Origin of the sequence: Thioclava kandeliae, from assembly GCF_040297545.1 — a bacterium.
GTDB classification, from domain to species: domain Bacteria; phylum Pseudomonadota; class Alphaproteobacteria; order Rhodobacterales; family Rhodobacteraceae; genus Thioclava; species Thioclava kandeliae.
Map to the genome: position 1 here is coordinate 1 of NZ_JAYWLC010000014.1, position 57,671 is coordinate 57,671.

40 protein-coding genes and 6 pseudogenes (1 of these 46 running past the window's edge) are annotated in these 57,671 nt (G+C 61.5%); 25 read left to right on the forward strand and 21 right to left on the reverse strand.

What is annotated here, in order from left to right:
* Positions 1-348: transposase (locus VSX56_RS14665; RefSeq protein ID WP_350938178.1), on the reverse strand; the 348-nt coding region annotated here is incomplete at its 3' end.
* Between the two features lie 17 nt (positions 349-365).
* Positions 366-557, reverse strand: coding sequence for a helix-turn-helix domain-containing protein (locus tag VSX56_RS14670; protein ID WP_350938181.1), 192 nt, complete (start codon positions 555-557; stop codon positions 366-368).
* Between the two features lie 332 nt (positions 558-889).
* Here VSX56_RS14670 and VSX56_RS14675 point away from each other — a divergent pair, with 332 nt between their 5' ends.
* Positions 890-1,600 (forward strand): IS6 family transposase, encoded by a 711-nt coding sequence (locus VSX56_RS14675; protein WP_350938183.1) that lies wholly within the window; start codon positions 890-892, stop codon positions 1,598-1,600.
* Between the two features lie 54 nt (positions 1,601-1,654).
* Here the strand turns inward: VSX56_RS14675 and VSX56_RS14680 are convergent.
* Positions 1,655-1,855, reverse strand: a pseudogene (locus VSX56_RS14680) (IS6 family transposase); the annotation flags it as partial.
* A 79-nt stretch (positions 1,856-1,934) separates the two neighbouring features.
* Between VSX56_RS14680 and VSX56_RS14685 the strand changes: the two are divergent.
* Positions 1,935-2,099: pseudogene (locus VSX56_RS14685) on the forward strand (IS6 family transposase); the annotation flags it as partial.
* Between the two features lie 52 nt (positions 2,100-2,151).
* Here the strand turns inward: VSX56_RS14685 and glgX (VSX56_RS14690) are convergent.
* The 6 genes from glgX (VSX56_RS14690) to glgB form a co-directional block, all read right to left on the reverse strand.
* Positions 2,152-4,257 carry a glycogen debranching protein GlgX gene (gene glgX / locus VSX56_RS14690; protein ID WP_350938185.1) on the reverse strand — a complete coding sequence of 702 codons (2,106 nt, stop codon included), beginning with the start codon at positions 4,255-4,257 and terminating at the stop codon, positions 2,152-2,154.
* A 5-nt stretch (positions 4,258-4,262) separates the two neighbouring features.
* On the reverse strand, positions 4,263-5,462 hold the full coding sequence (locus VSX56_RS14695; protein WP_350938188.1) for a sugar phosphate nucleotidyltransferase: 1,200 nt from the start codon (positions 5,460-5,462) through the stop codon (positions 4,263-4,265).
* A gap of 165 nt (positions 5,463-5,627) precedes the next feature.
* Positions 5,628-7,748: a glycogen debranching protein GlgX gene (gene glgX, locus VSX56_RS14700; RefSeq protein ID WP_350938337.1), complete on the reverse strand. Its 2,121-nt coding sequence runs from the start codon at positions 7,746-7,748 to the stop codon at positions 5,628-5,630.
* A 56-nt stretch (positions 7,749-7,804) separates the two neighbouring features.
* Positions 7,805-9,277: a glycogen synthase GlgA gene (glgA, locus tag VSX56_RS14705; RefSeq protein WP_350938190.1), complete on the reverse strand. Its 1,473-nt coding sequence runs from the start codon at positions 9,275-9,277 to the stop codon at positions 7,805-7,807.
* Positions 9,278-9,319: 42 nt separating this feature from the next.
* The gene (glgC, locus tag VSX56_RS14710) at positions 9,320-10,591 is read right to left on the reverse strand and encodes a glucose-1-phosphate adenylyltransferase (protein ID WP_350938192.1); all 1,272 of its coding nucleotides are present in this window, start codon (positions 10,589-10,591) and stop codon (positions 9,320-9,322) included.
* A gap of 37 nt (positions 10,592-10,628) precedes the next feature.
* Positions 10,629-13,004, reverse strand: a complete 2,376-nt coding sequence (gene glgB / locus VSX56_RS14715) for a 1,4-alpha-glucan branching protein GlgB (protein ID WP_350938194.1) — start codon at positions 13,002-13,004, stop codon at positions 10,629-10,631.
* Positions 13,005-13,275: 271 nt separating this feature from the next.
* On the opposite strand from glgB, the gene VSX56_RS14720 reads away from it, so the two are divergent.
* The 3 genes from VSX56_RS14720 (at position 13,276) to treY (ending at position 19,248) form a co-directional block, all read left to right on the forward strand.
* Positions 13,276-14,895 (forward strand): alpha-amylase family glycosyl hydrolase, encoded by a 1,620-nt coding sequence (locus VSX56_RS14720; protein WP_350938196.1) that lies wholly within the window; start codon positions 13,276-13,278, stop codon positions 14,893-14,895.
* 157 nt (positions 14,896-15,052) lie between these two features.
* Positions 15,053-16,900, forward strand: a complete 1,848-nt coding sequence (treZ, locus tag VSX56_RS14725; protein WP_350938198.1) for a malto-oligosyltrehalose trehalohydrolase — start codon at positions 15,053-15,055, stop codon at positions 16,898-16,900.
* A 2-nt stretch (positions 16,901-16,902) separates the two neighbouring features.
* Positions 16,903-19,248 (forward strand): malto-oligosyltrehalose synthase, encoded by a 2,346-nt coding sequence (gene treY / locus VSX56_RS14730; RefSeq protein WP_350938200.1) that lies wholly within the window; start codon positions 16,903-16,905, stop codon positions 19,246-19,248.
* A gap of 21 nt (positions 19,249-19,269) precedes the next feature.
* Here treY and VSX56_RS14735 read toward each other — a convergent pair whose 3' ends face one another.
* Positions 19,270-19,497 (reverse strand): hypothetical protein, encoded by a 228-nt coding sequence (locus VSX56_RS14735; protein ID WP_350938202.1) that lies wholly within the window; start codon positions 19,495-19,497, stop codon positions 19,270-19,272.
* Between the two features lie 23 nt (positions 19,498-19,520).
* Between VSX56_RS14735 and VSX56_RS14740 the strand changes: the two are divergent.
* Positions 19,521-19,997: pseudogene (locus tag VSX56_RS14740) on the forward strand (IS6 family transposase).
* 966 nt (positions 19,998-20,963) lie between these two features.
* On the opposite strand, the gene VSX56_RS14745 reads toward VSX56_RS14740, so the two are convergent.
* Positions 20,964-21,980: a LacI family DNA-binding transcriptional regulator gene (locus tag VSX56_RS14745; RefSeq protein ID WP_350938204.1), complete on the reverse strand. Its 1,017-nt coding sequence runs from the start codon at positions 21,978-21,980 to the stop codon at positions 20,964-20,966.
* A 278-nt stretch (positions 21,981-22,258) separates the two neighbouring features.
* Between VSX56_RS14745 and VSX56_RS14750 the strand changes: the two genes are divergently transcribed.
* The 6 genes from VSX56_RS14750 to VSX56_RS14775 all read left to right on the forward strand — a co-directional run bounded on the left by VSX56_RS14750 (position 22,259) and on the right by VSX56_RS14775 (position 27,900).
* Entirely contained in the window at positions 22,259-23,311 is a 1,053-nt protein-coding gene (locus VSX56_RS14750) for an ABC transporter substrate-binding protein (protein ID WP_350938206.1), read from the forward strand.
* A 57-nt stretch (positions 23,312-23,368) separates the two neighbouring features.
* Positions 23,369-24,397, forward strand: a complete 1,029-nt coding sequence (locus VSX56_RS14755; protein ID WP_350938209.1) for an ABC transporter ATP-binding protein — start codon at positions 23,369-23,371, stop codon at positions 24,395-24,397.
* Entirely contained in the window at positions 24,394-25,311 is a 918-nt protein-coding gene (locus tag VSX56_RS14760) for an ABC transporter permease (protein ID WP_350938211.1), read from the forward strand. Before VSX56_RS14755 ends, VSX56_RS14760 begins: the two co-directional genes overlap by 4 nt.
* A complete protein-coding gene (locus VSX56_RS14765) occupies positions 25,304-26,092 on the forward strand; it encodes an ABC transporter permease (RefSeq protein ID WP_350938213.1) in 789 nt (262 codons plus the stop codon). Before VSX56_RS14760 ends, VSX56_RS14765 begins: the two co-directional genes overlap by 8 nt.
* An 11-nt stretch (positions 26,093-26,103) precedes the next feature.
* Positions 26,104-27,015, forward strand: coding sequence for a phosphorylase family protein (locus VSX56_RS14770; protein ID WP_350938215.1), 912 nt, complete (start codon positions 26,104-26,106; stop codon positions 27,013-27,015).
* Between the two features lie 585 nt (positions 27,016-27,600).
* On the forward strand, positions 27,601-27,900 hold the full coding sequence (locus VSX56_RS14775; RefSeq protein ID WP_350938217.1) for a hypothetical protein: 300 nt from the start codon (positions 27,601-27,603) through the stop codon (positions 27,898-27,900).
* 1 nt (position 27,901) lies between these two features.
* Here VSX56_RS14775 and VSX56_RS14780 read toward each other — a convergent pair whose 3' ends face one another.
* Positions 27,902-28,873: a LysR family transcriptional regulator gene (locus VSX56_RS14780; RefSeq protein ID WP_350938219.1), complete on the reverse strand. Its 972-nt coding sequence runs from the start codon at positions 28,871-28,873 to the stop codon at positions 27,902-27,904.
* Positions 28,874-29,015: 142 nt separating this feature from the next.
* Between VSX56_RS14780 and VSX56_RS14785 the strand changes: the two genes are divergently transcribed.
* The 10 genes and pseudogenes from VSX56_RS14785 to VSX56_RS14830 all read left to right on the forward strand — a co-directional run bounded on the left by VSX56_RS14785 (position 29,016) and on the right by VSX56_RS14830 (position 41,068).
* Positions 29,016-29,528, forward strand: a complete 513-nt coding sequence (locus tag VSX56_RS14785; protein WP_350938221.1) for a sugar dehydrogenase complex small subunit — start codon at positions 29,016-29,018, stop codon at positions 29,526-29,528.
* A gap of 29 nt (positions 29,529-29,557) precedes the next feature.
* Positions 29,558-31,177 (forward strand): GMC family oxidoreductase, encoded by a 1,620-nt coding sequence (locus VSX56_RS14790; protein ID WP_350938223.1) that lies wholly within the window; start codon positions 29,558-29,560, stop codon positions 31,175-31,177.
* The gene (locus VSX56_RS14795) at positions 31,177-32,550 is read left to right on the forward strand and encodes a c-type cytochrome (RefSeq protein WP_350938226.1); all 1,374 of its coding nucleotides are present in this window, start codon (positions 31,177-31,179) and stop codon (positions 32,548-32,550) included. Before VSX56_RS14790 ends, VSX56_RS14795 begins: the two co-directional genes overlap by 1 nt.
* 1,253 nt (positions 32,551-33,803) lie before the next feature.
* Positions 33,804-34,076 (forward strand): hypothetical protein, encoded by a 273-nt coding sequence (locus tag VSX56_RS14800; RefSeq protein ID WP_350938228.1) that lies wholly within the window; start codon positions 33,804-33,806, stop codon positions 34,074-34,076.
* Between the two features lie 265 nt (positions 34,077-34,341).
* Positions 34,342-35,488 (forward strand): annotated as a pseudogene (locus VSX56_RS14805) (IS3 family transposase).
* Between the two features lie 418 nt (positions 35,489-35,906).
* Positions 35,907-36,847: pseudogene (locus VSX56_RS14810) on the forward strand (tyrosine-type recombinase/integrase).
* 12 nt (positions 36,848-36,859) lie between these two features.
* Positions 36,860-37,981 (forward strand): annotated as a pseudogene (locus tag VSX56_RS14815) (IS91 family transposase).
* 711 nt (positions 37,982-38,692) lie between these two features.
* Entirely contained in the window at positions 38,693-39,355 is a 663-nt protein-coding gene (acuR, locus tag VSX56_RS14820) for an acrylate utilization transcriptional regulator AcuR (protein ID WP_350938230.1), read from the forward strand.
* Positions 39,356-39,367: 12 nt separating this feature from the next.
* On the forward strand, positions 39,368-40,348 hold the full coding sequence (gene acuI / locus VSX56_RS14825) for an acrylyl-CoA reductase (NADPH) (RefSeq protein WP_350938232.1): 981 nt from the start codon (positions 39,368-39,370) through the stop codon (positions 40,346-40,348).
* A 9-nt stretch (positions 40,349-40,357) separates the two neighbouring features.
* Entirely contained in the window at positions 40,358-41,068 is a 711-nt protein-coding gene (locus VSX56_RS14830; protein WP_434096041.1) for a dimethylsulfonioproprionate lyase family protein, read from the forward strand.
* A 750-nt stretch (positions 41,069-41,818) separates the two neighbouring features.
* Here VSX56_RS14830 and VSX56_RS14835 read toward each other — a convergent pair.
* The 7 genes from VSX56_RS14835 to VSX56_RS14865 form a co-directional block, all read right to left on the reverse strand.
* The gene (locus VSX56_RS14835; protein ID WP_350938237.1) at positions 41,819-43,258 is read right to left on the reverse strand and encodes an NAD(P)-binding domain-containing protein; all 1,440 of its coding nucleotides are present in this window, start codon (positions 43,256-43,258) and stop codon (positions 41,819-41,821) included.
* A gap of 10 nt (positions 43,259-43,268) precedes the next feature.
* The gene (locus VSX56_RS14840) at positions 43,269-44,060 is read right to left on the reverse strand and encodes an ABC transporter permease (RefSeq protein WP_350938239.1); all 792 of its coding nucleotides are present in this window, start codon (positions 44,058-44,060) and stop codon (positions 43,269-43,271) included.
* 1 nt (position 44,061) lies between these two features.
* The gene (locus tag VSX56_RS14845) at positions 44,062-44,892 is read right to left on the reverse strand and encodes an ABC transporter permease (RefSeq protein WP_350938241.1); all 831 of its coding nucleotides are present in this window, start codon (positions 44,890-44,892) and stop codon (positions 44,062-44,064) included.
* Positions 44,893-44,946: 54 nt separating this feature from the next.
* On the reverse strand, positions 44,947-45,990 hold the full coding sequence (locus tag VSX56_RS14850) for an ABC transporter substrate-binding protein (protein WP_350938243.1): 1,044 nt from the start codon (positions 45,988-45,990) through the stop codon (positions 44,947-44,949).
* Between the two features lie 63 nt (positions 45,991-46,053).
* Entirely contained in the window at positions 46,054-48,033 is a 1,980-nt protein-coding gene (locus VSX56_RS14855; RefSeq protein WP_350938245.1) for a hydantoinase B/oxoprolinase family protein, read from the reverse strand.
* Positions 48,030-50,096 (reverse strand): hydantoinase/oxoprolinase family protein, encoded by a 2,067-nt coding sequence (locus VSX56_RS14860; protein ID WP_350938247.1) that lies wholly within the window; start codon positions 50,094-50,096, stop codon positions 48,030-48,032. Before VSX56_RS14860 ends, VSX56_RS14855 begins: the two co-directional genes overlap by 4 nt.
* Positions 50,097-50,099: 3 nt before the next feature.
* Positions 50,100-51,173 carry an ABC transporter ATP-binding protein gene (locus VSX56_RS14865; protein WP_350938250.1) on the reverse strand — a complete coding sequence of 358 codons (1,074 nt, stop codon included), beginning with the start codon at positions 51,171-51,173 and terminating at the stop codon, positions 50,100-50,102.
* 134 nt (positions 51,174-51,307) lie between these two features.
* On the opposite strand from VSX56_RS14865, the gene VSX56_RS14870 reads away from it, so the two are divergent.
* The 3 genes from VSX56_RS14870 to VSX56_RS14880 all read left to right on the forward strand — a co-directional run bounded on the left by VSX56_RS14870 (position 51,308) and on the right by VSX56_RS14880 (position 54,807).
* Positions 51,308-52,345, forward strand: a complete 1,038-nt coding sequence (locus VSX56_RS14870) for a LacI family DNA-binding transcriptional regulator (RefSeq protein ID WP_350938252.1) — start codon at positions 51,308-51,310, stop codon at positions 52,343-52,345.
* 255 nt (positions 52,346-52,600) lie between these two features.
* Positions 52,601-53,794, forward strand: coding sequence for an ATP-binding cassette domain-containing protein (locus VSX56_RS14875; RefSeq protein WP_350938254.1), 1,194 nt, complete (start codon positions 52,601-52,603; stop codon positions 53,792-53,794).
* A 149-nt stretch (positions 53,795-53,943) separates the two neighbouring features.
* The gene (locus VSX56_RS14880) at positions 53,944-54,807 is read left to right on the forward strand and encodes a DUF475 domain-containing protein (protein ID WP_350938256.1); all 864 of its coding nucleotides are present in this window, start codon (positions 53,944-53,946) and stop codon (positions 54,805-54,807) included.
* 90 nt (positions 54,808-54,897) lie between these two features.
* Here VSX56_RS14880 and rhaI read toward each other — a convergent pair whose 3' ends face one another.
* Positions 54,898-56,169, reverse strand: a complete 1,272-nt coding sequence (gene rhaI / locus VSX56_RS14885; protein WP_350938258.1) for an L-rhamnose catabolism isomerase — start codon at positions 56,167-56,169, stop codon at positions 54,898-54,900.
* 78 nt (positions 56,170-56,247) lie between these two features.
* A protein-coding gene (locus tag VSX56_RS14890) for a bifunctional rhamnulose-1-phosphate aldolase/short-chain dehydrogenase (protein WP_350938260.1) crosses the window boundary here: on the reverse strand, positions 56,248-57,671 show its 3' portion. 685 nt of this gene lie beyond the right edge of the window; 1,424 of the gene's 2,109 nt are visible here — the last part of the coding sequence; its start codon lies beyond the right edge, outside the window; the stop codon is at positions 56,248-56,250.

Consider the following 57,671-nt stretch of genomic DNA (forward strand, 5'->3'; position numbering starts at 1 on the left):
ATCCATGGATCGCGTTGAAACGCCATGAACATACGCCTCCTGAATGACCGCCGTCAGCGCCCTCTCGACCGACCGACGCGGCTCGAGAAACGACGGAAAATAGGAGCCGGTGCGCAGCTTGGGGATACGCAGTTCCACGCTGCCTGCACGGGTTTGCCAATCGCGTTCTCTGTAACCGTTGCGTTGCGCCAGTCGTTCGGCACTCTTCTCGCCATAGTCCGCGCCGGTCTTGGCGCCAACCTCGAGCTCCATCAGTCGCTCGGCGGCAAAGCCAATCATCTCACGCAGTAAATCTGCATCGCCGCTCTGTTCGACAAGCGCGCGAAGGTCCATCATAGGTTTGGTCATCGGGTGTCATCCTTGGATCAGATTGAGTCTAGCAACCCGACCTTACTAAGAAACCCGATGGCCACCTGAGCTACACCACCCCGTGGGACACGATCAAGATTGGCACTCGCAGGTGTCTGCATCACCTGCCATTTGCTGCGGTCGAATAGCGTCACTCCCATCGCATGTTCCAAGAGCTGGATCTGGCGCGACAGCAGCGGCTGGCTCATGTTCAGCCGCTGCTGTCGCACGCCGGAAATTCGGCTATTCCGCGACCGTTGTCTTGCTTGTCTGACGTCAGCGCCAATGGGACAGTTTAGGATGATTTGATAAGAGGGGGTTTCCGGCTCATCGTAACCACCAAGGTGTGAAGATGAGACAGAAACCCGGAACCAAGCAGAGCCATGGCGAGAAGGTTGGTCTTGCCCCCCTGAGGTGGTCCACCTTTTGGGATAGTTTATCCCGCATGATGGAGGACTACTTAGATGGCAGGCAAACGCGAAAAGCCAGAAGGCGGCATTGCCAACTTGTTCGGGAAGTCTGTGTCGGCTAGGCATCCGGCATGAAAGCACCGTCCGATCTGCCACGCCTGAAAGACTACCGCTTCCCCCGCCGGATCGTTGCCTACGCGGTCTGGGCATACCACCGGTTCGCGCTGAGCACGGCGGATGTCGAAGACCTGCTTGCGGAGCGCGGCGTGATCGTCAGCCGGGAAACGGTCCGCAAATGGGTCAACCGATTTGGCCGCCATTTTGCGTCCTGCATCAAGCGCGATAGGCCAGGCGCCACCGACAAGTGGCACCTCGATGAGGTCGTTATCGCGATCCGCGGGAAGAAACACTGGCTCTGGCGGGCCGTCGACGCGGAAGGTCACGTGCTAGACATTCTGGTTCAGTCCCGGCGGAACGCCAGGGCAGCAAGACGTTTCCTTAAAGGGCTGATCGGCCAGTTCGGCGCGCCACGTGTCATCGTCACCGACAGGCTGCGCAGCTATATCAAGCCAATTCGCGAACTCGCTCCGGGTGCGGATCACCGGGCGCACAAGGGCCTGAACAATCGCATCGAAGGGTCCCACCGGCCGACCCAAAAGCACGAGAAGCTCATGGGCAAGTTCAAGTCCGCAAGGCAGGCTCAGAGATTCCTCGCTGCGCATGACCAGATCAACACGATCTTCCGCCCGCGCCGCTATCGCCTGTCCGCCACATCCTACCGCCACGCCAGATCCGACGCCCATGCCCTCTGGGCTGAATACGCCCTTAAAATGACCGCCTGACAGACACCCTGTCGGCCCAGCTCGCCGATCGCCAAATAAGTTGGCAATGCCCGTGCGCTTTCTCGCCTGGGCCCGATCGGCAATGAGTGGCGCGAATTTCACCACCCATCGGTTAAGTGTGGCGTGGTCAACCGCGAAGCAGCGCTCCGCAAGGATCTCTTCAAGGTCTCGGTAGGAAACTGCGTAACGAACATAGAAGAACACCGCATGCAGGATTACCGACTTCGAATAATGCACGCCCTTGAAATCGATCATGTCAACCGCCTTTTACCAACTCACTGGCAATGCCCACATATTCGGGGATACCAAGAAACCCAAAACTTTGCGACACTACCGCTTCAAGTCCCCGAGCCAAGCGCAACGGTTCCTCGCAGCCCACGACCAGATCGCCACCTTGTTCCGACCGAAACGCCATCGCCTCTCCGCCCGGTCATACCGCTATGCGAGGTCCGACGCGTTCGGCCTTTGGGCCGACTACGCCGCAGATCTGGCCGCCTGAAAACCGTGGTGGTGGATCGTAGCACCTAAGGCCAGGCAACCTGACAAAGCCCTCAGGCGTCAGTCGGGGTGAACACCATGACGCTTTGCTCGGGCAGCGTGGCAACGGTCTGGACCGGCCCTGTTTCAGCGGTGCTGGCGTCCGCGCTGTTCCAGACGGGATGCCACGCCCCCTCGGGAAGCCGGAATTCAGCCTCGGGCCCTGCATTGAGAATGATCAGCAGGCTGCGGCGGGCGGCAGGAGTGTCAAACGCGTCACCGGAGTTGCGCGAAAGCTGCATGCCGAACACCGGCAGCGCGGCATCATTCCAATCATCGGGGGTCATCTCGCGGCCCTGCGGATGCAGCCAGAGAACCGCCTCGACCCGTTCCGCAGCATCGGGTGCACGCGCGAACTGTAGCGGCGCCAGAAGATCGACATGGTCCTTGCGCAGGCGTGTCAAAGCGCCGACGCAATCGATCAGGTCGTCCCGCGCGCTTGTCCAGTCGATCCAGCCGATCTCGTTGTCCTGACAATAGGCGTTGTTATTGCCGCCCTGACTGTTGCCCAGTTCGTCGCCCGAAAGCAGCATCGGCACGCCCTGCGACAGGAACAGCGTCGACAGGATCGCCCGAACGCGACGCAGGCGGGCGGCGGTGATGGCCGGATCATCGCTATGCCCCTCGGCGCCCATATTGTCGGACAGGTTGTTGGAGTGCCCGTCGCGATTGTCCTCGCCATTGGCATCATTGTGTTTTTCGTTATAGCTGACCGTATCCCACAGGGTAAAACCGTCATGCGCCGCCACGAAATTGACAGAAGAGGTCGCGGGCCGGTGCGAATGGTCGAACTGCATGGGGCTGCCCACAAGCCGCTGCGACATGCGCGCGACCTTACCGTGATCGCGGCGCCAGAAACCACGGGTGTCATCGCGGAACTTGTCGTTCCATTCGCGGAATGGCCAAGGGAAGCCGCCCACCTGATAGCCGCCATCGCCGATATCCCATGGCTCTGCGATCAGCTTCACGCGGCTGAGAACGGGGTCCTGCCGGATCGCGGCGAAAAAGGCGCCTTCGCGCTCGAAACCGTCGCTCTCGCGCCCGAGGGTCGAGGCCAGATCAAAGCGGAACCCGTCGACATGCATCACCTGCACCCAGTAGCGCAGGCTGTCCATCACCATGCGCAGGACCATAGGATGTGCGACATTCAGCGTATTGCCGCAGCCCGTCGTGTCATAGCAATGGCGCCGGTCTTCGGACAGCAGGTAATAGCTGGCATTGTCGATACCCTTGAAGGACAGGGTCGGGCCCAGTTCGTTGCCCTCGGCGGTGTGGTTATAGACCACATCCAGAATGACCTCGATGCCTTCACGATGGAAACGCTTGATGGCGTCTTTCACCTCGCGCAGGCTTTCGCCGGTCAGATAGGTGCGGTTCGGGGCGAAGAAACCGATGGTGTTGTAGCCCCAGTAATTCGACAGGCCCTTCTCGATCAGGTAGCGGTCCTGAATCATCGAATGCACGGGCAGAAGCTCGATGGCCGTGGCGCCGATCCGGTGCAGGTGACGGATCACCGCATCCGAGGCCAGCCCGCGGAAAGTGCCCCGATCATCCTCGGGCACGTCGGGGTGGCGCATGGTCAGGCCTTTGACATGCGCCTCGTAGATCAGGCTGTCCTGCCAGCGCGTGTTCAGGGCGCGGTCGGCTTCCCAGTCGAATTCGGGGTCGGTCACCACCGCTTTGGGCATGAAAGCGGCGCTATCGCGGGTGTCGATCTCGCGGTCGTCGCCCCCCACAGGATAGCCGAACAGTGCGTCATCCCATTTCAGAAAACCGCGCATTTCCATCGCATAGGGATCGAGCAGCAGCTTGTTGGGGTTGAAGCGGTGCCCCTCTTCGGGGCGATGCGGCCCGTGCACGCGGTAGCCATAGGCCTGTCCCGGCGCGACGCCCGGCAGATAGCCATACCAGATGCCGCCCTCGGTCGAGGGCAGCTTGACGCGGTGGGTCTCCTGCTGCCCCGTTTCGTCGAACAGGCACAGTTCCACATCTGTCGCATGTTCGGAGAACAGGGCGAAATTGGTGCCATTACCATCATATTGGGCGCCCAAACTGTCGGGGCGGCCCAGTGTCAGGTCAAAGGCGGGCAGGCCGGTATCGCTTGGAGAGAAATCGCGCATGGGGTTCAGACCTTCAGAAGGCGGGGGAGGGATGCCGCTTTGGCGCTGGTGGCCCAGACCGTCGCGGCGGGATAACGTCGGGGGCGGGCCTCGGCACGACGCAGGAGCATTCTGGCCGTGACAAGGGTCGTACCGGCATCGGTGCGCCGGAACCAGCGGGCATCCTCTTCGGGGTCCTCGCCGATCACGATCCCCGCCGGCAAAGAGGCGCGCGGACCGATGATACAGTCGGTCAGGCGGCAGTTCTGCGCCACATGGGCGCCGGGCAGGATGATGCTGCCTTTCGATCCGCATAGGCTGGCAGACCATGGCGCCGCCGGCGATGTCAGAAGCCCGCGCGGCACCAATCCGCGCCGCAGGTCAAGCTGGGCCTTGCGATAGGCGTCAAGCGTGCCGACATCGCGCCAGTAGGCGGCGCGACCATCGGGAAGATCGGGCAGCGCATAGGCCGAAAGCGCGCCCTGTGCCAAGGCCTCGGGCAGGATGTCATGGCCGAAATCATGCCGGCTGTCGGGCCGTTTCGCATCCGCGATCAGAACCGCGCGCAGCCACGCCCAGTCGAACACATAGATCCCCATGGATGCCAAGGCCCGCGAAGGATCGTCCGGCATCACGGGTGCCACTTTCGGCTTTTCATGAAAGGCCGTGACATGGCGCTGTGCATCCACCGCCGCGATCCCGAATTCCGAGGCGTCTTCACGGCGGACCGGCGTCACCGCCACGGTTGCCGCAGCCCCGCTTGCACGATGGGCCGCGATCATCGCCCCGAAATCCATCTGGTAGACGTGATCTGCCGCAAGGATCACCACATCGCGCGGGCTCTGCGCGTCAATCTGGGCGATATTGCGGAACACCGCATCGGCGGTGCCGGTATATCCGGTCTCGTCCTGTGCAAGCGTCGGCCCGAACCGGAGGGACAGCCTCTCGAACCGGTTTGCCCAGCCATCCTGCAGGTGGCGTTCCAGCACCTCCGGCGCATATTGCGTGGCGACAGTGACCCGACGCAGACCGGATTGCACAAGCGATGACAGCACGTAATCGACAATCCGGCCAGTGCCGAAAGGCACGGCGGGTTTGCACAGCGTCTCGGTCAGTTCGAACAGGCGCGATCCGCGGCCGCCAGCCAGCAGCACGGCGTGGCAATCGGTGAAGGTTGCGGGATGTGCATTCGGGAAATCAGGCAGCCTTGCATCATGAACGGGCATAACTTCTCCTCCCCAAGAAGTTGGGTTTCATCAGAATGTCGGGAATCAAAAAGCGGTGTAGAAATCGGCTTTTGCGGTGAACGCCGCGCTCAGGCGATTTGTTCCGCCCACGCGCGGCGTTTCCGTCCCAATTCCAGAAAAATTTTAACTATAATCCGGCACCCCTCAGAGAGAGGCGTCAAACACTGCGACGCTGTCGCCCGAAACATGGACCGCCTGCGCGGGTGCGGCCAGAAACGCGGTGGCTTGCGTGGCCCGCGACGTATCAAGGATCTGCCGCCAGCGTCGTCCTTCAGGTGGTTGCGGCAGGCTCACCTGCACGTCGTCTCCGGCGTTGATCACTGCGAACAGGACGTCATCGCTCATCGAATAGACCGGCGTGGTCGAGGCGGCGCGCAATTCAAGGCAGAGCGTCCGGAACTCGGGGTCATGCCAGTCCTCGACGCTGGGGGAGCTGCCATCGGCCTTGCGCCAGAACACATCGGCGATACCGTCGCGCTGGCGCGATTGCGCATGCAGGAACAGTTTCTGCCGCAGCACGGGGTGGTCGCGACGCATGCGGGCAATCCAGCTGACAAAACGTGCAAGCTCTTCGTCGGGGCGGTCCCAGTTCACCCATGCGATCGCGTTATCCTGCGCATAGGCGTTGTTGTTGCCCTCTTGGCTATTGCCGATTTCATCGCCCGCCAGCAGCATCGGCGTGCCCTGCGACAGGAACAGCGTGGCCAGCATATTGCGTTTGCGGCGCGCGCGCGCGGCCAGAATGGCCGGATTGGAGGTCGGCCCCTCGACGCCCAGCCCGTCGGAATGGTTGGGCTCGTGGCCGTCGCGGTTTTCCTCGCCATTGGCCCAGTTGCGCTTCACGGTAAAGCTGACGACATCCTCAAGCGTGAACCCGTCATGCGAGGCCAGAAAATTGACCGAAGAGGCTGCAGAGCGCCCGCTATGGTCGAACAGTTCCGCCGACCCCAGAAGCCTGCGCGCCAGACCCGAGGTCGTGCCCCTGTCGCCCTTCCAGAACTGGCGCACGTCATCGCGGTAGCGGTCGTTGAGTTCCATGAACGGATGCGGCCATGCGCCAAGCTGATAGCCGCCCGGACCCAGATCCCAGGGCTCGGCCACCAGTTTGACCCTGCGCAGCACCGGATCCTGCCGCAATGCGCCCAGAAAGCCGCCATGGGTGTCGAACCCGTCAGGCCCGCGCGCCAGAACGGTGGCCAGATCGAAGCGGAACCCGTCGACATGCATCACCTCGACCCAGTAGCGCAGGCTGTCCATGACCATCTGGAGCACGGCGGGGTGGCGGGTGTTCAGCGTATTGCCGCAGCCGGTGTCATCTATGTAATAGCGCGGATCCTCTGCCAGCCGGTAATAGGCGCGGTTGTCCAGCCCGCGAAAGCACAGCGTCGGCCCCAACTGGTTGCCTTCGGCGGTGTGGTTATAGACCACATCAAGGATCACCTCGATCCCTGCGCTATGGAACCGCCGGACCATGGTCTGGAATTCCCAGATCTCGCCATCACACAGAAGGCGCGGATCGGGGGCGAAGAAGCCGATGGTCTGGTAGCCCCAGTAATTGGTCAGGCCTTTCTCGACCAGAAAACGCTCGCTCAGATGGGCCTGCACCGGCATAAGCTGGATCGTCGTGACCCCGATCCGGTCCAGATGGTCCAGAACCGGCTGGGTTGCCAGCCCCAGAAACGTTCCACGCCGTCTGCGGTCGATCGCGGGATGCGCGGCGGTCAGCCCTTTGACATGGGCTTCGTAATGCACCGAAAGCGAGCGGCGATGGCGGGGCGGGCGGTCATCCCCCCATGCGAAACTGCCGGTGTCGCAGACCACGGCCTTGGGCATGGCAAAGGCGCTGTCGCGGGTGTCCTGTCCCAGATCGCTGCGCTGGGTGCCGGGGCGGTAGCCCAGAAGCGCATCCGACCAGCGCAGCCGCCCCGCGATCTTGCGCGCATAGGGGTCAAGCAGCAGCTTGTTGTGATTGAAGCGCAGCCCCTCTTCGGGCCGGTGCGGGCCGCGCACCCGCCAGCCATAGACCGTTCCCGGCAACAGCCCCGAGACATAGACATGCCAGATATCGCCATCGCGCTCGCGCAGCGGGATACGGGCCAGTTCGCGCTTGCCATCGGGCGAGAAAAGGCACAGATCCACCGCCTCGGCCTCGGCGGAGAAGACGGCGAAATTGACCCCGCCCCCGTCGAACGAGGCGCCAAGCGGCTCGGGCCGGCCGGCGGACAACCCGTGATGGGGCAGCTTCGAGGGGATGGTGTCGTGCATCTGCGACCGGTTGGCGCGGGGCGCGAACAGCCGCGGATCCCGCGTGCCTTGCGGGCTCATGCCACACGCTCCTGCACAAGCTGCGCATAAAGCGCCGCATAGGCCGCGCCGGACCGGCCCCATCCGAAATCGGCTTTCAGGCCGTTTTTCTGTATCTGGCGCCATCCGCGCGGATCGGCATAGAGATCGCAAAGCTGGGTCAGCGCGATGGCAAGCCCGCCCGCATCGATGCGCGGCAGCACGATCCCCGTGGCAACCTTTGCCGAAAGCGAGGCCGGATTGGCCGCGATCACCGTATCGGCCAGCCCGCCGGTGGCGGCAACAACCGGCACCGCGCCATAGCGCAGGGCATAAAGCTGCGTCAGGCCACAGGGTTCGAAACGCGAGGGCACCAGAAGCGCGTCGGCGCCTGCATAGATCTGATGGGCCAGCGGTTCGTCAAAGCCGCGTAAGAGGCCCACCTGCGCCGGATAGCGCGCCGCCAGTGCGGCATACTCCGCCTCAAGATCGACATCCCCCGATCCCAGCACCGCCAGCCGCCCCCCGCGCGCCAGAAAATCGGGGATCACGGGCGGCAGAAGATCCAGCCCCTTCTGTCGCGTCAGCCGCGACACCACCGCCGCCAGCGGCCCTTCACCAAGGTCCAGACCAAAGCGTTCGGCCAGCGCGATGCGGTTGAGCTTGCGCTTCTCGATCCGCGTGGCGGTGTAATTGGCCACCAGCGCCGCGTCAGTTTCGGGCGACCAGCTTTCGGTATCGATCCCGTTGAGGATCCCCGCAATCGGGCGGGGCAGGGCCGCGATGACCCCTTCAAGTCCCATGCCGAATTCGGGCAGCTCCAGCTCTGTCGCATAGCGCGGTGACACGGTGGTGACCTGCGTGGCAAGCGACAGCCCCGCCTTGAGCGCCCCGATCTTGCCCCAGAACTCTGCCGGCCCTTCTGGCGTAAACAGGGCCGGATCCAGCCGCAACCCCTGCAGCCGCTCGGCCGGCCCAAGCCCCTGAAAAGCGATATTATGGATGGTCAGCACGCTGGGAATATCAAGGCCCGCCTGTTGCAGATAGGCCGGCACCAGCCCTCCCTGCCAGTCATGGGCATGCACCAGATCGGGGCGCCAGCCATCGGGCAGCCCGTCGCGGCAGATCACCATGGCTGCCCAGCACAGCGCGGCGAACCGCTCGGGGTTGTCGGGATAGTCGCGCCCGTCCGGATCCAGATAGGGCCCGCCCTCCCGCGTGAAAAGATGGGGTGCCTCGAGCAAGAGAACCTCGGTCTGGCCACAGGTGCCGGCGAGGATCTGCCCCGTGCCGCCAAAGAGATCGGGCAGATCGCAAACGGGCGTCGGGTCGTCAAGCAAAGCGGCCAGCCCGGGATAGGCGGGCAGCAGCACGCGCATCCGCCAGCCATGCGGGGCCAGCGCCGAAGGCAGGGCCCCTGCGACATCGGCAAGACCACCGGATTTGATCAGGGGAACACATTCAGAGGTTACCGACAGGATCTGTCCCGCATCCGCGCTGGTCTTGGTCATCATGCACTCGTTTCTTTCGTCAGGCCCGTTCAAACACCCGTCTCAGCCATGGCCCGCGCGCCAGCGGTCGATCATCCGTCGGGTCACTAGCGTGACGCCGCCCTCGCTGACACGGAACCATTTCGCATCTTCTTCCGGGTCTTCGCCGATCACAAGCCCTGACGGAATCTCCACATTGGCATCCAGAATGACTTTCGACAGTTTCGCATGCCGATTGACCACACTGCCCGGCATTGCGACGACCTGAAACAGCTCGGCATAGGAATGGGTGCGCACGCCGGTAAACAGCAGTGATTCCCGCACCTCGGTGCCCGAGATGATGCAGTTGCCCGACACCATCGACGATATGGCCGATCCGCGGCGTCCGTCCTCGTCATGGATGAACTTGGCCGGTGGTGTGATCTCGCCATAGGACCAGATCGGCCATGAGGTATCGTAGATGTCCAGCTCGGGGGTGAATTCGGTCAGCGCGATACTTGCGGTGTGATAGGCATCCAGCGTACCGACATCGCGCCAGTAGATCACCTCGCCATCGCCCGATGTCACGCAGCTCTCCTCGAACAGATGCGCCATCGCCTTGCCCGAACGAACGATCTCGGGGATCAGGTCATTTCCGAAATCATGGCTGCTCTTGCTGTCGCAGGCATCGCGCGTCAGCAGTTCGCGCAGGAATGCCCAGCGGAACACATAGATCCCCATCGAGGCCAGCGCCTTGTCGGGAGCGCCGGGCATGGCGGGCGGATCGGCGGGCTTTTCCAGAAAATCCGTGATGCGGCGTTCCTTGTCGATGGCCATCACACCAAAGGCAGAGGCCTCCTTGCGCGGTACGGTCAGGCAGCCGACAGTGACATCGGCCCCGCTTTCGGCATGCTCGCGCAGCATCACCTCGTAATCCATCTTATAGACATGATCGCCCGCAAGGATGATCATATACTCGATATCGTAACTGTCGATGATCGCGATATTCTGCGTCACCGCATCGGCGGTGCCGGCATACCATTTGTCTTCGGACACCATCTGCGAGGCAGGCAGGATATCCAGATATTCGTTGCGCTCGGCACGGAAGAAGTTCCAGCCGCGCTGGAGATGGCGGATCAGTGAATGCGATTTGTATTGCGTGGCAACAGCCAGCTTGCGGATGCCGGAATTATAGGCGTTGGACAGGGCGAAATCGATGATCCGCATCTTGCCGCCGAAATAGACCGCCGGCTTGGCGCGCAGATCGGTCAACTCTTTCAGGCGGCTGCCGCGCCCGCCGGCAAGGATGAAGGCCATCGAACGGCTGGCCAGTCTTTGATGGGGATTATAATGCATGAAGAGGCCCCTCCCAAGGCCGGGGGTGAAAGGCCTCTCAGGCAGAAAGCTCTGGCTGGGGGGCGGCTTTCAGAAACAGGACGGAAAGCGGCGGCAGGGTCAGGCAGGCCGAGGCGGGGCGCCCGTGCGAGGCCTCTGGTCCGGCGATAACCTCGCCCATATTGCCGCCCCCGCTGCCGCCATAGCAGGCCGCATCGGTGTTCAGGATCTCGCGCCAGCGCCCCGCCACCGGCAGGCCAAGACGGTACCCACAACGTTCGACCGGTGTCAGGTTGCAGATTACCGCCACCAGCCCGCCCGCGTCATCCTTGCGCAGGAAGGCCAGAACCGATTGCTGCGCATCATCGGAAACCAGCCATTCGAACCCGTCCGCCCCCAGATCGTCGCGATGAAGGGCGGGGGTCTCGCGATAGATCCGGTTGAGATCGCGCACCAGCGACTGCATGCCGGCATGCAGCGGATGGTCCAGCAGGTGCCAGTCAAGGCTGCGGTCATGGTTCCATTCGCGCCCCTGCGCGAATTCGCAGCCCATGAACAGCAGCTTCTTGCCCGGATGCCCCCACATGAACCCGTAATAGGCGCGCAGATTGGCGAATTTCTTCCAGCCATCGCCGGGCATCTTGTCGATCATGCTGCCCTTGCCATGCACGACCTCGTCATGGCTGATCGGCAGCACGAAGTTTTCCGAAAACGCATAGACCAGCCCGAAGGTCAGCTGCCCGTGATGATGCTGGCGGTGGACCGGATCGCGGTGGAAATAGTCCAGCGTGTCATTCATCCAGCCCATATTCCATTTGTAGCCAAAGCCCAAGCCCCCCTCATGCACCGGTCGCGACACACCGGGAAACGAGGTGCTTTCCTCGGCAACCGTCATCGCATCCGGCACCTGCGCATAGACTTCGCGGTTCATCTCCTGCAGGAAGCTGATGGCTTCGTAATTCTCGCGCCCGCCATCCTTATTGGGCACCCATTCGCCCGCAGGACGGGAATAATCGCGATAGAGCATGGAGGCCACGGCATCCACGCGCAGCCCGTCCACGCCATAGACATGCAGCCAGTAAAGCGCATTGGCCATCAGAAAGTTACGCACCTCGCGCCGGTCATAATCATAGATCAGGGTGTTCCAGTCGCGGTGGAAGCCCTCGCGCGGATCGGCGTATTGATAGAGCGCCGTGCCGTCGAACCAGCCAAGCCCGTGCGGGTCCGTCGGAAAGTGTCCGGGCACCCAGTCCAGAATGACACCAAGACCGGCCTCCTGAGCGGCGCGGACGAAGGCGGCGAAAGCCTCGGGCGTGCCATGGCGCACGGTCGGGGCGTATAGGCCCACCGGCTGATAGCCCCAGCTGCCATCAAAGGGAAATTCCGATACCGGCAGCAGTTCCAGATGGGTGAAGCCCATATCGCGGGCATAGCCCACCAGTTCCTGCGCCAGTTCATCATAGCTCAGACGGCGGTCATCCTCTTCGACCTTGCGCCGCCACGACCCCAGATGGACCTCGTAGATCGAGACGGGCTGTGTCACATCCTGCGCCCGATTGCCCGCCTTTCGCGCCTGCGGAAGGCGCCGCACGACCGAGGCTGTGGCGGGGGCATGTTCCGCCCCGAACCCGACCGGATCGGCCTTTTGCGGCAGCCGAACCTCGCCCGGACCGAGGATGTCGTATTTATAGGTCGCGCCCTCATGGATATCGGGCAGGAAAATCTCCCAGACGCCGGTGGAGCCGCGCGCCCGCATCGGGTGGCGGCGCGCATCCCACTGGTTGAAATCGCCTACGACCGACACCCTGCGCGCATTGGGGGCCCAGACGGCGAAGGCGGTGCCCGTCAGCCCCTCATGGGTGCAGGGATGTGCCCCGAGCTTCTCCCACAGCCGCAGGTGGCGCCCCTCCGAGATCAAATGCTCGTCCAAAGCCCCCAGAACGGGGGGCAGGCCGTAAGGGTCGGCCCATTCCCAGCGGCCGCCATAGCCTTCGGCGCGTAGGCGGTACTGGCGTGCAAGGGTCACATCCTCCGGCACAGGGTCCAGCACGAAAAGACCACCGCCCGAAGGCACCATCTCGATGGCGGCGCCGGGGCCCTTTCCGCCGGTCAGGCACCACATCCGCTCCGCCCCCGGATCGAAGGCCCGCAAGACGCGCCCGTGAAGGCCCAGAACGTCAAAGGGGGCGCCGTGACGGCCCTCGCGAAGCGCGCAGGCCTCCGCATCGGACAAGGGCGAGTGTGATGGCAGGTCTGCGTCCTGCGTGCCCGTCTTCCGCTTGCGGGCCGGCGCCTTGCGCGGGGCGGCTTTTGCAACGGGGGCAGGGGCGGAAGATTTTGGCGTGTCAGCGGCAGGAGGCTGGCCGGAGGTGTCTTGCGCAGCAGGGGCTTTTTTGGCAGGGCGCTTGGTCTTCCCTGATCGTACGTCCGACATGGTCTTCTCATTGCCCCTTGGTTGCGCAGAGTCGCACCCCTCTGACACAGGCCAACGCCGCGCGGGCAGGCTGGTTCCATGGGAAGTGGTGGGATTCGTACTGTCTGTCGGTCGGGTTTGCGACTTGTGCCCAAGTTCTCATCCCGACCGGTCTTATTCACCCCATCCTGCGCTTTTCCGCAGCCAAAGCAATTGAAATAAAAGCCGGATGCGCCATCCTCGCAGGACAGGCAGCCAAGAACGGCCTGCCGCTTTCTGGGGAGGCAGAGCAATGGTCACGCAGGATAAGGTGGCGCCGTGGTGGCGGGGGGCCGTGCTGTATCAGGTCTATCCGCGATCCTATCAGGACGATAACGGTGACGGGATCGGCGATCTGGCAGGGATCACGCGGCGGCTTGACCATATCGAGGCGCTGGGATGTGACGGGATCTGGCTTTCTCCGTTCTTCCGTTCGCCGATGGCGGATATGGGCTATGACGTCTCGGACTATACCGATGTCGATCCGATGTTCGGCACGCTCGAGGATTTCGACGCGCTCATGGCCCGTGCCACCAAACTGGGCCTGAAAATCATTATCGATCAGGTTCTCAACCACAGCTCGGACCGCCACCCGTGGTTCCGCGAAAGCCGCAGCTCGCGCGATAATCCCAAGGCGGAATGGTATATCTGGGCCGATCCCCTGCCGGACGGATCGCCACCCAATAACTGGCCGGCAGTCTTCGGCGGGCCGGCATGGACATGGGATGGCACGCGGCGGCAGTATTACATGCACAGCTTCCTTGCCGAGCAGCCCGACCTGAACTACCGCAACCCCGAAGTGGTGGATGCGGTGCTGGACAGCATGGCCTTCTGGCTGGAGCGTGGCGTGGCCGGTTTCCGGATCGATGCCTGCAACCATATGAGCAAGGATGACCAGCTGCGCAACAATCCGGCGCAGCCCTTCAAGGATGCGGCGCGGCCCTTCAACCATTACGACTGGCAGCAGCAGATCTATTCGAAGAGCCGCCCCGAAAACCTTGACCTTCTGCGTAGGATGCGGGCTCTGGCCGACCGCTATGACGATATCCTTCTGGTGGGGGAAATCGGGGATGCGGAGCGCGCGATCGAACTGATGGGCCAGTATACCTCGGGCAATGACAAGCTGCATATGGCCTATTCCTTCGACATGCTGTCATCGGTCTATACGCCCGAGCATTTCCGCAAGGTGATCGAGGGATTCTGGACGGGCGCGCCGGAGGGCTATCCGCTCTGGTCGATGTCCAACCATGACGTGGTGCGCCATGTGACGCGGTGGGCCGCCAAGGATGCCGGAGGCGATGCGCTGGCGCGGCAGGCCATCTCGTTGCTGACCGCCTTCGAGGGTGCCCTGTGCCTGTATCAGGGCGAGGAACTCGGGCAGGAACAGACCGACCTTGACTATGAAGAACTGACCGACCCGATGGGCCTGCGCTTCTGGCCGGCCGATAAGGGGCGTGACGGCTGCCGCACCCCGATGGTCTGGGAGGCGTCACTGCCCAATGCAGGTTTCGGAGAGGGCATGCCATGGCTTCCGGTCAAACCACCACAGGCCGCCCGCGCGGTCGATCTGCAGGCGGGCAAAAGTAGCAGCGTACTGGAATTCTATCGCGCGGTGATCGCCCATCGCAAGGCCACGCCTGCGCTGGCCTCTGGGCGGATGAAGATCACGCAAGCCGAAAATCCCGTCCTGCGCTTTACCCGTGGGGACGGGGCAGGGGAGGTCGATTGCATCTATAACCTGTCCACCGGCACCCAGTATCTGCCCTGTCCGGACGGTGCACGGTTTCTGGGGCCATCGCAATCGGCCAGCATCACAGAGGGCCGACTGACGCTTGGCCCGAATGGCTGGGCCCATCTTGTGACAGGCGCATAACCCCTGCTGCAGGATATTTTGCGGCGCGGCGGGAACTGACGACCCCGCCGCCCGTTTGGTGCAAGGCTGATGTTCGGGCAAAGACCGGACAGCACGCCTCCCCCTCTCTCTTCGCGATGACATTCTGCCTGTGACTTTCAGCATATGGGATCTGCCGATGACCTCTTTCTCTGCCATGCACGACTCTGGCCTGCCCAACATGTCGACCCGCCCTCCCGAAATGCAGGCCGAACTGCAGGCCGGCCATAGCTGGGGGGTGCGGCCGGTCGGGGTCGCACAGGACGGGGACCTGTGCTGGAGCGCCGCGCTATGGGCGCCCGAGGTTGCAACTGCGGATCTTGTGGTGGACGGTGCACGCCATCCGATGACCAAGGGCGCGGACGGTGTCCATCGCGCCAGCGTCAGCGCCAAAGCAGGCCGGCCCTATGGCTTCGATGTCGGGCAGGGGCTACGACCGGACCCTGCCGCGCGGGCGCAGATGGGGGATGTGCACGGACCCTCGCGCCTGAGTGATCCGCAATATGACTGGCCCGAAAGCGAGAGCCACTGGGCGGGGCGTCCGTTCGAAGAGGCGGTGATCCTCGAACTCCATATCGGGCTGTTCACGCCGCAGGGCACGTTCCGCGCCGCCATTGACCGGCTGCCGGAACTCGCGGCGATGGGGATCACGGCGATCGAGATCATGCCGGTGGCCCAGTTCTCGGGGGTGCGCGGCTGGGGATATGACGGGGTGCTGCCCTTTGCGCCCCATAACGCCTATGGCCCGCCAGAGGACCTGAAGGCGCTGGTCGCGCAGGCGCACCGGCTCGGCCTCGCGGTCATTCTGGATGTGGTCTATAACCATTTCGGGCCGGACGGGGCCTATCTACACGAACTCGCTCCCGCCTTTTTCGACCCCGACAGATCGACGCCTTGGGGCGCCGGTATAAATTACAGCCAGCCGGCAGTGCGCGCCTTCTTTCTTGAGAATGTCGCGATGTGGATCGGCGAATTCCATCTTGACGGGTTGCGCATCGACGCCGCGCACCAGATCAAGGATCACTTTAGCCCAACTATGCTGGAAGAGATCGCCGCAACGGCCCGCGCCTGCGCGCCGGATCGCGGCCTCTGGCTGATCCTTGAAGACGAGCGCAATCTGGCGGCCCCCTACCGCCCCGAGGGCCCGTTCGATGCGCAATGGAACGACGACTATCACCACGCCCTGCATTGCCTGCTGACCGGCGAGGACGAAAGCTATTACGCCCCCTTCGCCCATGCGCCGCTCGACGATCTTGTGACCGCGCTCGGGGAAGGTCAGGTCGATCAGGGCCAGCCGCGGCCCGCCGATGCGCCCGCAAGGGGTGTGTCTTCGGGGCATCTGCCGCCGCGCGCTTTCGTGGTGTCGAACCAGACCCATGATCAGGTCGGAAATCGCGGCCATGGCGAGCGTCTGATCAGCCTTGTCGGCGACGAGGCGGCACGGGTGGCGCACGGGCTTCTGCTGGTGCTTCCCTTCACGCCCATGCTGTTCATGGGCGAGGAGACCGGAGAAACCGCCCCCTTCTGCTTCTTCGCCGATTTTCCCGAGCCGATGGCCGAAGCCACCCGAAAGGGCCGCCAGAAGGAATTCGAGCGCTTTGCAAGCTTTTCGGGCAAGGTGCCGGACCCGATTTCCGCCGACACATTCCGGATGTCGCGCCCCTATCAGGGCCCCGCGCTGCGGCAGAAAGAGTGGGGCAATCTGACGGGGGAGTTTCTGGCCTATCGCCACGCGCAGATCGTGCCGCTTCTTAAGGCCTCGGGGGATCGTGCGATTGCGGAAATGGCACAGATCACCGCCATCGGGCCAAAGGCGCTCCATGCCCGCTGGGCGCTTCAGGGCGGGGTGCTGGAACTGGCCGTGCGCTTCGGGCCGCAGTCCGAGACGCCGTCATCGGAGTTCAGCCTGTTTCCCGCCGATCTGGCCATCGGTGACTGGCAGTCCGATCCCTGCGCCTTGCGCGTCCGCTGTGTGAAAGAGGCCTGATCATGAGCGCATCCCGTCTTCCGCCCTCTTTGCAACATGCAACCGCCAGCTACCGGATCCAGTTGCGCAATGGTGTCACCTTCGATGAAGTCACCCATTGGCTGCCCTATCTGGTCGATCTCGGGATCAGCCATCTGTATCTCTCGCCGGTTTTTACTGCCACCAGCGGCTCCACACATGGCTATGATGTGACCGCGCCGGACGAGATCGATCCGGCCCTTGGCGGGCACGCGGGTTTTGTGCAAATGGCCCGTGCCGCGCAAGCCGCCGGCCTGTCGGTCATTCTGGATATCGTCCCCAACCATACCGCGCTCAATTTCGAAAACCGCTGGCTGCGCGATGTGCTACGCTTTGGTCCGCAAAGCCGCTATGCACGGCATTTCGACATAGACTGGGCGGCGGGGCCATTCCTGCTGACCATGCTGGGCGCGCCTCTGCCGCAGATCCTGCAGGAGGGGCAGGCGGTGTTGGTGGACGAACCGGACGGGCCGGTGCTGCAGATTGCAGGCCTTTCGGTGCCGCTTGATCCGCAAACCGTGACCGGCCAGCCTTCCGGCCTGACAGCGGGCCCGCTTGCCGCCACCGATACGGCCGCGCTGCTGGCGCGCCAGCACTGGCAACTGGTGCATTGGGAACTGGAGCGTGACAGCATCCGCCACCGTCGGTTCTTCAATGTCACCTCGCTGATCGGCATGCGGGTCGAAGACCGGACCGTGTTTGACGACATGCATGGCTATCTTTTTTCGCTGGTGGATCAGGGGCTCGTGCAGGGGCTGAGGGTGGATCATATCGACGGTCTGGCCGACCCCGAGACCTACCTTGCGCGGCTGCATGAAAGGCTGCCGCAATGCCCTGTCTGGGTCGAGAAGATCCTCTCGGGCGAGGAAGAACTGGACACGGACTGGCCGGTTGCGGGCACGACCGGTTACGAGGCCGCGCGGGCGATTGCTGCGGCGCTGGCCGCGCCGGAAGGCGTCGCTCGGCTACAGGCGCACTGGGCGCGTGTCACAGGCCGGCATGGCGATTTCGCCGACGCGCTTGCGCAGGCCAAGCACGAGGTGCTGCGACAGGAACTGCCTGCCGAGCTGTGGCAGCTGACCGGCCTTGCCGCCCGCGCGCTGGCACATGATCTGCGGGTCGCAGCCGGCCCCGAGATGCTGCGCGAGGCGCTTTCGGCGCTCCTGGAGGCCATGCCGCGCTACCGTACCTATTTCACCGAGAAAGCGCCACGCCCGCAGGATCTGGCGCTCTGGCGCGATGTGACCGATCAGGCCGCCGCAAGCCTGCGCAGCGACACCGTGCTGCGGGCATTAAGCGAACGGATCGGCCGCGGCCCGACCCCCGAGGATCGGGCGCTGCGGGTGCGCTTCCAGCAGATTTCCGGTGCGCTGATCGCCAAGTCGCTGGAAGATACCGCCGGTTTCCGGTGTACGCCCTATCTGGCCGCCAATGAGGTGGGCGCCGAGCCGGACGCGCCCGCGATGCCGGTGGCCGTGTTCGAGCGGTTCTGCAAGGCGCGACTGGCAGACTGGCCGGCGGCACTGACCCTGACCTCTTCGCATGATACCAAACGCTCCGAGGATGCGCGGATGCGGCTGGTGGCGCTTGGCCACCTGCCCGATGATTTCCTGCAGCTTTACACCGAAATCAGCGGTCTGCCCGAGGCCGAGGGGGTCGCCCCCGCGACGGTCTGGTATTTGGCGCAAAGCGCGATTGCGCTGTGGGAAGAGGGCGCGCCGGAGAAAGTCCCTGATCTTGGGGACCGTTTGGCCCGCCATATGGAAAAGGCCCTGCGCGAGGCGAAGGAGGTCACCTTCTGGGCGCATCCGGTGGAGCATATCGAACAGCCTGTCTTCGCGCTGGCCCGTGCCGCGATGGCCTGTCTGGCGCAGGCGGGGGCCGCGGTGGAGCCCGCGCTGGCACGGATTGTGGCAATGGGGGACAGTTTGTCGCTCTGCCAGACCGCGCTCAAGCTGGTGATGCCCGGCATTCCCGACCTCTATCGTGGCTGCGAGGGCGCGCGGTTCGAACTGACCGATCCCGACAACCGGCGTCCTGTCTCGCTTGCGGGTCTGACGGCGCTGCAGACCCCGAGCCTGCAATTGCAAGGCAACGAGACGCTTGCGCGCCGGAAAATGCAGCTGGTGCAGGCGCTTTTGGCACTGCGCAAAAAGCACCCCGCGCTGTTTCTGGGCGGGGCCTGCGAGATCCGCGAAACGGGCAGGGGGCTTGAGGTCATGCGGGGTGGGCAGGCGCAGGGGCTGCGTCTGACGCTTGATCCCTATGGCCGCGATCCGGTGAACTATAGCGTCATGGACGAGACGACCGAAGCCATCGCGCCCCTGTAACGGGGCGCGCTCGGGCTGCCCTCATCCCGGCGGAATGGCGGGGCCGCCCGTCGTATTCTGTAACATGTCCTCGATACGCGCGGCATCCTCGCGATAGGACACAAGTTTCTGTTCAAGCGCCTCGCGGTTGTCATAGCCCGCCGTGCCATAGTCAAGCGCGCTTTCGATCGCGCGGATCCGTCCGCGATGGGCGGGTTCTGTCGCAAATCTTACGGTTTTGGATTTTCTTTGATATTTTCGCTTGGCCAATTGGTTGCGAAGGAGCGGACGGCATGATCGATTTCAAGGGAACGCATTATCCGAAGTCGGTGATCTTGCACGCCATCTTTTTCTACGTCCGCTATGCAGTCTCCTATCGGGATCTCGAGGAGATCTTGGTCGAGCGCCGCAATCTGGCCGCTGCCCGGCGATTTTTTAAACGCGCGATTGCGGTGAATGGGGTGCCAGAGCGCGTCGTCATCGACAAGAGCGGTTCCAATCTGGCCGGGCTGCACGCCATTAATGTTATTCTGAAATTTACCGGATGCGGGCGCATGATCGAGATCCGTTAGGTCAAATATCTGAACAACATCCTCGAGCAGGACCACCGCTTTATCAAGCGGATCACGCGCCCGATGATGGGCTTCAAAGCGTTCCATTCAGCTGCCGCGACCATCGCTGGCATCGAGGTTGCGCACATGATCCGTAAAGGGCAGATTGCCGCCAATGGCGCGACGGCTTGCCAGACCTTCACCGCCCTCGCAGCATAATTCTGTCCTCGGGCTGGGCTATTCTGCCTCCAGGCAAACTTTGCGACAGAACCGTAACTTTCGTCACTGTGCAAAATAATGGCGCTTGCTTGAGGACGGCGGGCCCAGATTCGACCGATGACTAGTTAGCATATTGACAAAATCGAAATGCCCGGAGTTATGGCGATTAATAAGTATTATGTAGTTATAAATTATATATTAGTTGTCGTCGATACTGTGATCGTTCGCCGACGACATTTCTGTGCCAAGGTAGGTTTGTAATAATCCATATCGGAAGATAATCATGCCAAAGATTATAACGGTCGGATTGAATTTGGCTGAAAATATGTTTCAAGTCTATTGGGCAGATTCCGCTAGCAAAGCGGCCTTCGTAAAATGCTCCGGCGAAGTCAGATGCTAGAGTTGGTCGTCAAGCTTCCGCCTCGCCTTACTCGGGATAGTCCCATTGCGCGCCGGCTGATGACCATTCCGAGTATCGGCCGTCTGATTCCAACGACGCTAGCGCCATCTCCGGAGTTTTTTGTCAAAGGGCTTGACTTCAGCGCGCTACAGGTGACAGGCGGCCCTTGGCTCATCTTCCGAGCGAGCAGTGTCATCCTCAAACGATTCTGACAGGCTTCGGCCCGACCTGTCCCGCCGAGCGCTCACAAACAATTTTTCAGGAGCGACCCCTCGCTTGCATCAAAGGATCTAGAAAAATAGACTAACTATCAAGCAGGAAACCGCATTGAGGTTCAGATGCACCATCCCAAACTCATCGGTAACTGAATCAGGATACGAAACCCAGACCTTCAGATCGCGAAAACCCAAATCCACATCGCCATCATGAAACATCACCTAAAACTTGCGGATTAAAGGGCATATCGGCGCATCGCCCGAGCAGCGCAACAACAGCCGGTAAACGCTATCATTAGAGCGGCTTTAAATCGCGATGCGTCCAGATTGACCATATACTGAGGCTCGCCGCTACAGAGAGGCGGGCTGGATCAGGCGCTTGATCGGAGCCGATTGGGGTGTCTCGATTCTTGTTATAAGAGCTTCGGCGAGCGCTTGCCCGACAGCTACCATATCGACCATTTGCGCCCGCACTGGGAGGCCAAGATAGTTTGCCATGCCTGTGTTATCACGGCTGATCAATTCGAAGCTGTGCTCTGGTAGCAAATTGCGTCGCCTGAGCGCTGCTAAGGCACCCAAAAGGCCTAATTCGGAAACACAGACCATCGCGCTTGGAGGGGTAGGCATGTCCAAGAGCCTGTCGAGGCTCGCGCGCGCGCGCTCCATGTCGAAATGCTGGTCGCAGACCAGATCAGGATCAACTTGGAGCCCGCCTTCGGTGAGCGCCTCGCAATATCCATTGATACGGTCCTGACTAGCCAAATCGCGATGGTCAAGGACCTGAAGCGCGATCCGGCGATGACCTTCCGCAATCAACTGCTTTGTTGCCTCCCGCGCAATCGCGGCGTTGTCTATATCGATATAGTCATGTCTGCTTCCGTTCTGGGGGTCGAGCGAACTGCGGCCAAAACTTACGAAAGGAACATGGCGTTGTGCGAGCCAGTCGGGACGCGGATCGTCGGCGAGCATACGCGTAATGATGATTCCATCGGACAGGCCAAGTGATACTATGCGCGCAAGAGCCTCAAGCGAGTTTTCCTCGGGAGGAGAAGAATGCACGGTCAGCGCATAGCCTCGCGCCTGAGCCGCGATGGTCATGCCTTCTATGAGCGGCAGGCGTGCGATATCCGAAAGATAGGACCGAGTCTCAAGCGGTAACATCGCTGCCAGCACATTTGAACGGCCGGTCCGCAATGCCTGCCCGGTGCGATTGACGATGTAGCCCAGAGCTTCGGCCGTGGACTGGACGCGCGCAATTGTTTGCGCATTGACCTCAGCGCCGTTTTTCAAGGCGCGGGAAACTGTCGTCACGGAAAGATCGAGATGCTTGGCCAGTTGGCGAAGCGTCGGGCGGGAACTTTGGGACATGGGTCTTTCAGCAAGGGAAATAGGTAAATAACGTTCGCGAACTAAGCCTCGTAATAGAGATCCCATCAAAGAAGTCTAGCGATAGGGGCCCGACCGCGGGGGCGCATAACATATTGAATTTTCGCCATCCACTTATGTGCATAAAAACTAAGCATTATCTCGAAACATGTATGCAGACTAACGAATTTTCTTGCTCGATAGCCATTCGAATGAAATTCGTAACGTTACGAATAAGAAAAATAGGGCTTTATCTGCCCAGTATGCCAACAGAGGTTCCGATGATTTACCCAAGACTTCTCTCGTATTCGATACTCGCCGCCGGACTTTCCCTGACGGCCACGCCTGCCCTTTACGCCGAAACGCTGACCATCACTGCCGCCGGCGGAGATTATGGCACGGGGCTCAAGGAAGCGATGTGGGGCCCTGCCAGCAAAGAACTCGGCCTTGATATCCGCGAGGAAAGCCAAAGCGACAGCCTTGCCGCCCTGCGCATGCAGGTGATGTCGAAGGCCGTGACCACCGATGTCATCCATCTGGGCTCTGCCGAAGCCGCTCAGGCCGCCGATATGGGCCTGCTCGAGAAGCTCGACACCTCGGTCGTCGACATGAACGCTCTGCCCGAAGGGGCGCGTAACGATTACTGCTACCCGTTCGACAGCTATGGCACGGTCATGGCATGGAACACCAAAACCTATGGCGAGAATGGCCCCAAGACCTGGGCCGATTTCTGGGATACCAAGACCTATCCCGGTCGCCGCGCGCTGCGTGCCAATGCGCAAGACGTGCTCGAGATCGCACTTTTGTCGGAAGGTGTCGCTCCGGCCGATATCTATAAGGTCCTGTCCTCGGAAGATGGCATCAAACGCGCCGTCGCTCGGCTGGCAGAGCTCAAGCCCGATGTGGCGATCTGGTGGACCTCTGGCGCGCAATCGGCACAGATCCTGACTGATGGTGAGGTCGATATGGCCGCAACTTGGAACGGTCGTGCCGCGGCCGCTGCGGAACAAGGCCCCGCGGATTATACCTTCAAAGGATCGGTTATCGGCACGGACTGCCTTGCTGTCCCCGCAGGCGCACCGCATGCCAAAGACGCAATGCGTCTGATCGCGACCATGACCACCCCCGAGCGTGAAGCCAAGCTGACCGACTACATCCTTTACGGGCCGGTCAACGAAGCCGCCTACAAGACCGGCCTGATCCCCGAGGACCGCATGCCCAAGCTCGCGACCTCCCCCGAAAATCTCGAAGGCTCTGTCTATGCCGATCCGTCATGGTGGGTCAAACACGGCGAAGACGCACAGATCGCCTTCGACGAAATGATCAACAACTAAACGCTAGCTGGTCTGCCCCGCGGCGGGCCAGCCCTCTTCAAGTTCCGAAAGGCCGCCATGACCCCGCTTCCCATCACATTCGAACGCCTGCGTAAGACCTATGGCGATTATACCGCTCTTGACGACGTCTCGCTTCGTATCGAACCGGGCGAGTTTCTGACGCTCCTCGGGCCCTCGGGCTCTGGCAAGACCACGCTTCTGATGGCGCTTGCGGGTTTTATTCGCCCCGAAGCGGGAACGATCATGATCGGCGAGCGTGATGTGACGCGGCTTCCGCCCAACAAGCGCGATATCGGCATCGTCTTCCAGAACTACGCTCTCTTTCCGCATATGTCCGTGCGCGCCAATGTCGAATATCCGCTCAAGTTGCGCGGTGTCCGCGAGGCAGAAGCGCGCAAGCGGGCCATGGCGGCACTTGAACGTGTCAAACTTGGCGCCTTTGCAGAGCGCGACATCGCAGCGCTCTCGGGCGGGCAACGCCAGCGTGTAGCTCTGGCACGCGCCATCGTCTACGAACCGCGCGTGATGCTGATGGACGAGCCGCTCTCTGCGCTTGATAAGAACCTGCGCGAACATATGCAGTTCGAGATCCGCCGTCTTCATGACGATCTAGGCATCACCACGATCTATGTCACCCATGACCAGCGCGAGGCCCTGACCATGTCGGACCGCATCGCGGTGATGGAGGCCGGACGCATCCGCCAGATCGATACCCCCCAAGAGATCTATCACCGTCCGCGCACCGCTTTCGTGGCCGAGTTCATGGGCGAGGCGAATATCCTGCCGGCCGAGGCAGCGGGCGCTGCATCGCAAGGTCAGCTGGTGATCCGCGCCGAACATCTCCATCTTGGCGAAGTCGATGGTGAAACGGATGCCGTTGTGCTTTCGGGCCATGTCGCGGCTCTGGCTTTCCGTGGCGAGAACTGGCTGGTCCAGCTGGCGCTGGCCAGCGGGCAAGAAGTGATGCTGTCGATCCCCTCGAGCCGCGCCGAAGGCTGCGAGAATTTGCGCGCGGGCGATGCCATCACTGCCCATGCCGCACGCCAGCATGTGCACCATCTGCTTGAGGCTGGAACAGACGCATGAGCGACACGACCCTTTCCGCCCCGCCTGCAAGCGACCGCGCGGCGCTCAAGCGCGACGCCCGCCGCGAGAACACCTTCTTCCTCTCGCTTTCTCTGCCCGCACTGATCCTTGTCGGGCTCTGTGCAATGCTGCCCATCTTGTGGATCCTGCGCCAGAGTTTCCTGACCCTGCGCGGCACTCCCACACTTGACAACTGGAGCAAGCTGCTCAGCTCCGATCTGACGTGGAAAGCCGTGTGGAGCACCGTCGAGCTCTCGGCGGCCACACTTGCCTTGTGCATCGTGCTTGGTCTGCCGCTGGCGCTGGCGCTGGCCTCGGCCTCGCAGCGTGTCGCCAACCGTCTGCTGATCGTGCTGATGCTGCCGCTTTGGACCTCGATCCTTGTGCGGACCTATGGCTGGCTCGTGCTGCTGCGCCGCGACGGTCTGGTCAACCAGACGCTGCAGGCGCTGGGTCTGACCGATGCGCCGCTCAACCTTGTCTATAACTTCACGGGCACCCTGATCGGCATGGTCCATTTCATGCTGCCGCTCTTCGTTCTGCCTGCCTATGCCGCTTTGCGCGATATCGACGCCAATACGATCCGCGCCAGCGCCTCGATGGGAGCATCGCTGCCACGCACGCTGTTCACGGTGGTACTGCCGCTTGCATCGGGCGGGATCCGCTCGGGGGCGATGATCGTGTTCATCTACACACTCGGGTTCTTCATCACACCGGCCATTCTCGGTGGCGGACAGGTCAACCCGATCGCGATCCGTATCGAGCGCACGCTCTCGACCTTCCAGAATTGGGGCGCGGCCTCTGCACTAGGGATGTTGTTGCTGATCTTGGTGGCCCTGCTGGCCGGAACCATCGCAGCGCTGCGATTTGCCATCGTGCGGGCCCGCAAACACAAGGAGGCGCGCCATGCTTGACGCGTTCGACAATCGCGGCTTCAAGATCGGTCTGTGGATCTTTGCCGCTCTGATCCTGATCTTTCTGATCCTGCCGACCCTTATTGTGGTGCCGCTCTCTTTCTCGGGCTCGGATCTTCTGCAATTCCCACCCCGCAGCTTCTCGCTGCGCTGGTATGACAGCTTCTTCGGCTCGACCGCGTGGATGCATGCGCTGCGCACCTCGCTTGTGCTGGGCGTGCTGACCGCCGCCATCGCCGTTCCGATCAGCCTGATGACCTCAATCGCGATGAACCGGCTGGGGGGGCTGACCTCGAAAACCCTCTATACTTACATCCTCTCGCCCTCGGTCATTCCGGGCATTCTTCTCGCGATCGGCCTGTTCTTCGTGCTGGCCAATCTCGGACTGATCGGAACACTGCGCGGGGTGCTGATCGGGCATGTGGTGCTGGCGCTTCCGGTTACGGTGATCGTGCTGCATCCGGCTGTCACACGTTTCGACTGGGGGCAGGTCAATGCGGCGCGCTCGATGGGAGCAGGCTGGATCCGTGCCATTACCCATATCCTTCTGCCCCAGCTCAGCTTCACGCTGATGACGGCCGCGCTCATGGCTTTCCTGACCTCGCTCGACGAGGCGGTCATCTCGATTTTCATCGCGGCAGGCGACAGCGCCACGCTGCCCAAGCTGATGTTCATGTCGCTGCGTGACCAGATCGACCCGACGATCGCCGCTATTTCCACACTCTGGAGCGTGGTCGTGATCAGCGTTGTGCTGATCGTCAACGCGATACGCTCCAAATGAAAGCACATTCCATGACCGAACACGCTCCCCTCTCCGCTGGCCAGAGCCACGCCATCCCGCAAGTCAAGCTTGCCCTCATCACCGGTTCGGCCAATTGGGGCCTTGCCATCCCCGAAGATATCGGTGTCGAAGGCGTCTCAGTCATTGAACGCGATCTGAGCTTCATGACGCCTTGGGGCTGCTCGGATAACTGGAAGCTGCTGGAATTTGACGGCTCGGTGACGCCCGATGGTCAGACCTACCGTGCGCTTTGCATGTATTCGCATGGCAATCCGCGCCACGAGATCGACCATAGCTGCCACCGCCGTGCCTTTTGGGTCCTTCAAGAAGCGGGTGTGCGGCAGGTTCTGGCCTGCTCGACCATTGGTGCGCTCAACAAGGCCATCCAGCCCGGAGATCTGGTGATCAATGCCGATATCATCGAACTGACCCAGACCCCCTATTCGCTTCTGCCGGGGCGCCAGAGCTTTGATGCCTCGGGCAAGGCGATTGTCTGTGCCGAATGCTCGGAGGTGCTGGTCGGGGCCGCGCGCGAGATCTGGCCTGCCCAATGCCGCATCCACGGGATCGAGCAGGGTCTGGTGGCAGCCCATGCCTATGGCCCCAGACTGACCACACCGGCCGAAGCGCTTGCCTTCCGCTCGATGGGGGCCGATGTAATGAACCACTCGATCGCGCCGGAGGCCACGCTGTCGCGCGAGATCGGCGCCTGTTTCGTACCGCTCGCCTTCGTCACCGCCGGCTTCAATGACTATATGGACCGCAACCGCGGCACGCTTTTGCAAGACGGCGTGCTGCCCAGCCTGTCACGCGTGGCCTCGGAGCTCGCGCTTAAAACAGCGATCCAGATGGCGGGACGGGGCGAGTGCAGCTGCCACGAGCTGAAAACTCCGCAGCCTCGCGAACGAGCAAGTCGGTTCTGAAGCCATCCAAAAGAAGCAGGGATCACAAGGCGCTGACGTCAGACACCTGCGAAGCCCTAATTCGAATTGAACGCGAAATACGGGCCGGACCTGTGGCCGAGACGGAGGCCGCTGGGCGACCATTCGTCCGCGCAGAGGGCGGCGGCCGGAACCTCGGTACGCGGTCCCGGACCCGCGCGGGATTCGCCCGAACCCCGCCGCGGTTTCCCACAGGCCCCTCTCTCGATACTTAGGGTCTCGTTCGGGGCCTGCTCCGGCCTGAAACTCCGCTCCCAAGGTCGCTTCATTCCAGGCTGGAAAGCCGCTCACCCTCAACCGTCCGTCCCACATCGACCCAGCGGAAATTTGAAGCTGAATTGTAGTCGCATGTCCACGCTTGGTTCATAGTGGTGGATGCCCAAGATGACCGTTTTTCGCGTCTATCTCAGCGAGGCCTCGAAGACCGGCATCATGGGCTTCTTACCTCGAGCCAGCGTCACATTCTCAGCCAACCGCTTCTTCCCGAGCGGCGAGCCGACACGACCCGTTGCACCGCCGGTCACTCACGCTGCGGCTTGACGCAGACGGACCAAAAAGGAGGTGCAAATGGACCAATCGAGCGAAGATGTCCAACAACCGAAGCGCGCCCTGTTCCTCGGTAACAGGGTGCGCCAGTTCATCAAACGCGGAGGCCGCCTGCGCTACGAACCTCATAAAGCCCCTTCGAACGGCAAAGCCGTCTGGGTCGTCATGGGTATCTTTCCCGACGAGACGGAAGAGCCGGTGTTCACATCGTCGTCTGGCGAGTACAAGCACTTCCGCTCGGCCGACGCCATGACCCAGTATCACAGCCAGATGTGCCCGGATGAGGATGTGTTGATCGTTCCTATGCCCGCGAGCCACTAACTCACGGATTGGAATGGCCCTCCCGGGGCCATTTCGCCGCGACAGCGGCTCCCGCGCCGGGCCGATCATCCCGATGGGCAATTTCAACAGACGCAATCAGGTGAGCCTGAAACCGCTGCACTATGTGAGAAATCGCGCCGTCACGGCTTGGTGTCAGGATACCCAGGTCCCGTGTGACAGCCGGAGAAGTCAGAGGACGCGTACAGAGTGCCGGGTGATCTTCGGCGGGACAGTTGACCGTCGGAAGAGCGCTGACACCCATGCCTGCCTCAATCATCGCGGCGACTGCTGTGTAGTGATTAAAATCCATTGAGGTGCGCGCCGGTCTATTGATCGCACGCATCGCCTCATCCGTTGCAAGCCTGGTTCCGCTGCCGCTGTTGGCGCCGATGAAATCATATGCAAGAAGCTCTGCCCAGGTCACCTCTTCCCTCTTACTTAGCGGGTGGTCCCGTCGAAGGACTGCAACAAAAGGATCAGCTCGGAACAACTTGAACTCCACCTGGAGGTTCTTATGCGGAAGGAAGCTGGTTACAGCCAGATCAAGTTTCCCGTCATTAACAGCCGCAAAAAGGCCTTCCGCCGTGTCATCGCGCGCATGCACGATCACCTTGGGAAATTCCGCCCTGAACTGCTGGAGCGCGTAGGGCAGGTACTTCACGGCCGCCGAAGCCAGGAAACCCAACCTTAGTAACGTGCCGTCTTCCTGACCGAAGCTGCGCGTCCGGTCGAGCGCATCGCGCAGCGCGGGCAGCAGCGTTTGCAGTTGTCCACGCAGCTCCTCCCCTTCGGCGGTCAGTCGGACCGAACGGGTGCTACGCAGAAATAGCGTGGTCTCAAGGTGCGCTTCCAGCTGGGCAATGTTTTGCGACAAAGCAGGCTGTGACATACCCATTCTGTCTGCTGCCAAGCGAAAGGAGCGCGCCTCGGCCACGGCCAAGAAAGCTTCCAGCTGGCGAATGGGGGGCAGCATATTGATTTGTCCTGCTTATCGATGATTAATTTATTACGATTTGCCTTATGATCAGTCAAGGAATACCGACTGCACTCATCTCATGCGGCCGTGCACCACATGTCCGGCACGCAAGCCTGCAACCCCCGAGGTTTCATTGCCAATGTTCCAATCTTCTTCCCGCCTGGGGCGACGCAGCTTCCTGTTTGGAAGCGCCACCGCCTTGGGTGTAGCCAGCACTTCGGCCCCGCTTTGGGCCGCCTCAGACGCCAGCACCGTAAGCGCCTTTCAGAACGTTTCCAAAATGTTGGTGAACCATGAGCTCGATCCGGCGACCGGCGCGCGCATCGCCGCCTTTGCCGCAGCCAGCTACCCCGACCTTGACGAAATACTCGAACAGATTTCGGACGCGGCAACAGCCCGAAATTCCTCCCGTGTCGAAGATTTCTTCGAAGACCTCCCGGAGGGTCCGCTACGCGATTTTGCCTATTGGGTGATTGCCGCGTGGTACACGGGCTCCTCTTCCGGGGACAGCGACGCGACGCTCTTCACCTATGAGGAAGCGCTGCTCTACCGGCCGACCCTCGACATGGTGCCGATCCCGACCTTCGGGTTTTCCGCACCGAATAGCTGGGGCCGCGAGCTCTTCCCGCTGGCCGACCTGCCGCAGTTTTGACCCTTCATCAGTTCCCCCGAAAGTTTCCCATGCCCACATCTTCTCAAGTTGTGATTGTCGGCACCGGCGTCGTCGGTGTCGTGATCGCCGAGGAATGCCTCGACGCCGGACTCGAAGTCCTGATGATCGAGGCCGGCCCCCGTGTCACGCGCTCCGAGATCGTCGAGCGCTACCGCAACCTACCCCTGGGGGCCAAGCCTGCCGCGACGGCCGCCTATTTCCCTACCGACATGGCACAGCATCCCTATCCGGGGCAGGAGTACCTCGAAAGTACAGGCCCCAACACATATGATCCGACTTACGTGCGCTATGCCGGTGGCTCTACTTGGCATTGGGCTGGCACCTGCTGGCGGTTGACGCCCGAGGACATGCAGCTTCAAAGCCTCTATGGCGTGGGGCGCGATTGGGCGATCAGCTACGAAGATCTCGACCCCTACTACAACAAGACCGAGCGTACGCTTGGCATCTGTGGCCCCTCCGACCCGCTGGATCAATGGCCGCGCCGTCCGCGGTCGATGGACTATCCCATGCCGCACTTACCGATGAGCCAAGGGGAACAGAAGTTCACGCGCGTCATCGGTGAGAAGATGGGCCTGCGGAACCTGCCGGTCGCTCAGGCACGAAACTCCGGCACCCCTTACGATGATCGCCCGGCGTGCTGCGCCAACAACAACTGTGTCCCCGTCTGTCCGATCGGAGCGAAATACGACGCGGCCACCGCGCTGAACCGGCTGGAAGCCAAGGGGGCAACCATCCTCGACAATTCCGTCGTCTACAAGGTCGAGACCACCGAGGGGAACCAGATCGCCGCAGTTCACTACTACGACCGTAATCGCGAAAGCCATCGCGTGACGGGCGAGCATTTCGTCGTGGCTTGCAACGGTATCGAGACCCCCAAGCTGATGCTGATGTCCGCCGATGATCGCAACCCGAACGGCCTGGCGAACTCCTCCGACCAAGTGGGGCGCAACATCATGGACCACCCGCAGCAGGGCTACACATTCACCACGACGGAACCCTACTGGCTGGGCCAGGGGCCGGTGGTGAACAGCGGCATCATGGAGACCTCGCAAGGGGCGTTCCGCAGCGAACATGCAGGCGCTTACTTCCGCATGAACAACTTCGCCCGCAACCGCTACATCGCGCAACGCGCATTGAAGACCGGCAAGGTCGGCCGGGCTCTGGACGAGGAAATCCGTCGTCTGACTGCCTGCACCGTTTCCGTAGTGGCCGCTTACGAGATGCTGCCCGATCCTAACAACCGCCTGACGTTGTCGGCCAACAAGGACGCCTTTGGACTGCCACGCCCCAGCGTCTACTGGGATGTAGGTGATTACACGCGCCGCTCGGCCCGGGACTACGCCGAACCCATCGTGAAGCAGATCGCAGAGGCCATCGGCGCCACCGATTTCAAGTCTGCAGGAATGGAATTCTCAACTTCCAAGCACCTTATGGGTGGCACCGTCATGGGCAAGAACCCGGCCGACAGCGTCGTCGATACGGTCTGCCGGACCCACGATCACCAGAACCTCTACCTGCCAGGGGGTGGTGCCATGGCCTCGACCGCCTGCGGCAACAGCACCATCACCATGACCTCCCTGGCCTTCCGTGCCGCCGAGGCCCTGATCTCGGAGGCGAAAGGCGCCTGATGAAAATTCATCTCATTTCGCTTTCCCTCGGTGCGGTACTGCTGGCCGGAAGCGCTTCAGCGCAGGATGACCTGACTGAACGGGGACGCTATATCGCGACGGCGTCGGACTGCGTGGCCTGCCACACCGGTAACGCCGACAAACCCTTTGCGGGCAACCATGTGATCGCTTCTCCGGTGGGGGACATCGTCGCGACTAACATCACGCCGTCCAAGACCTACGGTATCGGGTCCTATACCGAGGCTCAGTTTTCCGACGCGGTACGACGCGGCGTGCGCGCTGACGGGGCAAACCTGTATCCTGCAATGCCCTACACTGCATTCGCGAAGCTGACCGACGAAGATATGCATGCGCTATATGCCTATTTCATGCGGGGTGTAGAGCCGGTCGAAGAACCCAGTGCCCAGACCAGCTTGCCGTTCCCGTTCAACATCCGGGCGTCAATGGTGGGCTGGAACCTGCTGTTCCGCGATACGGCCACCTATCAGCCTGATCCGTCGAAAACCGACGCTTGGAACAGGGGTGCCTACCTCGTGCAGGGCGCGGCGCACTGCTCGACCTGCCACACGCCTCGCGGTGCCCTGATGCAGGAGCTGGATGACAAGTTCCTCGCCGGGGCGCAAGTGGGCGCGTGGTACGCCCCCGATATTACCTCCGATCCGGAGACAGGCATCGGCAGCTGGTCCAAAGACGAGATCATTTCCTATCTGCAGACCGGCCGCGCCGAAGGGCGGGCCCAAGCCGGCGGCAGCATGGCAGAGGCGGTCGAACACAGCTTCTCGAAGCTGAAGACCGAGGATCTCGAGGCGATCGCCACCTACCTAGCGGATGTGCCTGCCTCTTCTGGCGCAAAAAAAGAGGGACGGTTCGACCAGGGGCAACCGGGCAACATGACCGCTTCCTTCCGCGGTCTCGATACGGCCCCCTCCGGCCTGGCTGCCGGGGCGCAAGTCTATTCGGCGAACTGCGCCTCCTGCCATGGCATCAACGGGACCGGGACGAAGGACCAGTATTACCCCAGCCTCTTCCACAATTCGGCTACCACTGGGTCCAATGCGTCGAATTTCATCGCGGCGGTGCTGAACGGAGTTGATCGCAACACTGACGAAGGGCATGTCTTCATGCCGCCCTTCGGTACCCAGGTGAATAGCTTCAACAGTCTTACCGATGAAGAAATCGCGCAGCTGACCAACTACGCATCGACGCAGTTCGGCCACCGATCCTTCGACGTTGACGCCAGCGATGTGGCTCAGGTTCGTGCCGGTGGCCCGTCTCCGAACCTGCTGCAAATGGTCCGCCTTCTCATGGGGATTGGTGCTGTAGTGATCGTTTTGCTGCTGGCCCTAGTACTGCTACGTCGTAGAAAGTCATGAACCGACGGGGAGCTTCCGATAGAAGAGGCCCCGTCAACCAAACACAGTGTTCGCCAGAACTCACACTTAGAGCCGCCCGGATGATTTTCGGTGCGGCTCTTCTTGGTTTTCAGGGCAGCGGCTTGCCGTACGGGCCCAAGTTTCGAGGTGTAGGCCGTACCGGACGCGAGCGCCACGGAACTAAAGGGATGAACTGCCTTCCCACCAATCCAGTGTTATCCTCCTGAGCAGAGGTGGAGATCCCCGGCATCGGTCCCACGATTACCACGGCACTTGTGGCTACTGTCGGGACGGGCAGCAGCTTTGGTACGGCGTGATGTTGCTGCATGGCTTGGCTCGGTGCCACGACGGGTCACGATCATGCGCTCCGCCGCCTCGACAAAACCGCAGCCGGAGCATCGATAATCCGCTATATGTTGCCCTCTTTCATAGTGATGCCCTGTCCGGTCTGGGTTCCGGAAATTGGTGCGGGGTTTCTCGCGTGGGCGGCTCCCTGAACGAACACGTCCTTACACGGACGAAGGATACAGGGGGCGTTTGGTGTCAGTTCCGATGCTCCTGCCAGTTGACTGCCGTGCAACCGCGCGGGAGCGCGCGTCCGGCTTTAATCGAATTGCCTAAAGGGGGTGTCTCGCTCGGCAGCTACAGAGGAGGCCGCTCGGAAAACGCTCACAGAATCGCCGAGATAAGGCCATTTGATCATCAGGAGCAACTTAGCACTAGCATAACGGCGCAGCACCAAACCCACGGCCACCAGCCGCCCTGTCCTGCCGTTCGGCCCATGGCCGAGCTCCGCAGTGCAGGTCCTCTAAAGTCGCCGTTCACATCAGCATGAAATATCTGATCACGGATCGCGGTTTATCGCTAAGGCTACGTGACTAACATCGATCCTGGAAAATGTTTGCTTCAGTCAGATATCTGTGCTTACGCTGGATCATTCACAGCCAAAAGGTTCTTTCATCTCACTCTCTGACAAAGCACGTTCCAAGATTTCGTCACCTTCATCTGCCCCGAAAACCAGGGCAGACATCGACCGTATCCAAGAAGGAGCGATTGATAGAAAGCGTTAGGTATACTGGATCAGTTTCCTCGAAGGTGCCCTTTCATCTCACGCGATTGAGTTCGGTGAGGAGACCGCAATTCTCGCTGAAGCCGACAAGTTCGCGGCATTTATCAACGATCCTGATGCGTCTGACTTGGCCGAAGACATACGCGCGTGATGCTTTTTCGGCCAAAATGACTTGATGGCTTCGTTGGCAAACGTGATCGCCATTAAGAGGAGTGAGATCCAGACCGCGGCGCTGTACAGCGAGCGAGACGAAGTGAACGAGTTCCTCGGGTTTTGCGCTGGTATCCTTTGTGATGGGGTGATCCTCCCCGAGGAAGCCGACGCCATACTCGCAAGGATCAGATCCAGCGATACGCTGACCTCCTCACGGGTATATCGGGATCTCTGGCGTGCGGCTGAAGCCGCGATGGCGGACCGAGTCCTGAGCGCTGACGAAGTAGAGGAAATCCGGCAATGAATCTCGTCGCTGGTCGGTGAAGTTTAGTAGATACGGGAGTTCCAAATATCGGCAACACCGCACAGCTGGACGAACCGCTCTCAGACCCGACACTCATCGAGTTTGCAGGTAAGTGCTTTGTTCTGACGGGCCTCATGAGAATGGGAACCTGCAGCTTCATCATCCGAGAGATCGAGCGTTGTGGTGGTGAGGTAGGAAAAACCGTCCGCGTAGCCCCGTGTATCGTGGACGCCTTCTTTGCTAGTTTTGAGGCAAGGAGGCCATGATGAGCAGCACCAAGTTCAGCGACGAATTCAAGCGAGATGCCGTCGCCCAGATCACGAAGAGGGGCTACCCGGTCAGGGAAGTTTCCGAGCGTCTGGAGGTCAGCGCGTATTCCCTTTACGCTTGGAAGAAGAAGTTCGCGAAGGCGTCATCCGGTGACAATGGGAAGGTGGCCGAGATCCGTCGGTTGAAGCGCGAGCTCCTGAGGGTGACGGAGGAGCGGGATATCCTAAAAAAGGCGACCGCGTATTTCGCCAGTGATGCAAAGTGAGATACGTGTTCGTGGCCGAGCATCACGGACAGTTCTCTATCAGTGCCATGTGCCGCTGCTTGCGCATAGAGCCGAGCGGGTTCTATGCTTGGCTGAAGGCACCGTTGAGCAGGCGAGCCCAAGAAGACAAGCGGCAGACCGAGATGCTGAAGGAGGCGAGGGTGGACAGCGGCAAGGTCTACGGCCACCGCAAGCTGCATGACGACCTTCTCGAGCAGGGCGAAAGCCTCTGCCTGAACCGGGTCGCCCGCCTGACCAGCTTGGCCGGCATCAATGCGCAGATCGGCTACAAACGTTAACCGGGTAAGTACGGCGGGAAGCCTTCGGTCGTCGTCGACAACACGCTCGACCGGCAGTTTGATGTGGGAGCGCCGGACAAGGTATGGGTCACCGACATCACCTACACCCGCACGCAGGAAGGCTTCGCCTATCTGGCCGTGGTCATCGATCTGTTCTCGCGTCGTGTCGTCGGCTGGGCGATGCAGAGCAGAGCCGCCAGACGACAGATGTTGTCCTGCAAGCGCTGCTGATGGCGACGTGGCGGAGAAAGCCCAAGAAAAAGGTTCTGATCCACTCGGACCAGGGCAGCCAATTCGCCAGCATGAACTGGGCCGCATTTCTTCGGGCACACAATCTGGAGTATTCTACGAGCCGCCGCGGAAACTGCCATGACAACGCAGTTGCGGAGAGCTTCTTCAATCTGCTGAAGCGAGATCGGATCAGGCGACAGACCTACCGGATACGCGAAGAAACCAGGCAGGATGTGTTCGGCTACATAGAAATGTTCTACGACCCGAAGCGTAAATACGCCCGGAACGGGATGCTGTCGCCCGTCGACTTCGAAAAGCAGCAGCAACTGAGACACGATGGCGTCTAAGAAACGCAGGGCTATTCAGTCGTGCGCGGAACGGACTACGTTTTCATATCCTCAACGGCATCAAAGAACTGGCGTACCACGCATTTCGGAACGAAGATCGAGCGGGCAAAAGAGTTGGTCGTCGAGGGCTACAAGTTGCGGTTCGTTGCAGAATACGCGTGAGAGAAGGCAATCAAAACGTGCGGGCTAGGTACTTGAACACTCCTCACGATAATGACCTCTGCCACGGTGCAAAGGCCCTAAGCTTCTTTTAGTGCTAGGTGCAGGATGCGCGTGGTGTCCGGCCCAAAGACGAAGCCGCTCGCGCGGCATTGGCGCCTGTGGCGTATGTTCGGGACTGATCGCCACCCTGTGCATTTGGGAATGGCGGCTGCTGTCTGTCGATTGAGGCCTCTCAATCGACAGACAGGAGGTTTCCATGACCGAGGAGAGGATTTCGCCGCTACAGGCGCGGATGATTGAAGACATACGCATTCGAGGGATGGGCGAGAAGGCGCAGAAGTCTCACATCTGGTCTATTAAGGATTTTGCCCAGTTCTTGGGGCATTCACCAGACACCGTTACAACTGAGGAGTTGCGCGCTTACCAGCTGCACATGACTGATATCGGGGTCACGGCCGGCACGTTCAACGTACGGATCGTCGCGCTTCGGTTCTTCTTCGGCATAACCTGCGGGCGCGAGGACATGAAGCGCCACATGCAGTTCCGTACACAGCCGCGGAAGTTGCTGGTGGTGTTAAGCATCGAGGAGGTATCGAACATCCTGATGGCGGCTCCCGGGCCCGGGCTGACGTATCGGGCCACTCTCAGCATTTCCTATGGTGCAGGTCTGCGGGGTGAGAAACGGTCCACGGAACGCGGCAAACCGTCCCCGGGACGGTTTGGGCTCGAACGAGGTCTGCAATCTCAAGATCGGCGATATCGACAGCGACCGGATGCTGATCCATGTCGAGCAGGGCAAAGGGGCGGGAGGACCGCAAAGTGATGCTGTCTCCGGGTTTGCTTGAACTTTTCCGAGACTGTTGGCGTGAAGCACCGCCTGAAGGCTGGCTTTTCCCCGGAAAGCCCAAGATCAACCCGATCTCACCACGTCAGTTGAACCGGGCCTTCACGTTGGCCAAGACTATGGCCGGGGTTAATAAGACCGCAACCTTGCACACCCTGAGGCACAGCTTCGCGACACACCTGCTTGAAGCCAATGCGGATGTACGGGTGATCTAGGTCTTGCTCAGCCACGCCAAGCTCACGACGACGGCGCAGTACACCCATGTCGCCACCAAGACGATCCGTGACACGGTCAGCCCTTACGAGATGCTGGCCAAGTTGCAGGACCACGCCGTGAAGCGAAGTCTGGAGTGACTGGGCAGCGGGGTGCGTTGGCCAAAGCTGGAGATCGCTGACATCTTTCGCGCCCATGGTTCTGCGTGGCGGCGGGCCAATGCGGGACATGTCAGCCTGGCCCAGCTCAAGGTGATGTCAGCCATCGAAGCCTGCCGAACCGAGGCTCTCGGCGAGCATGTGGCGGGCTGCGCTAAGTGTGGCCACCATCATATCGCCTACAATTCCTGCAAGAACCGCCATTGCCCGAAATGCCAAGGGCCAGCGGCGCGGGACTGGATGGCGGCGCGTGCAGAGGACCTGTTGCCCGTAGAGTATTTCCATGTCGTCTTCACCCTCCCGGCGAAGATCGTTCAGATCGCCTTCTGGAACAAAAGGGCCATCTACAGCCTACTGTTTCGCGCCTCCGCGGAGACGGTGATGACCATCGCCGCCGATCCCAAGCGCCTCGGTGCCCGGGTTGGCATGACCAGCGTTCTGTACACCTAGGGATCGGCGCTGATGCATCACCCCCACATCCACATGATCGTACCGGGCGGAGGGCGCTCGTCGGATGGCACAGGATGGGTTGCCTGAAAGCCCGGGTTCTTTCTGAATGTCAGGGTGCTGTCGCGCCTGTTCTGACGCTCATTCCTCGGCGGACTACAGGCCTTGCATCGCGCCGGGGAGCTGGCCTTCTACAGAGATCTGGAAAGACTGACGCAGATAGATGCGTTTGCCGCTTGGCTCGCCCCTTTCCGCAAAGCCGGATGGGTCGTTTATGCTAAGCCACCTTTTGGTGGCCCCGAGGCGGTGCTCGCCTACCTGAGCCGTTACACACATCGCGTCAAGTCAGGTGATAAGCAGAAGATCATGCGCCTGTCGACGTTGGAGTTCATTCGCCGTTTCCTGATGCATGTGCTCACGGACGGCTTTCATCGCATCCGCCGCTATGGCCTGCTGGCCAGCACGACACGCAAGGCCACCATCGCCCGTATCCGCGACCTGCTCGGGCAGCGTACGCCCAAACGAGAAGCGCAGGATCCGAAGGAACCCGCACATCTCACCTTGCGCGAACCGTGCCCATGTTGCGGCGGCCCGATGCGCATCATCGAAATCTTCCGCGGCGGCCAGAAACCAATGTCGCGCGCACCGCCACGGGAGCTGGCCGCATGATGAAACGTTCATCACTGTCACGAACATTACCCCAGATCTTGCCATCATCCAGGATTGGCTCAGCATTGCCCTACGCGGTGCCGCGCCCACGAACCTCCGACGGAATGCGCCATCTGAGACCAAACACCATCAGTGGGGCGGATCAGGGCACCATCGAGAACGGCCGACAGCCCTCGAAATGCCTACCAAGCTGCGCCGTCGCCGGAAACATCAACTCACTTTCCCCATAGACAGCACCTAGCCACCGCGGCTTCCACCTTGAGAAGATTTCCAACGCGGGCCGACGAAGCACCGCTAGGAAACGTTACGCCACGGCCCGCATCGAAAATCCTTCACCAAAGCCGACCTTCGCCAAGTTGGGCCTCGCTGTGGCGCTGCTTCTCCAAACCAGACCAGCGCTAGCATTGGCCGCACGATTTAGTAGACCAATTTCGGTAGTTTTGAACCTATCGGTCGTTGGCTGCACAAGCTGCAGTGGCTCCGCGGGCGAGCGCGAAACGCTGGAATCGTTCACGTCTTTGCTCAGGCGATCCCCTAACGCTGTAGCCCGACTGGAAGCAATACGGTGATCAACCCAGAATAAGTAACCGTACTTTTAGAGGCTTGATTTTGCTGCGGGGTCGCTAGACCAGCAGAGGCTCTCGGGTCAGTTTGGACACTCTGCTCAAGCAGGTATTGAATTATTAGACTGATCTGTCTAATAATGATGCCATGACCAAAATTGTCCCTCTTCCATCCGCCGAGAAAAAGCCCCGCCGTGGCCGGCCGCGCGGCGCACCGGATGCGTCCGAGGCCCGCCAAAAACTGATCCGCGCCGGGCTCGAGCACCTCACAGAAAAGGGGTATTCTTCGGTCGGGATCGACGAGATCCTCAAGGCAGCTAGTGTACCCAAGGGCAGCTTCTATCACCACTTTGATAGCAAGGCCGATTTCGGACTGGCCCTCGTTGCAGCCTACAACACCTATTTCACCACGCAGATCGAGCGGGCGTTCCTGGACGAAGAGCACGCGCCGCTCAACCGGCTCCGCATTTTCACGGCACGGGCCGAAGCGGGGATGGCACGGCACGGTTTCCGGCGGGGGTGCCTTATGGGCAATCTGGGTCAGGAAATGGGCGCGCTCCCTGACGAGTTTCGCGCTGCGGTCACCGATGTTCTGGAAGACTGGCAGGCCCGTACGGCACGACTGTTCAGTATGGCCCAGGCGCAGGGCATGATCGTGCCGCATCACGACCCAATGGTCTTAGCGGAGACCTTCTGGATCGGCTGGGAGGGCGCCGTGCTGCGCGCCAAGCTTGAGTTGCGCCCAGATCCCCTGCGCCGCTTTGCGGACACATTCCTCCGCCTGATTGAAGCTGAGACTTTAGACACCTGAAAGGATACGAAAATGAAGGCAATTTTGATCGAAAAGCCTGAGGAGAAGCAAATCGTTTCGCTGCAAGACGTCCCGGATGCGCAGCTGCCTGAAGGTGACGTTCTTGTTGATGTCGCTTATTCGACCATGAACTACAAAGACGCCTTAGCGATCACCGGGGCCTCCCCTGTCGTACGCCGGTTTCCGATGGTGCCCGGCATCGACTTCTCCGGCACCGTCGCCGAAAGCAGCCACCCTGACTTCAAGCCCGGCGATCGGGTCATGCTCAACGGTTGGGGCGTGGGCGAGACCCACTGGGGCGGGCTGGCCGAACGGGCAAGGGTCAAGGGCGATTGGCTCATCCCTCTGCCGGCGGCGATAGATCCGAGGCAGGCGGCGGCGATCGGCACAGCGGGCTACACCGCGATGCTCTGTGTGATGGCGCTGGAGCGGCAGGGGGTAACACCCGACAAGGGCGAGATCGTCGTCAGCGGCGCTGCGGGCGGCGTCGGCAGTGTCGCCACGGCCTTGCTTGCGGCCGGAGGCTACGAGGTTGTGGCGGTGACCGGTCGACCTGCCGAGACGGAGTATCTGCGCGGGCTTGGGGCCGCTTCGGTGATTGACCGCACCGAACTGACCGGAAAGACGCGCGCGCTTGCCAGAGAACGCTGGGCCAGCGGCATTGATGTCGCGGGCAGCACTGTGTTGGCGAATATGCTGTCGATGATAAAATATGGCGGTGCCGTCGCTTCTTGCGGCCTAGCGGCAGGCATGGATCTGCCCGCTTCTGTCGCGCCCTTCATCCTGCGCGGCGTGACGCTTGCCGGGGTTGATAGCGTCATGTGCCCCAAACCCGACCGGCTCGAGGCATGGTCGCGGCTGGCGCGCGATCTCGACCTTGGCAAGCTCGAGGAGATGATCACTGAAGTGCCCTTTGCCGAGGTGATCGACACCGCGCGGCAATTTCTTGACGGCGCCGTACGCGGCCGAATCGTCGTTCCGATTAGCGCATGAGGCTCTAGGATGAGCGAAATGAACCCACCCTTCACCGCAGGCATAGAGACGCTGCGCCTGCAGGAATGCCCCAGCTGGTATTACCTACTGCGTGAATTCGATACGCTTTACCGACACGGGTCTGCAGGAGGGAGCCGACTGATCCGTGCGCACCGCAAGCGCGTGCGGGATGGGCTGTCCTTGATCATCGACGCAAATCCCGAGCTCAGCCTACGCCCTGCGGAAGCCAAGCCAGTCACGGCCCATCTCTACCGGGCGCTAGACCTCGGTGAGCGCGGCGCGGTGCAGGGGGTGACCCGTGCACTTTCGCGGGTGAAGGATCAGCTCACTTGGGAGTACGGATACCAGAAGGTGCCAAAGGCGCTGGCGCGGAAATATGCCTATTGCGAAATTCTGGGACCGCGCGGCCCTGTTCGGGCCGAAAAGCTGGTGCTGGGCTTTGTGCTTTTTGCGCCAAACACAACCTATCCTCAGCATAGCCATGATGAGATCGAGGAAAGCTACATCTCGGTCGCCGGGTCTTGGTCCGAGAATGACGCCGCCGTCCATGCGCCCGGGTCACTCATTCTGAACCGGCCGGGCCTTGAGCACCGGATCACCACGGGCGAACTGGACCCCTGCCTTTTGGCCTATGCCTGGATCGGGCCCGAGGAGAGGCTAGTCTCTCCTGGCATGAAGCTCAGCGCGACTCGAAAGGCGAGGGTCGCACGGGGCATATGATGCTACCCCCAACCGAGGCCCGCACCCAACAGTGCATCAAGCGCAGATCCAACCTTCAGCCTTCATTCGCAATGCTGCAGCGCCTCCGCTAAGCAGACGATGGCCCACGACACAGCGAAGAATTGTTTCCCGCCGATGCTGTTGAAAACAGTCGAGCGGGCTCGAGGTGGTCCGATTCCGTGGAACGATTATTGTCCCGCTTGGCCAAAATCCCTCGTTTGGCGGTGAAATCTGGACGTTGGCAGAAAGAAATTCTGCATCGTAGCCTGCAGCAGAAACTAGACGGAGTTTTCAACAATATCCTCCCTTCTAGTCGATTTTTAGGCAGCATTTCTTCGGGGTAAGTGGATGACGGCTCTGACTAAATGCGGCAGACGCTTCGCTGCCAGTTGGCTTCCCGCCCTAATTGTCGTATCATGTCGCGTTAGAAACATGATACGAACATTTGCAGAGAACTATCGGCTTAGAGGTATCTCGCGAGGGATGAATTCGGCCCGCAGAAGGCGCCCGCTTAAAGTGTCTTTACATAAACCTTGTGTTTCGAAGTTGCTGGCAGTCAATGAGGCGTCCCAGAGAGCTACCAGCCAACTTACATTGATATTTTGAGACAGTGTGTCGACCTAGACACTTCAGTGTGTTGGGTTTCCCATGTTGACTGCCGTTTGGTAGCTTTATGCATCAAATCCGCAGTCTTATGGTCCAACCACAGCGATTCATTTCGCGCTGGTCTACCGTTTAGGTTCTACTCAATCAAAGGGGGCAGCCATCCTCCGGTATGTCCGGCAGGTGAGTTGTTGCGCTGTATTCATCGCCTAGAAGCTCGGGCTTGTCGTAGGCCTGAAGCCTTGCAAACTGGGCGTCGATATCCTCGGTAAAGAACTGCGCGACGATTGCCTCCCCCAGACGACGTGCACCCACGCTTACCGCCGGAATATCACCCGACACCTTGCCCATGCTAAGCATCGCGGCATCATTGAAGCAGTGAATTCTGCGCAGAGCCGGGCAGCGACCTTCGCTTTTCTCGATAAAGCTGAAATCAGGAGCAAGATCGGGGGCTTGCCCTAAGGGACCATCAGCAGGCAGGTCGGTTGGAAAATCACCGCGGTCGCGCCAGAGCGCGATATGAGCTGCCAGTTCCGATAGTTCAGGCCGGTCAGTAAAATCATTGCGGAAACCGGTCGCGGAGATCACAAAATCCGTTGTAAACGCACCGCGCGACGTCTGCAGATGTAGCTCTTCGCCTTGCAATTCGGCCCCGAGCAAGGCGCAATCGAGATGGAGAAATGCATTCGGGAAGTCAGTGGCGCGCCGTACGGAGTGGCTAGGCGGCGGCACTTGCGCGCGCGCAGCATAGGCGTGGATTTTCAACTTCCACTCGGGCGGAACTTGCCCCAGTCCGATCTGGGTGCCCGGACTACCAATACCGGTCAGCTTGTTCACCGCCGGTATCCGCGCGCGGCGGATCAGCATATCGACACGTGCGGCCCCCGCCTCGAGCGCTGTGGCCGCAGTGTCGAAGGCCGAGGCCCCTGCCCCGATCACCGTCACACGTCTGCCCTTCAGGGCGGTAAAATCGATCCCGTCTGCGCTATGGGCGCAATAGGCTGCCGGAAGCGCCCGCAACATGTCGGGCATCGCGCCACCGCCCAGCCCAGAGCGCCCCGTGGCCAGCACCACACGGCGGGCCAGGACCTGCCGCTGTCCTTTCGGCCCTTCAAGCGTGGCGCTAAGCAGCGCCCCTTTGTCGCGCAGATCGACAAGTCTTATGTCATTGCGCACAGGTAGCGCCAAAACACGGCGATACCAGCGTAGATAGTCCATCCATTGCCCCTTGGGGATCTTGTCGAGTGCGCCCCACGCCGCCCGACCCCACTGTGCTGTGAACCACGCACGGAAGGTCAGCGAGGGTTGGTCCAGCGCGGGGCCCGTGAGCGTTTTGGGCGAACGCAGCGTGCGCATGCGGGCAAATATCTTCCACGGCCCCTCGAACCCCTGCGGGTTGGCATCCACGGCGAAACTGCGCTCGATCCCCAGAAAGCGCAGCTGTGCCAAAGCCGCAAGCCCGCACATCCCGCCGCCGATCACCAGCACATCCGTCACGCCCTCGCGCGCGGGCACCCACGGCGCGGCAGGCAGGTTGAGAACGGCAAGGTCCTCGGCAAGACGGGCTTCAAGATCGGCAAGACTCATGGGGGCTTTCTCAGGCGGCGACGGTCATTTTCTCGATCCCGTAAAGCCTGTCGGCCACCACCAGTGCCACAACGGCCAGTGCCAGTTGCAGCGTGGACAGCGCCGCGATCGAGGGGTCGAACTGGTGTTCCATATAGGCCAGCATCACCACCGGCAGGGTATTGGTCTGGGCCGAGCCGAAGAAATAGCTGACCGGCAGGTTGTCGAAAGAGGTCAGGAAAGAGAACAGGCATCCGGCCGCGATACCCGGACGGATAAGTGGCAATGTCACCTCGCGGAAGGTGGTCAGCCGCGAGGCCCCGAGGATCAGTGCCGCTTCCTCATAGGCGGGCGGAACGGCACGGTAGACAGCTGTCACCGTGCGGATGACATAGGGCAGGCAGATCACCGTGTGAACGATGGCCAGCGATGTGAACGAGATGCCGAGCCCCAGCCAGGAGAGGAAGAAGAGCGACGCGAAGCCGATCACGATCATCGGCATCGAGAGTGGCGACAGGAGAAAGGTCGTCACTGCCGTCGCCCAGCCGGACCGCGCACGGCTTAGCCATAGGGCTGCCGGAATACCCAAGAAGCAGGACGCAATCGTGGCCACCACGGCGAGTTCGAGGCTGACCCAGAGGCTGTCGATGAAGGGGGTGTATTCGAAGATCCGCGCGAACCATTTTAGCGACCAGCCGGGGATCGGGAAGGAGGCATAGCCCGCCGAGGTGAAAGACACCACAACGACCACCGCAATCGGCAGGTTCATGAAGATGAAGAAGGCCACCGTGAAGGCCCATAGCATAAGATTGATCAGCCTCATCTTACACCCCCTGACGGCGTACAAGCCGCAACTGTAGCCACAGGCAAGCCAGTGCGATCACTAGAAGGATCGTGCTCATGGTCGAGGCGAGCGCGAAATCACGCGTCGTATTGAACTGTTGGTAGATCAGCAAAGGAAGCGTCTGAAAGCCCCCGCCCAGAAGGACGAGTGTCACGAATGAGCCATTTGCGATCATGAAGACCAGTATGGCGCCCGTGCCGATCCCGTCGAGCGTCAACGGCAGGGTCACCTCGAAGAAGGTGCGTAGCTTAGACGCGCCAAGCATCAACGCGCCCTCCTCCAGTCGCCGGTCCACTCCCTGAAGCACCGAGGCAATGGACAGCACAGCAAACGGGACCAGCACATGCACCAGTGCCGCAATCGCGAGCCCAGGCGTGTTCATCAGCCGCAAGGGCGTGTCGAGGATCCCCAGATCATGCACGAGCCACTGGTTGACCAGTCCGCGCCGCGCAAACAACACCTGCCACCCGAAGGTGCGCATGATGATCGAGGTCAGAAGTGGCGCGATCAGTAGAAAAATCAGGAGCCCTGATAACCGCCCCGCCTTGCGTACAAGTACATAGGCGACCGGATAGGCGATGAGCACCGAGATCACCGTGACCACCGCCGACAAGACCACCGTCTCGAGGATAACGCCCAGATAGAAACGGTCCGTCAGGAACTCGGCATAGCGCGACAGGGTCAGCCCGCCATTTCCGGTCAGGAAAGACCGCGCCGAATTATCTGCGAGCGGCATGACGAAGAACACCGCAAGAAAGATCAGCGCCGGGAGCAACAGGAAAATTTGGCGGATGCGCGGGGATAGGGTCATGGGGCCTCGTCGGATCAGGGATGCGCCCGCCGGTTCACCGGCGGGCGCAAGGGGTTACATGCCGATTTCGCGGTTCCAGCGATCGACCCACTCGTTACGCACTTTCGCAATCTGCGCATAGGGCGGCAGATTGGCTTTACTCAGCGGTGTCACTCGGGCGGCCAGTTTCTCGCTATACTGGACCTCCGTATTGGTGACGCCATAATTCAGGATCTCGGCGAATTTGGCCTGATTGGAGGCCTCGAGCACGCCATTGATGTAGTCCCATGCCAGATCCGAGGCATGTTTCGGCTTCTGGATCGCGACAGCGGTCATCGCGCCGCCTTCCTCAGGGTTGATGAAATCGATCCAGTCGACGCCCTCATCCACATGGTTCCAGGTCCGGCCGTCGAAATAGATCCCCAGATCCGCCTCGCCCGAGGCCAGATGGTTGAAGAAATCATTGGGGCCTGCCCAGAAGACCAGATTGTCCTTCATCTTGGCCATCGCCTCGAAGAACGGATCGACATTGTCGACCGTGCCGCCAAGCGCATTGTTCATCGCCCAGATGAAGAAAACCGGCGTCACGCCATATTGGATCGAGGGCACCGAGGCGATGAACTCGCCTTTGGACACGCGCTCGACAAAGGCCGCAAAGCTTTTGGGCGGCTCGGAAACGACCTGTTTTTTATAGGTGATCCCGCCGACGCCATAATCGAAATAGGTGCCCTTGCCGAGGCAGGCATCTGTGAACTCCTGCGGGATCTTTGCCAGATTGGGAAGCTTCTCGACGGTGAATTCGTCCATCAGGTCGCCTTCGGCGGCAATCACTGCCAGATCTGGCGACATAATCAGGACATCAAGCGGAGGCTTTTCGGGATTGGCCTCGACCTGCGCCAGCCATTGCGGCGGACCGCCCAGCGATACGGTCGCCTTGGCGCCTGTTTTGGCTTCAAAAGGCGCGACAAAGCAATCGCGGATGGCCTGCTCCCAGACGCCACCATAGGCGGTGACATTCAGCGTACCGGTCTCTTGGGCGCGCAGGGGAAGGCCACTCAGGCCGACGAGCCCCGTCGCCGCGGCGCCGGTGCCAAGGAAGCTACGTCTGTTTAGTTTCATGGGGTCTCTCCTCGCATTGCTCTGTTGGGTCATGCCGCTTCTGCGGTTCTGGTAAAATCGGTGTCAGAAGTCCGCCAGACAGCTTTCCAGACGTTGGCTGGCATCAAGACGTTCGGCCTCGGTGATCTGGGCACGCGGGAAGGCGGTGGGTAGATCGCCCAGCACATGTTCGAAGATCTGCCGCCTTTGCGACTGGCGCTGCGACAGCGGCAGCCCGAGAAGCGCGGCATTGAGCCGGTCCATCGCCTCGGATGTGAAAATGGACTCCCATGCCAGACGTTCGGGGCCGAATAGCGTGCCTTCCATGGCAGGCGCGTGCGCACGCAGCGCTTTGGTGGCCTCGACATCACCGGTGACAACACCATAAGCCCGCCGCGCGGCCTCTGCGGTGACGAAACCTGCTGCGATATCGGCCTCGACAGCTGCGGGGTCCCGCAGCATCGGGCTGCCCCAGCCGCCCGCACCGGGGGTGCGGAAGGTAACAACATCACCAGCCTGCACCTCAAGCACGTCAATCTTGCCAAGCCGCCTTTCGCGCGGCTGGCCTTCATTGATCACCAGAGAGCCGGGCTGGCCCGGCTGGCCACCATTCTGCCCCCATGGGCGGAACATCAGACGTTCCATCCCGCGGCCCAGAACATGCGCGCCGGAATTGAGCACGCGGAAAGACAGCTCCATCCCGCAGCCACCCCGCCACTGCCCCGCGCCGCCACTATCGGGGCGCAGACCATAATGGAGCACCTCGACCCCCAGTTCGGCCTCGACCGTTTCGACAGGGTTATTGGCAAGGTTAGAGATCCCGCTATCGCGCCCGTCCACACCATCATGACCAAAGCGCGCGCCGGTTCCCCCGATCAACGGCTCGATCACCTGTACGATACGCCCGCCTTTGGGCGCAGGTTCGCTCATCACAATCGGGATCACGGTCCCCGACGCTGCTGCCGGAAGCACGTCCGGCAGCGCCAGACCGAAGGCACCATTGAGGATGTCGTTCACGCGGATCGCCGCCGCATGGCGCACACCGGTCGCAGCGGGTTCCTCGGGATTGACGAGCGAGCCCAGCGGCGCAGTGATCGAAAGGGGCCGCAACAGGCCCGCATTGAGCGGGGCAGAGCGATCCAGCGTCTGCACCAGCGCCAGCATCCGCAGCGTGAGCCACGCATGGGGCCGCCCGCAAGAGGGGATATTCATCGCGGTCGCTACCTGCGGGTCGGTGCCGGTGAAATCCAGATGCACCTTGCCGTTTCGGATCTCGACACAGACCGCGACCCGCACCGGCAGGGGTGTGGCCGCATCATCATCAAGATAGTCCGAAAAGCTGTAACGCCCCTCGGGCATCCGGCGCAGAACGGCCTCGGCCTTGCCGGCGGCATAGGCCATCAGCGCCTCTTGCGCCGCGCCAAGCTCTTGCGACCCGTGCTGGCCCAGCATCTGCTCCATCCGGCGACGACCGGTGGCGAGCGCCGCCAGCATCGCTCGGATATCTCCCATATTGGCCTCTGGCGTGCGCGAATTGGCATCGAGGAACAGCTTCACCTCGGGCGCCATCTGGCCGCGCCGCATCAGTTTGACCGGCGGAATGCGCAGACCTTCCTGAAAGATCTCGGTATTGACCGGCGAGATGGAAGAGGCCACGCGCCCGCCCACATCCGAGCAATGCACGAAACACCAGCCATAGCCGATGATCGCGCCCTCATGGAAATAGGGTTCGATCATATGCAGGTCGGGCAGATGGGTCGCAAGACCGGTCGAGCGGTAGGGGTCATTGGTCAGGATGACATCCCCGGGTTCAAGCGCCCCTTGAGTCGCAACCACCGCCTCGATCGCGGGCAGGCATTCCAGCCCGACAAAGCCCGACACGCCGATCGAGCGCGGATAGGCATAGAAGCGGCCATCAAGCCCCGCCAGAGCGCAGGCGAAATCGGCGGTTTCCTTCACATAGAGCGTCCGGCCCGTGCGCTGCAGCGTCAGACACATCTCCTCGGTCACGGAGGCGAATTTATTGCCGAGGATCTCAAGCAGAACGGGGTCGAGACGGCTCATGCCTGTGTCCTTCCGGATTTGGTGATGACCAGATTGCCATGGGCATCGATGCGGCCTGTCCAGCCGGACAGGATGACGGTGGTCGTTTCGGGTTGCTCGACGATGGCGGGGCCGCACAGTTCGGCGCCCTCGCCCAGATGCGCGCGCGCATAGATCGCGGCCTTCTGCCAGCGGCCCTTATGGAAGATGTCGCGATAGGTGCGAACAGGCGCGCCGTCGCCGGTGGGGGTCGAGGGCGCAAGCGCCTGCCCCGCGCCGATCATCGCCAGACGGATCGTCCCGATCTCGACCTCGGCCTGCATGTCGCGGAACCCGTAGATCCGCTCATGTTCAAGGTGGAAGGCCTCGGCCCAATCGCCTTGCGCCTCGGGCAGCACCACCCGCAGCTCGTAGGCCTGACCGGCATAGCGCATATCGGCAGAGCGTTCGCTGCGCCGTTCCGCGTTGCCCGACAGTTCGGCATCAAGCCATGCCTGCCCCTCGGCCTCGAGCGCTGCAAAACTGTCTGCGGCCTGCGCCACCGTCTCGGGCGTCAGCGCCACACGGAGCGAGCGCACGAAATCCCGCCGCAGATCGGCCCCCGCCGCGCCCATCGCGCAATAGGCCCCTGCCGCTTGCGGCACCAGAATGCGGGTGATCCCGATTTCCTCGGCCAGCAGATTGGCATGGGTCGGTCCCGCCCCGCCAAAGGGCAGCAGCACGAAATCGCGCGGATCCAGCCCGCGTTCGGCCATGGTGCGGAAGAGCGATCCCGCCATACCGGCAGAGGCCACAGCCAGCGCGCCTTCGGCAAGCCGCGCGGCGGGTGTCTCGCCCGTGATCCCGATCTTCGCGGCCACGACCCCCAGCGCCGCAATCGCGGCCGGCCCGTCGAGCGGCATTGCGCCCCCGCCAAACTGCGCGGGATCGATGAAGCCGCAAGCAATGAAACAGTCGGTCACCGCAGGCTCTGTCCCGCCGCGCCCGTAAGACACCGGTCCCGGATGGGCACCGGCGCTTTGCGGGCCGACCTTCAGAACGCCCTGCGCATCGGCCCAGATGATCGAGCCACCGCCCGCACCGATGGCATTCACATCCACCACCGGCAGCACCAGAGGCAGGCCGCCGATATCGGTGCGTGTGGCAATACCCGCAGCCCCGCCTGTGGCCACCGCCATATCCGAGGAGGTGCCGCCCATATCGAAGGTGATGATATTCTGCATCCCCGACTGGCCCGCCTGACGCACCGCCGCCATCACGCCCGAGGCGGGACCGGAGAGGATGGTCTCTACAGGGCGCGCCACGGCAGAGGCCACCGAGAGCGAGCCGCCATTCGAGGCCGTCACCAGCAGCGGCGCGCTCACCCCGATCCGCGCGAGCCCTTTGGTCAGCCGGTCGAAATAAGCATCCATCAAGGGCTGGATATAGGCGTTGAGGCAGGCCACCAGCGTGCGTTCATATTCGCGGATTTCCGGCCAGATTGCCGCCGCCGAAGAGATGGGCAGCGATTGCAGCCGCGTGGTCAGGGCCTGCGCGATCCGGGCCTCGGCTTCGGGATTGGCATAGCCATTGATCAACATCAGGGCCGTCGCGTCCAGATCCAGCGCCTTCAGTTCCGCCGCCACTCGGTCCAGCTCGGCCGCGTCGGGGCTGTGGGTCAGGCGACCCTCACGGTCGAAGCGCGCGTCAATCTCGACCACCCGTGCCCGCGGTACGAGCGGCAGTTCCTTTTGCGCATGTAGGTCGAAGGAGGACGGCATCCGGCAGCGCGCGATCTCCAGAATGTCGCGGTAGCCCTTGGTCACCACCAGCCCGATCTTCGCCCCTTTGCGCTGGATGATCGCGTTGAGCCCGATGGTCGTGCCATGCATCAGCCCGCCCACATCGGCGGGCGTCATCTGCTCGGCGGCGAGAAACTTTTCCAAACCTTCGATCAACGCGCGGGAGGGGTCATCGGGGGTCGAAGGTTCTTTATAAAGGGCCACGCGCCCCGTCTGCGCATCGGCCATCACGAAATCGGTGAATGTGCCGCCAACATCGATACCGATCCGCAGACGGCCACTCTGATGGGAAAGATCTTTCATCATTTACTCCTGCGTCTCTTCGACAAGGACGCTTTCTGTCACGGCCCAACCGAAGGGAATTTCCTCCCCGATTCCGAGACCTGTCTGTCCCAGACCCGCATCTGCCTGCCTGTGGGCGATCACCTCAGTACCGTCCGCCAGCGCCAAGCGATAAGCAGCATAGGACCCACGGAACGAGGCTGCGATAATCCGGCCAAGCAGGGCCTGCGGCAGGTGCGCCGCAGCCTCCCCCAACACGATCCGCTCCGGGCGCACCGACAAGGTCGCATGTTTGGCTGTGCTGGGGCGAGGCATCGGCAAAAGCCCCGCTTGTGTCTGCAATCCGGCGCCGGTCACCACGCCCTCGAAAAGATTGGAAGTCCCGAGGAAATTGGCCACGAAGGCACTTTCGGGGCGGTCGTAAATCGTATTTGGCGCGCCAAGCTGCAGAATACGCCCGCCTTGCATGACGGCGATCTGGTCGGACATCGACATTGCCTCTTCCTGATCATGGGTCACCAAGAGCGTGGTGATCTCGAGCCGCTGCTGCATCTCTCGGATCTCAAACTGCATGGATTCGCGAAGCGCCTTGTCGAGCGCGCCCAGGGGTTCATCCAGAAGAAGCACGCGCGGATTGACCACCAACGCCCGCGCCAGAGCCACACGTTGCTGCTGCCCGCCCGAAAGCTGGCTTGGATACATATCCTCGCGCCCTGTCAGATGCACCATATCAAGCATGCGCCGGACCTCGTCCGATTGCACCTGCTTCGAGGCACCCGACATGCGTAAGCCGAAGCCGATATTCTCGCCGACCGTGCGATGCGGAAACAGCGAATAACTCTGGAACACCATGCCCAATCCGCGCCTGTTTGGCGCGAGCCTCGTGACATCCTGTCCGCCGATCCGGATCTCGCCACTATCTGGAAGCTCGAATCCTGCAACCATTCGCAAGGTCGTGGTCTTGCCACAACCGGACGGGCCCAGAAGCGAAACGAGCGCCCCCGGCTCGACGGAAAGATCGAGATTTTCGACGGCCGCTACGGCACCGAAAGACTTGCGGATACTGGTCAGATTTAGCGCAGAGGGGGCGTCATTCATACTCGGTCCAATCATCGTTAGATCTAGGTTTGTAGCGCTACAAAAAAAAGTAAAGCAGGAAAATGCCAGCGTTGCAGGATTGCTTGCCAATCGCGCCCTGCCGTCGCATCCTCTTCGCAGACCAAAGGTTAGCCATGTCCGACGCATCACCGAAAACGACCAAACCCCTTACAATGCATGACATTGCGGCGGCAGCCGGGGTCTCGCCCATGACCGTGTCGAACTGCTTTCGCTATCCGGATCGCGTCCGCGAAAAAACCCGAATCAACGTCATGAAGGTTGCAGCCGAGCTGGGATATGTGCCCAATATTTCAGCAGGGTTGCTTGCTGCGGGCAACTCGAGGGTGATCGGTGCGGTGCTGCCCTCTATGCGGAACTCGTCTTTCTACATGTATACAACCGGGCTGAAACGAGCCGCGCGCGAGAAAGGTCATGATCTGATCACCATGATCGCCGAGACCCCCCAAGAAGAGCTTTCGGCGGTGCAGACACTTCTCGGGCTACGTGTGGCGGGCATCGCTCTGGTTGCCAATCCTCATGCGTCAGAGCTTCGCCAGCTTCTGGCTCTCTCGAACACGCCGGTGGTGGAAAGCTGGGGCTCGGACGACGCGATCGGCACACCAGTCAGCTATGATGTCGGCGCCGCCAGCCGCGCGCTGACCCGACACCTGATCAAACAGGGCCGCCGCCGCATAGGCTTTGTACAGGTCTCAGGCGGGGGCGGATTGCGCTACGCGATGCGCCTCCCTGCCTTCCAGCAAGAAATGTTCAATGCAGGCCTGCCCGAGACTTTGGTGCTATCTATCCGTGCGGCAGACGGTTTCGGATCCGGGGCACGGATACTGGACGAGTTTCTCGCGCTCGAGCCGCGGCTCGACGCCATTCTGTGCCCGACCGATATTGTCGCCGCCGGCGCGGTATTCGAGTGCCAGCGTCGCGGTCTAAGCATTCCCGACGATATCGCTGTAGCGGGCTGGGGCGATTATGATATCGGACGTCAGATCAGCCCGCAGTTGACAACCATAGCTCCTTTCTCGGACGAGATCGGCCGTCATGCGATCCAGGTCATTCTGGGGGGCAATAGAAGCGCACAGAATACGCCGCACAGGCTCGAGATCCGTCAGAGCACCGCCTTTTCAAGGCGAAACGACAAAAAGGCGAAACAACCCTAGGGTTAAGATAGAGCTGTCAGGTATTTTCAACGCCGCGTGGCAGTTGAACCGGATGTTGGCTTTAGGCAGCCATCCCGGTCGTCCTCGATCATAGGAGATGAACTCTCTCCCAAAGGGTGAGCCACTTCAGCGGCGCAAGGCCACGATCGCCTCCAGTCCGGCTAAGGACTTGTGGCACGCTTCCCACGATGGGATGCGTGCCACAAATCAGGGATGCACGCCCTCAGGCAGGCCTATCCGAAGGTAAGCTAAACCTTGACCGCACGGGCACGGTCGAGCGCCAGATCCATCGCCGTATTGGCCTCGGCCACGGGCAGTGAATGGCTGATGATCGCTATGGCGCTGGTGCTCAAGCCCGATATCCTGATTGCCGACGAGCTCACCACCGCGCTCGATGTGACGGTGCAGGCCGAGGTACTCTCGCTCCTCGACGAGTTGCAGCACGAGACCGGCATGGGGCTTCTGATGATCACCCATGATCTGGGCGTGGTGGCCGAGGCCGCCGATCGCGCGGTGGTGATGGAGCGCGGGCTTGTCGTCGAAACCGGCACGCCGCGCGAACTCTATCATGCGCCCAAACATCCCTATACCCGCAAGCTTTTGGCCGCAGCCCCAGGCAAGGGCGAGATGCGCGGCATCGACCCCGCCCCCGAGGCGATCCTCGAGGTGCGTGGCCTCAAGAAGAACTACGGTGGCTTCGAGGCGCTCAAGGAGATCACCTTCACCCTCAATCGTGGCGAGACGCTGGCGGTGTTGGGCGAGAGCGGCTCGGGCAAATCGACCGTGGCGCGACTTCTCCTGAAACTCGAGGCGGCGAGCGGCGGCTCGGTGCATTGGAAGGGACAGGATCTTCTCCCGATGTCGCTCCGCCAGATGGCGCCCTTCCGGCGGCAGATGCAGATGGTCTTTCAGGACCCGACCCAGTCGCTCAATCCGCATATGACTGTTTTCCAGATCATCTCGGAAGCCTGGGTGATCCATCCCGATATCCTGCCCAAAGACCGCTGGACCGCGCGTGTGGCCGAGCTTCTGACGCAGGTGGGGCTAGAGCCCGCCCATGCCGCCCGCGCGCTGCACCAGTTCTCGGGCGGACAGCGCCAGCGGATTGCCATCGCCCGCGCACTTGCCCTCGAGCCCGATCTCATCATCTGCGACGAAGCGGTCTCGGCGCTCGATGTCTCCATTCAGGCGCAACTCATCGACCTGCTGGGCAAGCTGCGCGACGAGCTGGGCATCGCTTTCATCTTCATCGCACATGACCCGCCTGTGGTGCGCGATTTTGCCGATCGGGTCCTGGTGATGAAACGCGGCGAGATTGTCGAACAGGGACCGGTACGCCAGATCTTCGAGGCGCCGCGCCAGAGCTATACGCAAAAGCTTCTGGCAGCAGGGCTCGATGCCGATCCCGATATCCAGTCCGAGCGCCGTGCCGCGCTCGCGGCCGGCTAAGACGGACGGAAGGCGGCTTTACATGTCCCGCAATGAAGGCTGCAACCGTATCTTACGGAATGTCCTGCCGGAGCATACTGCACCGGCACATCAACCAAAGGAACAGCGCAATGACCACGGCATTTCACTACTTCAAATAGGCGTTTGCCGTGACGCTCCTCGGTTTGTGTGCAAGCTTCTGGCTCGGCTGGCGCTTTGGCGGCACTTTCGCGGCTGGAAGCTCTTTCCTCTTGATCTGTGCGGTTCTTGCCGTGCTCGAAATCTCGCTGTCCTTCGATAATACCATCGTCAATGCCAATAAGCTGAAGACAATGGCCCTATGCTGGCAAAAGCGCTTTCTGACATGGGGCATCTTGATCGCGGTCTTCGGGATGCGGATCGTTTTTCCATTGGCCATTGTGGCGATCGCTGCACATATCGGTCCCGTCGAGGCCATCCGCTTCGCCGCCACGCAACCGCAGGATTACGCGCCGATCATGCGCGAAAGCCATCTTGGCATCTCCGCCTTTGGCGGAGCCTTCCTCAGGATGGTCGCCCTCTCGTTCTTTCTCGACGAGGACAAGGAGATCGACTGGATCTCCCGCATCGAGAGCCGCATGCGGGCGGTCGGTAGCATCACCGGCGTCGGTTACAGGCTCGTTCTGGCACTTGTCCTGATCGTCGGAATGCAGCTTGGCACGACCGATCGGGCAACATTCTTCATGGCCACGATTCTGGGGCGCGTCGTCTTCATGGGGGTCGAGGCACTGGCCCATCTTCTGGATGGAAGGCGCGCGGTCAAAGACGCGGCCCGTGCCGGTGGCTTCGGCGCGTTTCTCTATCTCGAAGTGCTGGATGCGTCTTTCAGCTTCGATGGAGTCATCGGAGCCTTCTATTCGATCCTGGCGCTTTCGGTCGTCATGTTCGCGCAGAGCCTCGTCCATGTGCCGGAAGTGGTCACGGGTCTGATCGGGGCCGGGATCATTGCGCTCTCGCTGGTCTCCTCGCTGCGCTTCAACCGTCTGGCGATTTGACGCGTGCGGGGCGGATCCTAAGGCCTGTCGCGCGCGATCGCGCCCCTGCCCGGGTTGCGAAGGAGGGGCCCCGCCCCTCCCCCATCGGCGTCACACGATGCCGCCGCCCCCGCCCCTGACCGCGGGGCGCTTGGCCGCCACTTGCGCGCGATAGCCCGAGCGGCGATAGGTCGCGACCGGATCGATGGCCCCGCCCGCCTCGAGGCGGGCCATCGCGAGGATCGGCTCGATATCGGTGCGGAAAGCCGCGCGCAGGGTGGCCGAGGCCATGAGCGCGTCGTTTTCGTCCTGATACCCCGCAAGGGCCACACGGTCCACGAGGCCCGCCTGCACAGCGGCGCGCTGGATCTCCATGGCAGAGATCATCAGGCTCTCGATCGGATCGGTCACGTTATGCGACTGGTCGATCATATGCGCCAGATCGAGACCGGGGGTCCCTTCGGCATCCACCAACTCGTTCCAGACGAGGAACAGCCGGTAGGGCTCGATCGTGCCCGCATCGAGATCGTCATCGCCATATTTACTGTCGTTGAAATGGAAGCCGCCGAGCTTTCCGGCATGGATCAGGCGGCTCACGATCATTTCGATATTCACATTGGGCGCATGATGGCCCAGATCGACGAGGCACATGGCCTTTTCGCCCAGTTCCTGCGCGGTCAGCAGGCTCGTACCCCAATCCTGCACGACGGTCGAATAGAATGCAGGCTCGTAGATCTTGTGCTCGGAGAAGATCCGCCAATCCTCGGGCAGGCCCTTGTAGATCTCCTTCATGGCGCCCAGATAACGCTCGAACTGGCGGCCCATATGGCTCTGACCGGGGAAGTTCGACCCATCGCCGATCCAGACGGTGAGCGCCTTCGACCCGATCTTCTGGCCGATCTCGATACATTCGAGATTATGCTCGATCGCCTGCGCGCGGGTCGCGGCCTCGGTATGGCTGAGCGAGCCGAACTTGTAGCTATATTCCCCTTCCGTATCCGAGAACGTGTTCGAGTTCATCGCATCGAACCGCAAGCCCAGTTCTTCGGCCTTGGCCGTCAGATCGGCGGGCTCGGCCTTGTCCCACGGGATATGCAGCGAGACGCTGGGAGTGGCCTGCGTCAGGCTCTGGATCACGCCGCAATCGTCGAGCTTGTCAAAGATCGAGGTCGGCTCGCCCGCACCCGGAAAACGGGCAAAACGGGTGCCACCGGTGCCGGTGCCCCAACTCGGAACAGCGACGGCAAAGGCCCTGGCCCGCGCCTTGAGCGCATCGATCTCCACCCCGCGCCGCGCAAGCCGCTCGCCCAGACTGGCATAATCTTGCGCAAGCGCTCCAACGAGCGCCTCGTTGGACTGTGCAATAACATCCTGATCAATCATCTTTTCCTCCGCGCAGGCTCCTCCGCCCGCTTGATAGATCCATGGCGCATCTCTCCGCGCCATGGGCATCTTTTTGCTTTAACGGGTGAAGGCTTCCTTATTGCCCGCATCGACATTGATGATATTGCCCGTCGACTTGGCCGAGGCGTCTGAGGCCAGAAAATAGGCGGCTTCCGCGATATCCTCGGGCAGGACCGAGCGTTTGAGCATGGAGCGAGCGCGATACATCTCTTCCAGCCCGCCCTTGTCGGTGCCATAGGTCGAGGCGCGCTGGTCCAGCCATTCGCCCGACCAGATCTTCGACCCCTTCAGCACCGCATCGGGATTGACCACGTTCACGCGGATGCCCGCCTCCGCCCCCTCCAGCGCCAGACAGCGCGCCAGATGGATTTCCGACGCTTTGGCCGTGCAATAGGCCGAGGCATTGGGCGAGGCCGCAAGCCCATTTTTCGACGCCACAAAAACAATCGCGCCGCCCATATCCTGCGCCCGCATCACCCCGAAGGCTGCGCGCGAGACAAGGAAATAGCCCGTCGAAAGGATCGACATGTTGCGGTTCCACAGCTCCAGCGTCGTTTCCTCGATGGGCGCCGAGGAAGCGATCCCCGCATTCGACACCAGAATATCGATCCCGCCGAACTCGACCGCGATCGCCTCATAGGCGCGGGCCACGGCACCTTCATCGGTCACATTCATTTCTACGGTCCGCACCACATCCGCCGAATGCGCCTGCGCCAGCATCTTGACCGTCGAGGCCAGCGCGCCGCCATCGATATCGGCCAGCATCACACAGGCCCCCTCGCGCAGATAACGCTCGGCGGTGGCCGTGCCGATCCCGCCTGCCCCGCCTGTGACGAGCGCCACGCGACCGGCCAGCGATTTGGGCTTGGGCATACGCTGGAGTTTTGCCTCCTCGAGGAGCCAGTATTCGATATCGAAGGCCTCCTGCTCGGGCAGGCCGCAATAGGTCGAGACCGTCGAGGCGCCGCGCATCACGTTGATCGCATTGACATAGAACTCGCCCGCGATCCGCGCCGTGGCCTTATCCTTGGCAAAGGTGATCATCCCAACCCCAGGCACCAGATAGACCACGGCATTGGGGTCGCGCAACGCGGGGCTGTCGGGATGTTTGCAGCGCTCGTAATAGGCCGCATAGTCCTCGCGATAGGCCGCAATCTGGTCGGGCAGCCCCGCCATCACCGCTTCGAGATTGTTCTCGGCAGGCACGAAATCGACCACCAGCGGGCGGATCTTGGTACGCAGGAAATGGTCGGGGCACGACGTTCCAAGCGCTGCCAGATCACGCATGTCGCGGGCATTGACGAATTCGAGCACCGCCTCGCTATCGTTGAAATGGCCCACCATCGGCTGCTGCCCCGAGACCATGCCACGGATCGCGGGCATCAGACGCGCCGCCACCCCGCGCCGCGCCGCCGGATCAAGGCTTTCATGCACCGGCCCGCCAAAACCCGCCACACCCTTCGTTTCGGTCGCAAAATAAT

Coding starts and splice junctions, on each gene's coding strand:
- VSX56_RS14695 (WP_350938188.1), bottom strand. CDS start 5,462: ATGCCCGTTCATGATGCAAGGCTGCCTGATTTCCCGAATGCACATCCC.
- treZ (WP_350938198.1), top strand. CDS start 15,053: ATGACCTCTTTCTCTGCCATGCACGACTCTGGCCTGCCCAACATGTCG.
- VSX56_RS14855 (WP_350938245.1), bottom strand. CDS start 48,033: ATGAGCCGTCTCGACCCCGTTCTGCTTGAGATCCTCGGCAATAAATTC.
- VSX56_RS14775 (WP_350938217.1), top strand. CDS start 27,601: ATGGACCAATCGAGCGAAGATGTCCAACAACCGAAGCGCGCCCTGTTC.
- VSX56_RS14790 (WP_350938223.1), top strand. CDS start 29,558: ATGCCCACATCTTCTCAAGTTGTGATTGTCGGCACCGGCGTCGTCGGT.
- glgA (WP_350938190.1), bottom strand. CDS start 9,277: ATGACCAAGACCAGCGCGGATGCGGGACAGATCCTGTCGGTAACCTCT.
- VSX56_RS14870 (WP_350938252.1), top strand. CDS start 51,308: ATGTCCGACGCATCACCGAAAACGACCAAACCCCTTACAATGCATGAC.
- glgX (WP_350938337.1), bottom strand. CDS start 7,748: ATGCACGACACCATCCCCTCGAAGCTGCCCCATCACGGGTTGTCCGCC.
- VSX56_RS14755 (WP_350938209.1), top strand. CDS start 23,369: ATGACCCCGCTTCCCATCACATTCGAACGCCTGCGTAAGACCTATGGC.
- VSX56_RS14670 (WP_350938181.1), bottom strand. CDS start 557: ATGAGCCAGCCGCTGCTGTCGCGCCAGATCCAGCTCTTGGAACATGCG.
- VSX56_RS14745 (WP_350938204.1), bottom strand. CDS start 21,980: ATGTCCCAAAGTTCCCGCCCGACGCTTCGCCAACTGGCCAAGCATCTC.
- rhaI (WP_350938258.1), bottom strand. CDS start 56,169: ATGATTGATCAGGATGTTATTGCACAGTCCAACGAGGCGCTCGTTGGA.
- VSX56_RS14675 (WP_350938183.1), top strand. CDS start 890: ATGAAAGCACCGTCCGATCTGCCACGCCTGAAAGACTACCGCTTCCCC.
- treY (WP_350938200.1), top strand. CDS start 16,903: ATGAGCGCATCCCGTCTTCCGCCCTCTTTGCAACATGCAACCGCCAGC.
- VSX56_RS14860 (WP_350938247.1), bottom strand. CDS start 50,096: ATGAAAGATCTTTCCCATCAGAGTGGCCGTCTGCGGATCGGTATCGAT.
- VSX56_RS14785 (WP_350938221.1), top strand. CDS start 29,016: ATGTTCCAATCTTCTTCCCGCCTGGGGCGACGCAGCTTCCTGTTTGGA.
- VSX56_RS14830 (WP_434096041.1), top strand. CDS start 40,358: ATGAGCGAAATGAACCCACCCTTCACCGCAGGCATAGAGACGCTGCGC.
- VSX56_RS14720 (WP_350938196.1), top strand. CDS start 13,276: ATGGTCACGCAGGATAAGGTGGCGCCGTGGTGGCGGGGGGCCGTGCTG.
- glgX (WP_350938185.1), bottom strand. CDS start 4,257: ATGCGCGATTTCTCTCCAAGCGATACCGGCCTGCCCGCCTTTGACCTG.
- VSX56_RS14865 (WP_350938250.1), bottom strand. CDS start 51,173: ATGAATGACGCCCCCTCTGCGCTAAATCTGACCAGTATCCGCAAGTCT.
- glgC (WP_350938192.1), bottom strand. CDS start 10,591: ATGCATTATAATCCCCATCAAAGACTGGCCAGCCGTTCGATGGCCTTC.
- VSX56_RS14840 (WP_350938239.1), bottom strand. CDS start 44,060: ATGAGGCTGATCAATCTTATGCTATGGGCCTTCACGGTGGCCTTCTTC.
- acuR (WP_350938230.1), top strand. CDS start 38,693: ATGACCAAAATTGTCCCTCTTCCATCCGCCGAGAAAAAGCCCCGCCGT.
- glgB (WP_350938194.1), bottom strand. CDS start 13,004: ATGTCGGACGTACGATCAGGGAAGACCAAGCGCCCTGCCAAAAAAGCC.
- VSX56_RS14795 (WP_350938226.1), top strand. CDS start 31,177: ATGAAAATTCATCTCATTTCGCTTTCCCTCGGTGCGGTACTGCTGGCC.
- VSX56_RS14750 (WP_350938206.1), top strand. CDS start 22,259: ATGATTTACCCAAGACTTCTCTCGTATTCGATACTCGCCGCCGGACTT.
- VSX56_RS14770 (WP_350938215.1), top strand. CDS start 26,104: ATGACCGAACACGCTCCCCTCTCCGCTGGCCAGAGCCACGCCATCCCG.
- VSX56_RS14835 (WP_350938237.1), bottom strand. CDS start 43,258: ATGAGTCTTGCCGATCTTGAAGCCCGTCTTGCCGAGGACCTTGCCGTT.
- acuI (WP_350938232.1), top strand. CDS start 39,368: ATGAAGGCAATTTTGATCGAAAAGCCTGAGGAGAAGCAAATCGTTTCG.
- VSX56_RS14845 (WP_350938241.1), bottom strand. CDS start 44,892: ATGACCCTATCCCCGCGCATCCGCCAAATTTTCCTGTTGCTCCCGGCG.
- VSX56_RS14760 (WP_350938211.1), top strand. CDS start 24,394: ATGAGCGACACGACCCTTTCCGCCCCGCCTGCAAGCGACCGCGCGGCG.
- VSX56_RS14850 (WP_350938243.1), bottom strand. CDS start 45,990: ATGAAACTAAACAGACGTAGCTTCCTTGGCACCGGCGCCGCGGCGACG.
- VSX56_RS14765 (WP_350938213.1), top strand. CDS start 25,304: ATGCTTGACGCGTTCGACAATCGCGGCTTCAAGATCGGTCTGTGGATC.
- VSX56_RS14780 (WP_350938219.1), bottom strand. CDS start 28,873: ATGCTGCCCCCCATTCGCCAGCTGGAAGCTTTCTTGGCCGTGGCCGAG.